Annotated in this window: 51 protein-coding genes and 2 tRNA genes (2 of these 53 cut by a window edge); 18 read left to right on the top strand and 35 right to left on the bottom strand. The window is 54.5% G+C overall.

Going from position 1 to position 57,671, the window contains the following annotated elements:
* The 6 genes from A6X21_RS05055 to A6X21_RS24000 all read right to left on the bottom strand — a co-directional run.
* A protein-coding gene (locus A6X21_RS05055) for a response regulator (RefSeq protein ID WP_068846424.1) crosses the window boundary here: on the bottom strand, positions 1 to 200 show its beginning. The gene continues 493 nt to the left of window position 1, outside the view; the window shows 200 of its 693 coding nt (coding positions 1–200); its start codon is at positions 198 to 200; its stop codon lies off the left edge, out of view.
* A 4-nt stretch (positions 201 to 204) separates the two neighbouring features.
* The gene (locus tag A6X21_RS05050; protein ID WP_068846422.1) at positions 205 to 2,892 is read right to left on the bottom strand and encodes a DUF4118 domain-containing protein; all 2,688 of its coding nucleotides are present in this window, start codon (positions 2,890 to 2,892) and stop codon (positions 205 to 207) included.
* A gap of 8 nt (positions 2,893 to 2,900) precedes the next feature.
* Positions 2,901 to 3,476 carry a potassium-transporting ATPase subunit KdpC gene (gene kdpC / locus A6X21_RS05045; protein ID WP_068846420.1) on the bottom strand — a complete coding sequence of 192 codons (576 nt, stop codon included), beginning with the start codon at positions 3,474 to 3,476 and terminating at the stop codon, positions 2,901 to 2,903.
* A gap of 135 nt (positions 3,477 to 3,611) precedes the next feature.
* Positions 3,612 to 5,675, bottom strand: a complete 2,064-nt coding sequence (kdpB, locus tag A6X21_RS05040) for a potassium-transporting ATPase subunit KdpB (RefSeq protein WP_068846418.1) — start codon at positions 5,673 to 5,675, stop codon at positions 3,612 to 3,614.
* A gap of 5 nt (positions 5,676 to 5,680) precedes the next feature.
* Positions 5,681 to 7,429: a potassium-transporting ATPase subunit KdpA gene (kdpA, locus tag A6X21_RS05035; RefSeq protein ID WP_068846416.1), complete on the bottom strand. Its 1,749-nt coding sequence runs from the start codon at positions 7,427 to 7,429 to the stop codon at positions 5,681 to 5,683.
* A complete protein-coding gene (locus A6X21_RS24000; RefSeq protein WP_068846414.1) occupies positions 7,426 to 7,518 on the bottom strand; it encodes a potassium-transporting ATPase subunit F in 93 nt (30 codons plus the stop codon). The genes kdpA and A6X21_RS24000 overlap by 4 nt, the downstream gene beginning before the upstream one ends.
* 351 nt (positions 7,519 to 7,869) lie before the next feature.
* Here A6X21_RS24000 and A6X21_RS05025 point away from each other — a divergent pair, with 351 nt between their 5' ends.
* Both A6X21_RS05025 and A6X21_RS05020 read left to right on the top strand, forming a co-directional pair.
* Positions 7,870 to 8,079 carry a hypothetical protein gene (locus A6X21_RS05025; RefSeq protein ID WP_068846412.1) on the top strand — a complete coding sequence of 70 codons (210 nt, stop codon included), beginning with the start codon at positions 7,870 to 7,872 and terminating at the stop codon, positions 8,077 to 8,079.
* Entirely contained in the window at positions 8,080 to 8,421 is a 342-nt protein-coding gene (locus A6X21_RS05020) for a tyrosine-type recombinase/integrase (RefSeq protein ID WP_068846410.1), read from the top strand. It abuts the gene before it with no gap.
* Between the two features lie 80 nt (positions 8,422 to 8,501).
* On the opposite strand, the gene A6X21_RS05015 is transcribed toward A6X21_RS05020, so the two are convergent.
* From A6X21_RS05015 to A6X21_RS05000, 3 genes are all read right to left on the bottom strand, one after another.
* A tRNA-Arg gene (locus tag A6X21_RS05015) sits at positions 8,502 to 8,575 on the bottom strand.
* Positions 8,576 to 8,939: 364 nt separating this feature from the next.
* Entirely contained in the window at positions 8,940 to 9,230 is a 291-nt protein-coding gene (locus A6X21_RS05005; protein WP_013108584.1) for a hypothetical protein, read from the bottom strand.
* Between the two features lie 315 nt (positions 9,231 to 9,545).
* On the bottom strand, positions 9,546 to 10,439 hold the full coding sequence (locus tag A6X21_RS05000; protein ID WP_068846406.1) for a hypothetical protein: 894 nt from the start codon (positions 10,437 to 10,439) through the stop codon (positions 9,546 to 9,548).
* A 603-nt stretch (positions 10,440 to 11,042) separates the two neighbouring features.
* On the opposite strand from A6X21_RS05000, the gene A6X21_RS24565 reads away from it, so the two are divergent.
* The 4 genes from A6X21_RS24565 (at position 11,043) to A6X21_RS04975 (ending at position 12,870) form a co-directional block, all read left to right on the top strand.
* Complete coding sequence (locus tag A6X21_RS24565) at positions 11,043 to 11,966, top strand: hypothetical protein (RefSeq protein WP_068846402.1); 924 nt, start codon at positions 11,043 to 11,045, stop codon at positions 11,964 to 11,966.
* A gap of 239 nt (positions 11,967 to 12,205) precedes the next feature.
* Positions 12,206 to 12,556: a c-type cytochrome domain-containing protein gene (locus A6X21_RS04985; protein ID WP_240490174.1), complete on the top strand. Its 351-nt coding sequence runs from the start codon at positions 12,206 to 12,208 to the stop codon at positions 12,554 to 12,556.
* A gap of 11 nt (positions 12,557 to 12,567) precedes the next feature.
* On the top strand, positions 12,568 to 12,807 hold the full coding sequence (locus tag A6X21_RS04980) for a hypothetical protein (protein ID WP_068846398.1): 240 nt from the start codon (positions 12,568 to 12,570) through the stop codon (positions 12,805 to 12,807).
* Positions 12,798 to 12,870 (top strand) — tRNA-Asn (locus tag A6X21_RS04975). Before A6X21_RS04980 ends, A6X21_RS04975 begins: the two co-directional genes overlap by 10 nt.
* Before the next feature lie 115 nt (positions 12,871 to 12,985).
* On the opposite strand, the gene A6X21_RS04970 is transcribed toward A6X21_RS04975, so the two are convergent.
* From A6X21_RS04970 to A6X21_RS24555, 3 genes are read right to left on the bottom strand one after another with little or no spacing between them, the layout of a single operon-like run.
* Positions 12,986 to 13,471 (bottom strand): hypothetical protein, encoded by a 486-nt coding sequence (locus tag A6X21_RS04970; RefSeq protein ID WP_068846396.1) that lies wholly within the window; start codon positions 13,469 to 13,471, stop codon positions 12,986 to 12,988.
* Positions 13,471 to 13,632 carry a hypothetical protein gene (locus A6X21_RS24560; RefSeq protein ID WP_165603683.1) on the bottom strand — a complete coding sequence of 54 codons (162 nt, stop codon included), beginning with the start codon at positions 13,630 to 13,632 and terminating at the stop codon, positions 13,471 to 13,473. Before A6X21_RS24560 ends, A6X21_RS04970 begins: the two co-directional genes overlap by 1 nt.
* Positions 13,616 to 13,762: a hypothetical protein gene (locus A6X21_RS24555; RefSeq protein WP_165603682.1), complete on the bottom strand. Its 147-nt coding sequence runs from the start codon at positions 13,760 to 13,762 to the stop codon at positions 13,616 to 13,618. The genes A6X21_RS24560 and A6X21_RS24555 overlap by 17 nt, the downstream gene beginning before the upstream one ends.
* A gap of 148 nt (positions 13,763 to 13,910) precedes the next feature.
* Between A6X21_RS24555 and A6X21_RS04965 the strand changes: the two genes are divergently transcribed.
* A complete protein-coding gene (locus tag A6X21_RS04965) occupies positions 13,911 to 14,204 on the top strand; it encodes a hypothetical protein (protein ID WP_205847386.1) in 294 nt (97 codons plus the stop codon).
* Here A6X21_RS04965 and A6X21_RS04960 read toward each other — a convergent pair.
* On the bottom strand, positions 14,185 to 14,379 hold the full coding sequence (locus A6X21_RS04960) for a hypothetical protein (protein ID WP_068846393.1): 195 nt from the start codon (positions 14,377 to 14,379) through the stop codon (positions 14,185 to 14,187). The genes A6X21_RS04965 and A6X21_RS04960 overlap by 20 nt on opposite strands.
* On the opposite strand from A6X21_RS04960, the gene A6X21_RS04955 reads away from it, so the two are divergent.
* Positions 14,378 to 14,785 carry a hypothetical protein gene (locus tag A6X21_RS04955; protein WP_068846391.1) on the top strand — a complete coding sequence of 136 codons (408 nt, stop codon included), beginning with the start codon at positions 14,378 to 14,380 and terminating at the stop codon, positions 14,783 to 14,785. The two genes, A6X21_RS04960 and A6X21_RS04955, sit on opposite strands and share 2 nt — an antisense overlap.
* Before the next feature lie 1,200 nt (positions 14,786 to 15,985).
* The gene (locus A6X21_RS04945) at positions 15,986 to 16,381 is read left to right on the top strand and encodes a hypothetical protein (protein ID WP_068846387.1); all 396 of its coding nucleotides are present in this window, start codon (positions 15,986 to 15,988) and stop codon (positions 16,379 to 16,381) included.
* Positions 16,382 to 16,658: 277 nt separating this feature from the next.
* Here A6X21_RS04945 and A6X21_RS04940 read toward each other — a convergent pair whose 3' ends face one another.
* On the bottom strand, positions 16,659 to 17,363 hold the full coding sequence (locus A6X21_RS04940; RefSeq protein ID WP_068846385.1) for a DNA alkylation repair protein: 705 nt from the start codon (positions 17,361 to 17,363) through the stop codon (positions 16,659 to 16,661).
* Positions 17,364 to 17,739: 376 nt separating this feature from the next.
* Positions 17,740 to 19,068, bottom strand: coding sequence for a dihydroorotase (locus A6X21_RS04930; RefSeq protein ID WP_068846381.1), 1,329 nt, complete (start codon positions 19,066 to 19,068; stop codon positions 17,740 to 17,742).
* A gap of 147 nt (positions 19,069 to 19,215) precedes the next feature.
* On the opposite strand from A6X21_RS04930, the gene speB reads away from it, so the two are divergent.
* Positions 19,216 to 20,151 carry an agmatinase gene (gene speB, locus A6X21_RS04925; RefSeq protein WP_068846379.1) on the top strand — a complete coding sequence of 312 codons (936 nt, stop codon included), beginning with the start codon at positions 19,216 to 19,218 and terminating at the stop codon, positions 20,149 to 20,151.
* Between the two features lie 42 nt (positions 20,152 to 20,193).
* On the opposite strand, the gene A6X21_RS04920 is transcribed toward speB, so the two are convergent.
* Positions 20,194 to 21,270 (bottom strand): LamG-like jellyroll fold domain-containing protein, encoded by a 1,077-nt coding sequence (locus A6X21_RS04920; RefSeq protein WP_068846377.1) that lies wholly within the window; start codon positions 21,268 to 21,270, stop codon positions 20,194 to 20,196.
* Between the two features lie 164 nt (positions 21,271 to 21,434).
* Positions 21,435 to 23,951: an FAD-dependent oxidoreductase gene (locus tag A6X21_RS04915; protein ID WP_165603681.1), complete on the bottom strand. Its 2,517-nt coding sequence runs from the start codon at positions 23,949 to 23,951 to the stop codon at positions 21,435 to 21,437.
* Positions 23,952 to 24,250: 299 nt separating this feature from the next.
* Here A6X21_RS04915 and A6X21_RS04910 point away from each other — a divergent pair, with 299 nt between their 5' ends.
* From A6X21_RS04910 to A6X21_RS04900, 3 genes are all read left to right on the top strand, one after another.
* A complete protein-coding gene (locus tag A6X21_RS04910) occupies positions 24,251 to 27,079 on the top strand; it encodes a DUF1592 domain-containing protein (protein ID WP_240490166.1) in 2,829 nt (942 codons plus the stop codon).
* Positions 27,076 to 28,446 carry a DUF1552 domain-containing protein gene (locus A6X21_RS04905; RefSeq protein ID WP_068846375.1) on the top strand — a complete coding sequence of 457 codons (1,371 nt, stop codon included), beginning with the start codon at positions 27,076 to 27,078 and terminating at the stop codon, positions 28,444 to 28,446. Before A6X21_RS04910 ends, A6X21_RS04905 begins: the two co-directional genes overlap by 4 nt.
* Before the next feature lie 355 nt (positions 28,447 to 28,801).
* On the top strand, positions 28,802 to 29,887 hold the full coding sequence (locus tag A6X21_RS04900) for a hypothetical protein (protein ID WP_131818193.1): 1,086 nt from the start codon (positions 28,802 to 28,804) through the stop codon (positions 29,885 to 29,887).
* A 108-nt stretch (positions 29,888 to 29,995) separates the two neighbouring features.
* Here the strand turns inward: A6X21_RS04900 and A6X21_RS04895 are convergent, their stop codons facing one another.
* Both A6X21_RS04895 and A6X21_RS04890 read right to left on the bottom strand, forming a co-directional pair.
* Positions 29,996 to 31,075 carry an ATP-grasp domain-containing protein gene (locus A6X21_RS04895; protein ID WP_068846373.1) on the bottom strand — a complete coding sequence of 360 codons (1,080 nt, stop codon included), beginning with the start codon at positions 31,073 to 31,075 and terminating at the stop codon, positions 29,996 to 29,998.
* A 209-nt stretch (positions 31,076 to 31,284) separates the two neighbouring features.
* Positions 31,285 to 31,662 carry a hypothetical protein gene (locus A6X21_RS04890; RefSeq protein WP_131818192.1) on the bottom strand — a complete coding sequence of 126 codons (378 nt, stop codon included), beginning with the start codon at positions 31,660 to 31,662 and terminating at the stop codon, positions 31,285 to 31,287.
* Positions 31,663 to 32,133: 471 nt separating this feature from the next.
* Here A6X21_RS04890 and A6X21_RS04880 point away from each other — a divergent pair, with 471 nt between their 5' ends.
* Positions 32,134 to 32,436: a hypothetical protein gene (locus A6X21_RS04880; protein ID WP_068846370.1), complete on the top strand. Its 303-nt coding sequence runs from the start codon at positions 32,134 to 32,136 to the stop codon at positions 32,434 to 32,436.
* 123 nt (positions 32,437 to 32,559) lie between these two features.
* Here A6X21_RS04880 and A6X21_RS04875 read toward each other — a convergent pair whose 3' ends face one another.
* Together A6X21_RS04875 and A6X21_RS04870 are read right to left on the bottom strand one after the other, a co-directional pair.
* Positions 32,560 to 33,903 carry a PFL family protein gene (locus tag A6X21_RS04875; RefSeq protein WP_165603680.1) on the bottom strand — a complete coding sequence of 448 codons (1,344 nt, stop codon included), beginning with the start codon at positions 33,901 to 33,903 and terminating at the stop codon, positions 32,560 to 32,562.
* Between the two features lie 144 nt (positions 33,904 to 34,047).
* On the bottom strand, positions 34,048 to 34,638 hold the full coding sequence (locus A6X21_RS04870) for a glycine cleavage system transcriptional repressor (protein ID WP_068846369.1): 591 nt from the start codon (positions 34,636 to 34,638) through the stop codon (positions 34,048 to 34,050).
* Positions 34,639 to 35,054: 416 nt separating this feature from the next.
* Between A6X21_RS04870 and A6X21_RS04865 the strand changes: the two genes are divergently transcribed.
* The gene (locus A6X21_RS04865; RefSeq protein ID WP_068846368.1) at positions 35,055 to 36,329 is read left to right on the top strand and encodes an AI-2E family transporter; all 1,275 of its coding nucleotides are present in this window, start codon (positions 35,055 to 35,057) and stop codon (positions 36,327 to 36,329) included.
* A 44-nt stretch (positions 36,330 to 36,373) separates the two neighbouring features.
* Here A6X21_RS04865 and A6X21_RS04860 read toward each other — a convergent pair whose 3' ends face one another.
* The 10 genes from A6X21_RS04860 to nuoH all read right to left on the bottom strand — a co-directional run bounded on the left by A6X21_RS04860 (position 36,374) and on the right by nuoH (position 50,820).
* Positions 36,374 to 39,520, bottom strand: a complete 3,147-nt coding sequence (locus A6X21_RS04860; RefSeq protein WP_068846367.1) for a HEAT repeat domain-containing protein — start codon at positions 39,518 to 39,520, stop codon at positions 36,374 to 36,376.
* Between the two features lie 145 nt (positions 39,521 to 39,665).
* A complete protein-coding gene (locus A6X21_RS04855) occupies positions 39,666 to 40,148 on the bottom strand; it encodes a DUF1569 domain-containing protein (protein WP_068846366.1) in 483 nt (160 codons plus the stop codon).
* A 102-nt stretch (positions 40,149 to 40,250) separates the two neighbouring features.
* On the bottom strand, positions 40,251 to 41,375 hold the full coding sequence (locus A6X21_RS04850; protein WP_068846365.1) for a hypothetical protein: 1,125 nt from the start codon (positions 41,373 to 41,375) through the stop codon (positions 40,251 to 40,253).
* 413 nt (positions 41,376 to 41,788) lie between these two features.
* Positions 41,789 to 42,256 carry a hypothetical protein gene (locus tag A6X21_RS04845; protein WP_068846364.1) on the bottom strand — a complete coding sequence of 156 codons (468 nt, stop codon included), beginning with the start codon at positions 42,254 to 42,256 and terminating at the stop codon, positions 41,789 to 41,791.
* A complete protein-coding gene (locus A6X21_RS04840; protein WP_068846363.1) occupies positions 42,253 to 44,040 on the bottom strand; it encodes an NADH-quinone oxidoreductase subunit N in 1,788 nt (595 codons plus the stop codon). The genes A6X21_RS04845 and A6X21_RS04840 overlap by 4 nt, the downstream gene beginning before the upstream one ends.
* Positions 44,041 to 44,154: 114 nt before the next feature.
* Positions 44,155 to 45,834 (bottom strand): complex I subunit 4 family protein, encoded by a 1,680-nt coding sequence (locus A6X21_RS04835; RefSeq protein WP_068846362.1) that lies wholly within the window; start codon positions 45,832 to 45,834, stop codon positions 44,155 to 44,157.
* 141 nt (positions 45,835 to 45,975) lie between these two features.
* The gene (locus A6X21_RS04830; protein WP_083233406.1) at positions 45,976 to 48,336 is read right to left on the bottom strand and encodes an NADH-quinone oxidoreductase subunit 5 family protein; all 2,361 of its coding nucleotides are present in this window, start codon (positions 48,334 to 48,336) and stop codon (positions 45,976 to 45,978) included.
* A gap of 59 nt (positions 48,337 to 48,395) precedes the next feature.
* Entirely contained in the window at positions 48,396 to 48,698 is a 303-nt protein-coding gene (gene nuoK, locus A6X21_RS04825; protein ID WP_068846361.1) for an NADH-quinone oxidoreductase subunit NuoK, read from the bottom strand.
* Positions 48,695 to 49,567 (bottom strand): NADH-quinone oxidoreductase subunit J family protein, encoded by an 873-nt coding sequence (locus A6X21_RS04820; protein ID WP_068846360.1) that lies wholly within the window; start codon positions 49,565 to 49,567, stop codon positions 48,695 to 48,697. The genes nuoK and A6X21_RS04820 overlap by 4 nt, the downstream gene beginning before the upstream one ends.
* Positions 49,564 to 50,820: an NADH-quinone oxidoreductase subunit NuoH gene (gene nuoH, locus A6X21_RS04815; RefSeq protein ID WP_068846359.1), complete on the bottom strand. Its 1,257-nt coding sequence runs from the start codon at positions 50,818 to 50,820 to the stop codon at positions 49,564 to 49,566. Before nuoH ends, A6X21_RS04820 begins: the two co-directional genes overlap by 4 nt.
* A gap of 491 nt (positions 50,821 to 51,311) precedes the next feature.
* Here nuoH and uppS point away from each other — a divergent pair, with 491 nt between their 5' ends.
* Positions 51,312 to 52,127, top strand: coding sequence for an undecaprenyl pyrophosphate synthase (uppS, locus tag A6X21_RS04810; RefSeq protein ID WP_083233405.1), 816 nt, complete (start codon positions 51,312 to 51,314; stop codon positions 52,125 to 52,127).
* Positions 52,128 to 52,152: 25 nt separating this feature from the next.
* Positions 52,153 to 52,509, top strand: coding sequence for a hypothetical protein (locus A6X21_RS04805; protein ID WP_068846358.1), 357 nt, complete (start codon positions 52,153 to 52,155; stop codon positions 52,507 to 52,509).
* Positions 52,510 to 52,537: 28 nt separating this feature from the next.
* On the opposite strand, the gene A6X21_RS04800 is transcribed toward A6X21_RS04805, so the two are convergent.
* Together A6X21_RS04800 and A6X21_RS04795 are read right to left on the bottom strand one after the other, a co-directional pair.
* Positions 52,538 to 55,285: a cation-translocating P-type ATPase gene (locus A6X21_RS04800; RefSeq protein WP_068846357.1), complete on the bottom strand. Its 2,748-nt coding sequence runs from the start codon at positions 55,283 to 55,285 to the stop codon at positions 52,538 to 52,540.
* 62 nt (positions 55,286 to 55,347) lie between these two features.
* The gene (locus A6X21_RS04795) at positions 55,348 to 55,845 is read right to left on the bottom strand and encodes a MarR family winged helix-turn-helix transcriptional regulator (RefSeq protein WP_068846607.1); all 498 of its coding nucleotides are present in this window, start codon (positions 55,843 to 55,845) and stop codon (positions 55,348 to 55,350) included.
* A gap of 430 nt (positions 55,846 to 56,275) precedes the next feature.
* On the opposite strand from A6X21_RS04795, the gene A6X21_RS04790 reads away from it, so the two are divergent.
* Positions 56,276 to 56,917: a CBS domain-containing protein gene (locus A6X21_RS04790; protein WP_068846356.1), complete on the top strand. Its 642-nt coding sequence runs from the start codon at positions 56,276 to 56,278 to the stop codon at positions 56,915 to 56,917.
* An 83-nt stretch (positions 56,918 to 57,000) separates the two neighbouring features.
* On the opposite strand, the gene A6X21_RS04785 is transcribed toward A6X21_RS04790, so the two are convergent.
* A complete protein-coding gene (locus A6X21_RS04785; RefSeq protein ID WP_068846355.1) occupies positions 57,001 to 57,621 on the bottom strand; it encodes a toll/interleukin-1 receptor domain-containing protein in 621 nt (206 codons plus the stop codon).
* Positions 57,618 to 57,671, bottom strand: partial view of a toll/interleukin-1 receptor domain-containing protein gene (locus A6X21_RS04780; protein ID WP_068846354.1) — the final stretch only. Its footprint extends 315 nt past the window's final position; 54 of the gene's 369 nt are visible here — the last part of the coding sequence; its start codon lies beyond the right edge, outside the window; it ends in the stop codon at positions 57,618 to 57,620. Before A6X21_RS04780 ends, A6X21_RS04785 begins: the two co-directional genes overlap by 4 nt.

Here is a 57,671-nt window from a genome sequence, read left to right as displayed (position 1 = left end):
ACGTCTTGTCCATCGAGGTCGGGAAGACCCAGATCAAGAATCACCAGATCGGGCGGTTGGGTCGACGCCATCCGCAAACCTTCTTCACCGGTCACCGCTTCACTGACCCGATAGCCCTCGTTTGATAACGATGCTTTGAGGAACCGGCGAATCGGTTGCTCATCTTCGATGATCAGTATGTGATGGCCGTTGGCTTGCATTGCTCTATTCTACCACGACTTGCGGTGCATCTTTCGAAACCGGTAAACGGATCACGAATTCGGCACCGCCACCGGGTCGGTTGGCGGCGACGAGAGTGCCGCCGTGGGCCTTGATGATCGCCCGGCAGATGGCGAGTCCAAGACCGCTGCCCCGACCTCCATCTGCTGTTGGTGACGCTCGATAGAACTTGTCGAAGATTCGCTCCTCGGCACCGGCGGGCAGTCCCGGCCCAAGATCCGAAATGGCGATCCGCATGTGCTCACCATCGAGTGCCGCCCGGATTGTCACTTTCGTTCCTTCCGGTGTATAACGCGCCGCATTCTCGAAAAGATTGACAAACACCTGTTCCATCAGCAATCCATCGACGTACAGGAGCGGCAATTCGCTTGAGAGTTGGACAGCAACTTCATGCTGGGCCAGTTCTCGACGAGTGCGATGAAGTGCCGAGCCAACCAGTTCTTCCAAGACGTGCCATTGGCAAAGAGGAGTTGCTGCCCCTGCATCCAGCTTCGACATCTGAAGGATGTTTTCGAGCAAACGATTAAGACGGGCCGCTTCATCCGCCACAGTTTCAAGCAACTGACGGCGTGTCTCTTCGTCCAGCGATGTGGCTTCCAACAAGCTGCTGCTGGCCCCGGCAATGGCTGCCAGGGGAGTTTTGAGGTCGTGAGACACGCTACTGAGCAGGCTGCTCCGGACTTGTTCGGCTTCCGCCTGAATGCGAGCGTTTGCGGCCTCGATCGCGAGTTGGTCTCGTTCCAGTGCCAATGCCAATTGATTCGCACACGCATCCAGAAGACGTCGGAATTCGGGGTCGAGCAATCGCTCGGTGTCTGGCACTCGAATGGCAATCGCACCGTGGGTGCCTTGTGAGCCGGTCAATGGGAAGAACAGAGCCGCGGCATTGGGAAGTGTGTTCGTACCTGCCCCTGCCAACTGATCATGTTCAATGACCCACTGTGCCACCGGCAGGCTCACGACGTGTCTGGCGATTATGGTGTCATTCCCGAAAGCAAGTTCCGGCGGGCCGGATGGCTGACGCAAGTAGATCGCCACTTCACCGCCCAGCATCTCGGCCACTTTGCCACCCGCCGCTCCGACGAGAAACACTTTCCCGTACAAAGAACTCAGTTGCTTACCCAGTTCGTAGAGCGAGGAAGTCCGTCGTTCTCGCAGGCGGGTGTTCTCGATCTGTGACCGTAGTCGAGATGTCAGCGTGCTGATCACGAGTCCGATCACCAGCATGACCACAAACGTAACAACATACTGCGTATCGGCAACGGCAAACGTGTGGAACGGTGGGACGAAGAAGAAATCGAAAACCAGCACGGCCAGCACACTCGCAAACACGGCCGGCCCCCGGCCATAACGGAAGGCAGTCCAGGCGACTGCCGCCAGGAATAACATCACTGTGTTCGCCTCGGCGTCGGCGAGATGCAGAAAACGAAGTCCGTAGGCGAGTAACCCGGTCAGACTGACGAGTCCAATCGCACAGAAGTAGGGGAGCTTTTTGATAGTCGCAGTTGTTCGTGTGGGAACGTGTGCGGTTTTCTCTTCCACGCCGCGAATGACATACACGTCGATGTCGCCGCTCTTCTCAAGGACATCATCCACGACGGTGCCAATGAGCAGTCGCCGCCAGCGAGGCTGATTCGTCTTGCCAATTAGAATTTTGGTGACGTTGCGGGAACGGGCATAGTCGAGAATCGTTTCTGTGAAGTCTTGCCCGGCCAGTGTGACCGTTTCCGCGCCCAGCCGTTCGGCGAGGCGGAAATGCTGGCTGACCTGCTGCTTTCGAGGGCTGCTGGCTGGTTCGCCGGTGAGATCAACAGAGACCGCCAGCCAAGGTGCATCAAGAGCCGCCGCCATCCTCCTGGCAGTGCGAATGACACGGGCGGTCGTGGGACTGGGCCCCACGCAGACCAGCAGTCGCTCGGCAGTGGCCCACGGCTGGATTGCTGCTTTCTCCCGCCGAGCCGACTCAACATCAGTGTGAACGCGTCGAGCCGCCTGTCGCAGCGAAAGTTCCCTAAGTGCGGTGAGGTTCGACTTCTGGAAGAAGCTTTGAATTGCTCGTTGAGCCTGTTCGGAGACGTAGACCTTGCCTCCCTTGAGTCGGATTAGTAATTCTTCCGGTGTGATATCGACAAGTTCCAGATCGTCCGCCAGGTCGAAGACCCGGTCGGGAACAGTCTCTCGCACGGTGACGCCAGTGATCTGCCCGATCACGTCATTCAGGCTCTCAATGTGCTGAACATTCAGCGTTGTCCAGACATTGATCCCGGCATCGAGAAGCTCTTCGACATCTTGCCAGCGTTTCTCATGGCGACAGCCGACCGCGTTCGTATGGGCAAGTTCGTCGACCAGCAGCAGGTTGGGATTTCGAGCCAGAGCGGCATCGACATCGAAGTCGCGCAGCTTCACGCCTCGATATTCATGCTCCCGCAGCGGAAGAACTTCAAGACCAGCGAGCAATGCCTCCGTTTCCGGGCGACCGTGCGGTTCGACATAACCGACGACGACCTCACGCCCAGCCGTTTTCGCTCGCTGAGCATTTTCCAGCATCGTATAGGTTTTCCCGACACCGGCAGCGTAGCCGAAGAATACTTTGAGCGAGCCTCGTGTGGACTCGGTATCTTCGGCCTGTACCCTGGCCAGGAGATCATCAGGATTAGGACGAGCATCAGGCATGGACGGTCTCAATTTCCCTGAGGTTGATCCAAAGCAAGATTCAGTCGCAGTACATTCACACGAGGCTCCCCAAGGATTCCCAGTTGTCGGCCTTCCGTATGTTGTGAGACGAGCTCACGCACGGCTCCTTCCGACATTTTCCTCGCCACGGCAATTCTTGGCACCTGAAACTCGGCTGCCGCCGGAGAGATGTGAGGATCGAGTCCACTCCCGGAGGCGGTCACGAGATCGACGGGCACCACTTTGCCCGAAGAACCCGCACTATGCAGTGCCAGAATGCGAGCTTCGGCAGCTTCTTTGAAACCAGGATGTAACGGGCCAAAATTGGAACCGCTGGATGCCGCAGCGTTGTAAGGGTGAGGACCAGTCGCCGAGAGCCTTCCCCAAAAATACTCGGGGCGAGAAAACGGCTGCCCGATCAGTTCCGAACCAGTGATCTGATCTCCTTGTTGAATGAGGCTGCCGTTGGCCTGCCTCGGAAACGCTAACTGAGCGATGGCCGTCACCACCAGTGGATAGACGCCTCCCGTGAGAACGGTCAAAGCCATCAATACGAGTGCCGCTGTGCGAAGTTGCGTGAACATGTTGACTCCGGCGAGCAACGGGCATCAGCCCGGTGTTTCTGGTTTTGTTTCTGAGTTTGAATTCACGACATCACAAAGTATTACCGATTCGTAATCGGAAATAGCGGGCTGACGCCCACTGCTCGCCTGGTGGCGTTATGCAATCCGCATCAATGTCAACATGACATCGATCGCCTTGATGCCCATGAACGGCACAATCAGTCCACCGACGCCGTAAATGAGCAGATTATTGCGAAGCAGTTGAGCCGCTCCCACCGGTCGGTAGGCCACACCCTTTAACGCTAACGGCACCAGGGCGATGATGATCAAAGCGTTGAAAATGACCGCCGAAAGGATGGCGCTGGAAGGGGACGACAGTCGCATCAGGTCCAACGCCTTGAGGGCCGGATAAGTCGCTGCGAATGCCGCCGGAAGGATGGCAAAATACTTGGCAACATCGTTAGCGATGCTGAAGGTCGTCAGCGAGCCACGGGTCATCAGTAACTGCTTGCCGATATTCACGATCTCGATCAGTTTTGTGGGATTCGAGTCAAGATCGACCATGTTACCGGCTTCCTTGGCAGCCTGCGTGCCACTGTTCATGGCGACGGCCACGTCAGCCTGAGCCAGAGCCGGTGCGTCGTTCGTGCCGTCGCCTGTCATCGCCACAAGGCGTCCGCCCTTCTGGTAATCCCGGATGAGTGACAGCTTCGCTTCGGGAGTTGCCTCGGCCAGGAAGTCATCGACACCCGCCTCGGCGGCAATGGCGGCGGCAGTCAAGGGATTGTCGCCCGTGATCATCACAGTTTTAATCCCCATCTGCCGCAGTTCTGCGAACCGCTCCTTGATGCCCCCTTTCACAATATCCTTAAGTTCGATCACACCGAGCACTTTGTCGTCCCGGCTGACGACCAGCGGCGTCCCGCCAGACTTGGCAATCTCCTGAACGGCAACCCGGACATCCTCCGGAAGGAATCCGCCAAGGCTTCGCACGTGCGTCTCTACTGCTTCAGCGGCCCCTTTACGAATCGAATGGCCATCCAGCGTCACGCCGCTCATCCGAGTCCGAGCGGAGAACGGAACGAAATGCGGCTGGATATGTTCCAACTCCCGGCCTCGCAGACCGAACTGCTTCTTGGCCAGAACAGCGATGCTGCGTCCTTCGGCAGTTTCGTCCGCCAACGATGCCAAATGAGCTGCTTCCGCAAGCTCCTTCTCGGTAGTTCCCGAGGCCGGAATAAAGCGAGTCGCCTGTCGATTTCCGAGCGTGATCGTGCCTGTCTTGTCGAGCAGCAGCACATCCACATCACCCGCGGCTTCGACAGCCCTGCCGGACATGGCAATCACGTTTGCCTGACTGAGTCGATTCATTCCTGCAATGCCAATAGCGGACAGCAACGCTCCGATGGTCGTCGGTGCGAGACAGACGAAGAGTGCCACCAGCACCGTGAGACTGATTGCCCTTCCCTGGCCGGAAACTTCAACACTGAAGATCGAAAAGGGGAGCAGTGTGGCTACCACGAGCAGGAAGATCAGCGTCAGGGCGGCCAACAAGATCGCCAGGGCGATCTCGTTGGGAGTTTTCTGCCGCTTGGCACCCTCGACCATCGCAATCATGCGGTCGAGAAAACTTTGGCCGGGGAGCGTCCTCACCTGAATGATCAACCAGTCAGAAATCACTCGCGTCCCTCCGGTCACCGAACTGCGGTCGCCGCCGCTCTCTCGCACGACTGGAGCACTTTCGCCAGTGATGGCACTCTCATCGACCGAGGCGACTCCCTCAATGACTTCGCCATCCGCCGGAATCGTTTCGCCCGCTTTGACAATAACAATGTCACCGATTTTGAGGTCGGTTGCGGAAACTTCTTCAGTGATCCGATCAGCCTTATTAGCGATTTTACGGGCAATGACCGTTGTGCGACTCTTCTTGAGAGAAGCCGCCTGAGCCTTGCCATGGCCTTCAGCAATGGCCTCAGCGAAGTTGGCGAACAGCACTGTGAACCACAGCCACATGGCCACGCCCAGCACGAAGGTTGATGATTCCCCGGTCGATCCACTCAGCGAGTTCAGCCACAGGATCGTTGTCAGGATGCTGCCCAGGTAGACGGCGAACATCACCGGATTGCGAAGCTGCACTCGAGGATCGAGCTTCCAGAACGACGCCCTGATGGCATCACCGAGAATTTTGCGATCAAACAGTCTTGTTGATGTTTTAGTCATGATGATTACTCCTGGTTCGCCAGTAGCAGGTGCTCGACAATTGGCCCGAGGGCCAGGGCCGGGAAGAAGCTCAAGGCTCCTACCACGATCACCACGGCTACCAACAGGACAACAAACAGGGGCGTGTGTGTTGGTAAAGTTCCCGGCCCAGCAGGCACGGTCTTCTTCGCCGCCAACGAACCGGCAATTGCCAGAACCGGAAGCATCACCCAGAACCGCCCGACGAGCATCGCCAGGCCCAGAAGGCCGTTGTAGAACGGCGTGTTTGCTCCCAGTCCCGCAAAGGCACTGCCGTTGTTGTTCCCTGCTGACGAGAAGGCGTACAGCACCTCGCTGAAACCATGGGGACCTGGGTTGAAAATCGTCGCTCGACCAGACGCCGAAACAACGGCCACTGCCGTTCCCACAAGCACCATCGCACAGGGAAACAGGATTGCCAGAGCAGCCATTTTCATTTCGAAGGCACCAATCTTCTTGCCGAGATATTCCGGCGTGCGTCCGACCATCAGGCCGGAGAGGAAAACAGCGACGATGGCGAACATTAACAAGCCGTAAAGGCCAGAGCCGACGCCACCGAAGATGACTTCGCCCAACTGCATCAGCCACATTGGCACGAGTCCGCTCAAGGGTGTGAAGGAGTCGTGCATCGAGTTCACTGAACCATTCGAAGCAGCCGTCGTAGCCACCGCCCACAGCGAAGAGTTCACAATTCCAAAGCGGGATTCTTTTCCTTCCATGTTTCCGCCCGGCTGTGAATCGGAAGCCGATTGGTCGACCCCGAGGCGAGTGAGAATCGGGTTTCCCGACTGTTCAGTGATCGTCGTAGCTACCAGCAGCGGAACGAAGATCACCAGCATCGCTGCCAAAACTGCCCAACCCTGGCGGCGGTCGCTGACCATCTCGCCGAACGTGTAGCACAAAGCAGCAGGAATCAGCAGAATCGCTAACAATTGAAGGAAGTTTGAGAGCGGCGTAGGGTTCTCCAAGGGGTGAGCCGAATTCACGTTGAAGAACCCGCCGCCATTGGTACCAAGCTGTTTGATCGCAATTTGCGAAGCTGCTGGACCGACAGCGATGCTCTGCCTGGTAACAGCCTGACCTTCGGCATCAACGGTTGGTTCAAGAAACGCGACTTCGTGATACGAGTTGAAGGTCTGTACGACTCCCTGCGAAACGAGTGCGACAGCAAACAACAGGGATATCGGTAGCAGGATGTAGAGTGTTCCTCGCACGAGATCGACCCAGAAGTTGCCGATGGTCTCGGTCGAATGCCGGGTAAAGCCTCGAATCAGAGTAACCAGCACGGCCATGCCCGCTGCCGCCGAAACGAAGTTCTGCACAGTGAGGGCCAGCATCTGCGTGAGGTAGCTCATCGTGGTCTCGCCGCCGTAACCCTGCCAGTTGGTGTTCGTCGTAAAACTCACCGCCGTGTTGAACGATGAATCAGGCGAGACGGCAGGCAGCGATTCAGGGTTGAGCGGCAGCCAGACTTGTGTCCGCTGCAATACGTAGACAGCCAGGAAGCTCAAGAGGCTGAAGGTCAATATGGCGACTGAGTATTGCCGCCATGTCATCTCGGCGGATTTTTCGATTCCGCAGAGTCGATACAGCAGTCGTTCCAGTGGTCCGATGAAGCGGTCAAGAAACGTTCCCGATCCGGAATAGACCCTGGCCATGTAAAAGCCCAGGGGCTTCACGCAGGCCAGAAGAACTCCGAGATAGACCGCCAGTTGCACAAATCCGTTGGATGTCATGAGAACTTCTCCGGTGCGAGCAGAGCCGCCGAGAGGTAAATCACCAGCACGACCGCCACGACAAAAGCGAGAATTGTTGTCCAGTCCACAGCTAGTCCTCCGCCTTTAGGCTGCCGAAGAAATGCACAAGGCCGCACGAGCCGATGAAGAAGGCGACTCCGGCCCAAAGCCATACGATGTCCATGTCTGATTCCTCCTCGATGGGTTTCATCGAATGAATTGAATCAGATGTCACGTCAAATAGGGGTCAAGAGAAGACCGGGAGTTATCAAATTTGTGTCAAGATTGTCTCAGACACATCTAGTCTCGTACGCAACTCAGATTCAGGCATCTGAACCGTGTCTGTCCGGTTCCTCGGATATCAGGTGGAGCAACATTGATGGGCTTGTGATCACAGATCACGCCCAACCTTATTCCCCCTGATCCGAAGGACGTCCGTGATGAAACGGCGAAGTGCGTGGCTGCTGATGGTTTCACAGATCAGTTACGACATCAGGAAGCGTAGTCCCGGGCGACCCCGACTGCTTCGCCTGTCAGGAGACAGAGAAACTTCCGTGATGCAGAAGAGCAATTCCGAGGAAAACATCCCGCTGCTGCCCTGGTTTGAGACGGTCCTGCTGGAAACACCCTCTGAGTCGCGACGCGGCTAGGTGTTCCAGCCCCAATCACTCCAGTCGAAAATTGGTCGCAAAATCCGGCATCAACGTCCGGATGCGGAGTGGGTCGGGAAGGTGATTGGAAGAATTGGGAAGGACGGCGGAATCATCGTCGAGACTGCTGATGAACGAACCGGACGACCCATCAAGTACGCCACCGCCCACGATCTCAGGCGATCCTGCGGCGAACGGCTTCGAGAAGCTGGCGTGCCGCCTCTGGTCATCTGCCGAGTGATGCGACACTCATCTTGGGAAACTACCCGGAAGCATTACGCACCGGGGGATATCCAGAAGGATGCGGAAGTTCTGCGGGCGATGCTCGCTGCCAAGCCATAAAAAGGATGAAACGAAAATGCTCTCACGAGTGTACCCACTTTTTCATGGGTACACTTTTGAGAGCATTCGTCGTAAGCCATTGCACCCCGGTGGGTTCGAACCACCAACCTTCGGTTCCGTAGACCGATGCTCTATCCAGTTGAGCTAGGGGTGCATGATGGAAGAAATCTCTGCCACCAACAGGACTTTAATCTTGCCTGATCGAAGGGTCAACCGTTCCGGCTGGTTTACCATAGATCCTTTCGGCACTTGGTTCTTCGAAATCACGACGGTGAGTTAAATCTTTGGAAAGCATGATCGTCAGGCGATTCGTCCAATGTCCATTGTCATCCTGTTGCCAGTCATCGCTTTCTGTGCACCGAGAACGAACAATCGGCCAGTTTTGACCTGGATGCCAGGCAATCTCCAAACACCTGCTCAAAACAGAAAACGGATCCAGCGCAGTTCTCTGCGTGAATCCGTTTCCGCAAACTGAATTTTCCCAAACAATCAGCCGCTAACTCTCCAGCAACATCGGCTTAGAACACATCCAGCACAAAGTGGTGACCCATGTGGTAAGGACGTGGTGATGGATAAAAGTTGTGCCAATCCTTCCGGTAAACGGGAATCTGCCGTTCCTGTGGGTACCGGTAATACATGTGATTGTATTCCACCGGTGCCTGGAAGTTATGGGGATAGTACACGTACGGGTAATAGTAGAAACGGTTCCAGTCGGTGGGTTGACCTTCCCCAGCGGCCTTGGCTTCGGTTGTCAGGCATGCGGCGAGGCATGCAACAAACAAGCCGGACATCATCCACGAACGCAGCATGATCGTACTCCAGGTTGGCTGCCGAAACGAAGCATCTCGTTGCTGTCGCAACCTCGTCGGCCGTATCCATCGAAATGTGAAATAATCTGGTTCGAGAGTCTGATGATCGAATTCAGCGCAATCGGCGGCATGTCCCCACAGCCTTCGATAGCCCACCTGTCCCCTCAACATGGTTGGTTTCTGAATTCCAGCTCGAAACTTTCTGTTCACAGACCACGTCGTTAGACATTCCGGCAGTGAACAGCCAACGAACCGTTAGCACACGAGATATCGGCGGGCCATCAGTCGCTACAACAGGAAACTTCGTAACAGCTGTTATCTTTGGAGCCGAGGTTCTGTCGATCTGGCCGCAGTTCTTGCGGGTTTCTCCACTTCGTAGCCCGTCAGTTGCAATTCCTGCTGCTCACGCCGTCTTGTTGCCAGTTCCTGATGCCCTCGGGCCCAGACTTCGCACACAAGTTTGTCCAGAACCTCGTCATACCCGCAGGCATGAGTGATCTTCCGCTGATTGCACAAGACATCCAGACGAGCGGGGCCCTGATTTTCAGCATTCCTGCGGAAATGTCCCTGTTTTTCCAGATGAATCAGGATTTGTTCAATCTCGCTTCGAGGAAGGTCGAGCGTGGCCACTGCATTGGGCGGAAGTTCCACACCTTGTGGTTTCGCCCGCCATAACCAACGATTCACCCACATCGAGTATCTGGATTGCCGCTCACTTTGCCGATCGCTTCGAACTTCTGAAAGTGATTTTGAATCGCAGCGTTCTCCGCACGAAAGAGGCTTGAGCTCAACCGTCGCCCTGCCAACATCTGTCCGCCCATCCGGATGTGGCAAGTCAATCCGAAGTTCCGCCATGGCCCATTGCTGACCGACAAGATCTGCCGTGTTTTCGTCGTTGCCGCCCGCCTGTTGAATGGCAGAATTACTGATAAAGACGCCCCCTTCGGGCATGTGGGCCACATAAGTCAGTGCCACTCTCTTCGAAGACGAGAACGCCGAGGACTTGGTGGTTTTGTCGTCTGACTCAAGTTTCAAAGTCGATTGTGTGACTGAACTGTCTTCCGACGCTGTCGTACGAGTGACCTTTTCTTGTGGCACAGGTGACGATGATCGAAGCACCGCGCAGCCACAGAGATTGCTCGACCAGGCCATCATCAGACCGGCGACAACTGCCAGTAATGGGGAATGCTGCCGGGAAGCAAATGACATGATGATCTCCCCCTTCCCTCATCTGGGATCCATCTGATTTCAGAACACCACTGACTCTGCATCTCAGAGAATCGGCTTACGGTTGTTTCAATACGCCGGGAGATCAGCATTCCGAAGCCAACTGTCCGGAAGACTTTTCCGAATGTATCGATTGTCGGAGTCGAACTGGCTGGAAGCGGCCAAAATCTGCAACTCTTTCCGATCGATCAGTCCGGAGATATCGGTTGGAGGAATCCCGCGAGCTTTACCTGCACTCTGCAGACGATGTGGCGTTTCAAGCCTTAACGAATTCATCAGTTGCCGTGGCCTGCTTGCAAAAGTCGCTCGAAAACCAGTTTCCGTAAATGATGAAGCTCGCCCGACACACGGGGAGCCGCCGATGACGATTCAGTAAACGGGCGATTGAAACTGTCCATCGAATCAATTGTGGCGATCTCGCGTGCCGCAACCTGGGCTGGACAGAATTTTCAGGCGGATTCGCAAGTTTTTGTTGCGAACTGCCGCGTCATATAATTAGCCTGAAGGTAGCAAACTCCCAATCGATGAAACCTGCGAACACACAGGTTTTCATCAATGATCAATTCATTCAGCTGGAATTCAACCATGCTCAGATCCCTCTCCAAACTCATGCGGGCACAGGGTTCAAAAGCTTTTTTCTCCACTTGTCTGGCCTTTACTGTGATGGCAGGTGCCGTTCCTGCTGCTGACGAATCGGAAATCAAAGCTCCGGCCAAGCCCGTCAAGAAGGTCAATCAGCGTCCATTGACGAAATTGACCTACGATCCATCCGCCAAAGAAGTGGAACTCTTTGAGGCCATGGAACGCGGGGAAGTGGGAGTACGTGTCATCCCCATGAATGCCATGGGCGCGAACGTCCTCATTGAGAATAAAACAACTGAGCCATTGAATGTTAAAGTTCCGAATGCCGTCGTCATGGTCAGCATTCATGCCCAGTTTGGTGGCGGTGGCGGTTTCGGAGGTGGTGGCATTGGCGGTGGACAAGGTGGATTAGGCGGCCAGCAGGGTGGCGGCCAGCAGGCTGGTGGTGGTGGTCTTGGCGGCCAGCAGGGTGGCATTGGTGGAGGACAGGGTTTTGGCGGTGGCCAGCAGCCCGGCATCTTCTCGATCCCTGCTGAGAAAATTGCTTCAATCCCTATGAAAAGCGTCTGCCTGGAGCACGGCAAGCCCGAACCGTCACCCAAAAGCAAATACACCCTCGTTCCCGTAGAAAGATTTTCGACAGATCCTCTGCTTCGTGAACTTCTGACATACGTCAATGATCCGCGGGTCAATCCACAGGCTGCTCAAGCTGCTGCCTGGCATCTGACCAATAAAATGACGTTTGCTGAATTGGCTGCCGAGCACAATCGCTCACTGATTAGCCCTCAACAGCAGCCACTCTTCACGACTCAAGATCTTCTTCAGGCACAAAGCCTGTTAGCTGCCGCCAAGGAAAAGGCTGAAAAGAACCCATCACCCCCAACCAAGGGCCTGGGAGCAGTTCGTTCAGCCACAGAAGCACAATAGCGGAACGATCATTGCCCTTTGCGTCTATGTGATGCCCATACTACGAAATCAGTTCGAGTATGGGCATTTTCGTTCCAGAGCTTCATCCCTCTCGATAAACGTCCAGTTCGCTGCCACTCCTGAGTGTTGCACTTAACATGAGACAGGTGTTGTTCAACCGCGATCGGCCATCTCAGCGACGGTGGAGCTTTTTCGCATGGCCACTGAGCTTCAGCCTCTGGTTCATTTTGAACTTGCCAGTGACATCCAGTGCCGAGCCGACGGCAAAGACGGTTTTCGAACAGAAAATTGCACCGATCTTTGTGAAGCATTGTGTGAAATGCCACGGGCCGGAAAAGCAGGAATCAGGATTTCGTTTAGACCGGCGAGATGACTTTCTCAATGGTGGCGACAACGGTCCTGCAGTCGTTTCCCAGCATCCGGAGGAAAGTCGGCTGATGCATCTGGTGAATGGAACCGATGCCGATGTCGTCATGCCACCCGATGGCAACCGCCTCTCCGATCAGCAGAAGGCAGATTTGAAGCAGTGGATCAAGTTGGGGGCCGACTGGCCAGAGAAATTATCCCAACTCCCCGGACTGCCCAAGTAAGTTCTGCCGTGATGGCTTTGGAATCTGCAGCCGCACGAAATCCGTCGCAAACCGTCAGCGAGCCTTTGCGAGCCTGGCAGGGAGTTCGCCACCTGATGGAAATCCGAGCCGTGGTGACCAAGGGGCTGCAGCCCCTCAACTTCTGGCAGCACTTCAACTTCGGGCATCCGGCAAGTCACCTGACTCTCGGGAACCAGTTTGACTTGCATCATTTCCACCATCCACTAAGATACTTGCAGATTCCCCGATAGCTCAACCGGTAGAGCGCCGGACTGTTAATCCGTAGGTTCTTGGTTCGAATCCAAGTCGGGGAGCTTGAGCCGCAAGTCATCTCGCGAGAATGACTTGCGGCTCTTTCGTTTGTTGTCATGCCAAACTGCCTTCTGGGGCTCACGAAGATGATACGGCTTTCGTCGCCCGGCTCTGCATCTATCTAGAGGAACGATCTTTCGTTCTCGCAATCGCATCTGGGAGCATTCCCAGGACAGCCAACGCGATGCCTGTTGCCCATTCCGCAGCCGTAAGCCAAAGATAGACTGAGTGCTGCCGATAAAAACTCGCTGGTACAGTGCGGCCTGCGAAGTCCATCATGCCGCTGAGTTGCCAGTGCGTGACAAACAGTAATGCCGTGACGACGGCCAGTCCGATTCCAGCACTCCACCACGCAACTCGTTTCCTCATAGACGCCTCGATCAAGACGACAATTGTCATTAATGTCACAATCGCATTGTGCCAGCGTGTGACTTGCTGGGTGATAATCCCCTGCTCAACGCTGCCAATCTGATCAGTCCCGATGGGAACGACAATGAGGGCATAGAACGTGAGGCCTCCCCACCACACAGCGAAGAGCAGTATGGAAAAAACTCGCCAAAGCACGATGCCGACGCGATGAGCGCTTGTCTCTCCAGCCAACATCAGGCAACTTCCATTAAGAAACTGTTGAAAGCGACCTTGATGTCGCACGTCTTCCCCTCAGAGGACTTGCCGCTGACTTCATCGAAGGCCTTGTCCCCTGCCTTCTCCGTCCGGGCTGTGTCGAACTGAACGCCCGGGAGTTTCTCATGAGCGATCTTCATCACTGATTCTCCACCAGAGCGAGTGTGGATGTGTCTGGCGACGGGTCAATTCGCAATCGTGAAAACTGTGGCAGAGCAGAGGACTGCGGTAGAGCACAGGAGCCTTGTATAGCGTAGCGAGCAAATCCATCGATCGCTCCGTCGTAGCTCATTTTGCACTTTGACAAATCAATTTCGACACGTCCATACTACATCGCTAAATCGCGGTAGAACTCCACCGCACTTCGGCGGTCAAATACTTATTCGCTTTTGATTAAACGCGAGATCCTGTGAGTTGGGTGAAAGACGCAATCAATGCCTTGCAAGCCGGAAAGGCGGCACAGGTTCGACCAGTGGGTGGTTCGATGCGGGGCCGAATTGAGAGTGGTCAATTGGTGACGATTTCCCCGATCTCGGCAAACGCAGTCAAAATTGACGACGTGGTGTTTATTCGATGGAAAGGAAACTACATCCTTCACATCGTGAGAGATATTTCGGATGATGGCTTCTTGATTGGGAATAACATCGGCAAGATCAATGGCTGGGCGAATCGTACCGATGTGTTGAGTATCGTCACCGCAATTGAAGACTGAATCGCTCAACGAGCGACATCGCAAAACGAAAAAATGCAGCCGAGTTGCCGATAAACTGCACGCATATTGGAAAATCGGTCGCGGCAGCCGGCCGATATTGATTGTTCTGCAATAAAAAGTTTTGCGTTTCTGGTGGCACGGCACTGGTCGCCTGGGCGCGATGGAGAGTACTCATGCGTTTATTCTTCGCAGTGGTGTTCGCTTGTGTCTCACTCGCAGCCGTCCCGCCCGCCTCGGCGGATTCGATCGATGGCAGCGTGGTTCAGGTGCGCTTGCCGAACCAGGATATTACGCTCAGTTATATGGAACGAAAGAGTGGCTTCACGGTCGAACTGGAGTCGAATGACGGATCCGTTGAAGGTCAGAAGTTGTTCGTCGGCGATGGCACAGTCGCCATCGAATTGGTAGCCCATCCGAGCGAAGGGATCTTCCTCCAGGGCAACCAGTACCGACAGGGCGACCAGTTCAAGAAGGGGTCGACAATCAAAGTCAGGCCCGGCTTCAAAAAGGCGTCCGCCCTCACCACCGGCGACGTGTACGTCGTACTGCCTGGGGTCAAGTTCGAGTTGCCAAACAATTGATCCAGGCCACTGGTGAGCGTTGTTGGCATTGAGACAAAGGCATCACAAACTCGCCGCTGCAACAGAGGGCAGCCCAAAGCGGCTGCCGGAGGTGATCCGGGCTGTTATCCACCAGTGCAGCATCGAGTCGAATTAATTCCGATTCAATCGCTGTTGCTCCGGCTCATTGGTGAGAGTAGCGATCTCAGATCGTACCAGACGATCGGGCCACGCCCGTTGAGGACTGGCCGGAAAACAAGCAGAGCGTCCGGAATGCCGGGGGCGAGCATGAGAACGTCAATGAGCTGAGTGCCGCCAGCGCAGCATACTCTGCCCTAATGGGAAACTCTCGACAGTCGTGTGCCACTGCAGGCTCGCCAGCAGTGCTCCGATTGTTCCATCACTGGCGTCCATCTCGCTCAGCTGCCGCCTGGTATCAAACAGCATGCACCGCTTGAACCAGGCCGCATATGCCTGCTCCGTGCGATCGGCCAGTTACGTCGCACGGCCGACATTGGAGACCTGGTCGAGGAACGCGGTTCCGCCCGATCAGGAAAGTAAAGAGCTATGGATGTGCCTGACACCGGGAAAATCGCGATCATGAAAACTGCGGCATAGCATGGTAGCCGAACGCAGTATAGTGTGAGGATTGACCGGACGATCCATCGCGGACCAATTGACGGCCTGGGGTATCAGTGTCAGCGTATCCTTGCGGCACCGCCAAACTGTGAGGGTGAATCAAACAAACTTTGATCGTTACGTCTAATGCACACTTCCAGATCATACCACCCCCCCGATGGAACATTGCCAACTGGTGCCAACGGCGACCGTCCATGTTCGCGGGGTCGTTGGGCTTTGACTGGTTTCCTTCTTGCTGCCGCCATACCTGTAGCATTTGGTATCTACGGGATGCGTCAACATCATCTCTATATTGTTACTCTTGGTCCAAACGAAGTCGCGTGCGGAATGGGTGCGATTGGTTCATGGGCAATGATGTTTGTGATTGGACCGTTTTGCGGTGCGATCGGTTCCGGTGCGGGATGGATCGCGTCTGGTATTCATTGGTGGTCGAGAGTTGAGATCAAAGGTTGAACGTCACGAGAACGAAAGCACAGAACAAGCCGTTGCACAACACGCCGCGGGCAACGCGATTTTGAACTGGACAGTCGTTCGCCGTAATCCGAATGATGGCTGCCGTTCGTCGATAGGAAACATCCAACGATGAAGCGACGGTCGAAATACATCCTGCTGATTGCTGCGTTCGCCGCTATTACACTTGCGATCGACTATTGGAATGTGACGCGAAAAGAGAAGCTCCTTTCCAGTGCTGTACTTCAAATCGGTGGGCGTAGCCACTCGATTCCTATGTGGCCGGTAGGCACAGAATATCGTATCACACTGACGGCTATTCCGACTCACGAACAATTAGACCAGCTCAAGATTGCCAACACCATGCGCGGCTGGGTCACAATCGCCTTTGCAGACTGTGATCTGAGTGCAGAGGAACGGGATCGCCTTCGAGGCATTCTGAATTGCTGCCATCTCTACGTTGTGGAAGATGGTAAAATGAACTCAATGAGCAATCCAACACGCATCCGGACGAACCATTCGAAGTAACCACGCAGCGAAGTCGGGCGTTTTTAGATAGAAGCTCAACCCTCGCCGGCGCGGTGAACGCTACCGTTCGCACTCAGGGCCGTTCGATTCAATGCAATTCTCAATCGATCGCTATTGTTCCCAGCCCAACCATGAGAGTAGCGAACGCAGATCGTGCCAAGACGATCGGATCACGCCCTTTGTGCAATGGCGGGAGGAATAGTTGAGCTTCCTGAATGTCGAGAGTGAGGCGGCTTTAAGGGTCGCGATCAGTGACTTCCACATATGTGCTGTGACATCAGCACATGGCAGACTTGCGCTTCTTTCCCAGGTTGCCGCGATCCTTCACTTTTTGGATGTATTCAGGCGCGAACGGGACATTGCAGTCAGTGTCGCCCATGTCGACTTTCAACCGGCCGATTCGATTTCCAGTTTCAATCGCCACTTCGGTTAAGGGGCAGAGATAACTTCCCACCGAGATGACGAAAGAGTTCATCTGGTAGCGCACGGCATCCTTCGCCGCATGAATTTGGCTTTCGACCTCGGCCAGTAATCGTTGATACTCCGTGAGATCAAGTTTTTCGTCGGGATAAATACTGGCCATCGCAGAGAGAGTGGACCAACCGGCGATATTCTCAATTTCCTTCCTGGACTTGATCCAGGCCAGTGCGATGTTCCAACCCGCTGGACTGCCAGCCGCTGTCGGGCCGACGACGAAATTGGCGATCGGCTTTGACGCTGTCTTGACCCATTGCGTCAGGTCTTTCTTCGTCATCAGTTCTGGCTCTGCAATCAATCCGGCAAGATACATGGCGTCGTAAATGCCGGTGTCATAGAGCTCCAGCGATAACGGATAGTTCTTTTTGATCTGCTTCTGCAGGGGCTTCATATCGCCGATTTTAACCCCAAGGCATGGATCATGAGCACCATGTTTACGGAGAACCTTGGCCGTTCCTTCGCTTCCCAGCTTCTGGAGTTGTGCCACGATTTCTTCTGCGGTCATGCCACGTCCCTTATTCAGATCATGAACGGAGGCCGGCCAGCCTCGCGGCGACCATCGGCGATCTCTCCTCAATGGTTCATCCTATGCATGGATCTCGCCAAAAACATCAGCCTTGTGGCAACAAAAATCACTCTCTCGCTGGGAAGAAGCAACAGCGCTCACGTGATCGAACTCTTCTTCGCCGCGACTGGGAAGGCAGACTCTCGCCAACCATCCACTGTGTGCGACTGTACGCGACTGTGTGCCACTGCTGGCTCGCCGGCAGTGCTCCGATGATTCCACGACCGGCACCCACCTCGCCAAACTCGTTCTTCGACTTCTTCCCTTCCGGCTTCTAACCTTCCTTCCTTCCCTCCTTCTTGCCTTCTTGCCTCCCCTAACCCCAATATCCGCCCCGAGAATGATCGAAGATCGCTTCCGTCCCCCGGCGGCTCGTATCGACCTTTCCTTCCGCAAACATAATTTCGCCACCCACCATCGTGGTGACGGGCCAGCCGGTGAGCGTTGTCCCGGCCCAGGGGCTCCAGCCGCATTTCGTGAGCTGGTCCTCATTGCGGATGGTTTGCGACTTATGGAGATCGACCAGCACCAGATCGGCATCATAACCCGGCTCAATCCGTCCTTTTCCCACGAGATCCCACACACGGGCCGGGGCGTCGCACATCCAGCTCACCACTTCTTCGATGGTGCAGAAGCCGCGATGAGCCGCATCGAGCATGAGTGCCAGCGAATTTTCGACGGCTGGCAAACCCGAAGGTGACTTCGGGTAAGGCTGCCGCTTTTCCTCCAGGGTATGCGGGGCATGATCTGTCGCGATGACCTGAATCCGCCCGTCGCGCAGCGCCTTCCACAGGGCCGTTACGTCGTCTTGCGTCTTGATCGACGGGTTCATCTGAATCAGCGTGCCCAGACGGTCGTAGTCGTCCACATTAAAGAACAGATGATGCGGGCAGGCCTCGGCTGTGATCAGCCCGCGATGATCAGCCACAATTTCGGTTTCAATCGCGGTCGAAACATGCAGCACATGAAAGCGGTGCTTATGCCGATATGCGAGATCGAGTGCCCTGCGGGTAGCGATCTCCGCCGCCTTGTGATCGCGAATCTGCGAATGATCCTGCACCTTCGAGCCACCATTGAGGCGGGCTGAGTTCGCGCGGACAGTCGCCTCATCCTCGCAATGGGCACAGATCGGAAGTGTGGTTTCGGCAAAAATCTGTTCGAGGGCGGCCTGCTCATCCACCAGCAGGTCACCAGTGCTGGAGCCGATGAAGATTTTGATGCCGGGCGTTCGCCGGGCCAATTTGAGTTCTTCGACATTGGTGGGGGTGGCACCAATGTAGAACGCATAGTTCACGACCGATTTGGTGGCTGCCAGGGCAAGTTTTTCGTGCAGCCGCTCGACTGTGGTGGTTGTGGGCTTGGTGTTCGGCATCTCAAAGAAAGTGGTGACCCCACCCTTGGCACAGGCTGCTGAAGCGGTGGCGAGATCTTCCTTATGCGTTAATCCCGGCTCACGAAAGTGAACCTGATCATCAATCACACCCGGGATCAAATGGAGCCCGGCTGCCTGAATCACCTCATCAGCCCGTGCAGAGGCTGGCGGATCCAGATCCAGAATCCTCCCCCCCTCAATCAGCACATCCCCCTTCCACAATCCAGAAGGCAAAACACACTCCGCCCCCGAAATCCTGATTCGCCTGCTCATGATGCTCTGTCCTCGCGATCGATGTGGCTACACGTTTTGCGTCTTGATAGTAGCATGTCAACAGAAACTTCGAGAGACTACGCGACTGCGCTCCAGTTGTGCAGAAATCCATTGACTGAAAATTGTTACTCGAATGAGCCCCCCCCTATGTCCAACTCACCATTCTGCGGGATTGCTTCTTTTGGGAGGCAGGAGATTTGTCTGGCACCTGTGGCGGGCCGGAGTGTTGATGTTGCTGTCCTCGGGTGTCCTTTTGACTCTTCGGTCAGCTATCGCTCGGGAACGAGGTTTGGACCGCGAGCGATTCGTGAGCAGTCGATGATGCTCTGGGGGTATCACAACGCTCTGAACATCGCCCCGTTCGATCTCCTCAAGGTGGTCGATGCCGGCGATGTGGATGTGATCCCGGTCGATATTGCCCGGACTCACGCATTGATCGAACAAGCGGCCAGAGCCTGGATTGATCAAGGCACAATGGTCCTCGGGTTGGGCGGCGAACATTCCGTCGCTCTACCACTTCTCAGAGCGGCCGCTGCGAAACATGGGCCGCTCGCCGTCGTGCATTTTGATGCCCATGGTGATACCTGGACAGAAGAGTATCCGGGCTATCCACTCAGCCATGGCACGCCCTTTATTCGAGCCATTGAAGCGGGTGCGATTGATACTCAGCGCTACTTTCAGATTGGTATCCGCGGGCCGACCTATTCGGCCAACGATTACCTCGATGCCCGGGCTTTAGGAGCACGAATTATCTCTGCCGATGACGTGGGAGAGCGCGGTGTCCGCTCCATTGTGGACGAAATCCGCCAGCAGGTCGGCAATCAGCCGGTCTATCTTTCCTTCGATGTCGATGCACTCGATCCGGCTTTTGCACCGGGGACGGGGACTCCCGAAATTGGGGGCTTGACCAGTCGTGAAGCGACTGGAATTCTCCGCGGGCTGGCAGGTCTGAGAGTTGTTTGCGGAGATGTCGTCGAGGTGAGCCCTCCTTACGATCCTTCAGCCATTACCTCGGTACTGGGTGCGAATCTCGCTTTTGAAATGCTGGCCCTCATCGCGAGATCAAAATCATTAAGCCAGTAACATCCGATTGAACCACAAACTCGAAATTTCAAGTCCGCGGACTCAGGGAAGTTTGTCGATGGCACTGGCTTTGTGCAGCGAAAGAACTTCATCATCGCTCAAAGCGCGATTGAACACAGCCAGCCCGCCCAGTTGGCCTTTCATAGCTTCACCCAGCATACTGCCGACTGCATAACGTGCTGCCACTGTAAAATCGGCCGGGCCACCTGGTTTTGACTGAGCGTGCAGTTCTGGCTGGAAGTGAAAGATCCCTCGACCGTGATAATAAGGATTAATGCCTCGTGGCGATCCGCCCGGGCCTTCCTGCATAAAGTAAGGGTCGTCTCTTTTGTCGGTTTTGGGCTCAATCGCTCGGGGCTCAAGCAGACCATTGAAGTAAGCTTTGAGATATTTTGCATCGTAGGTAAAGGCGAGAGTCACCCATTTCCCCTCGGGAACAGCCGATTTAGACGCGGCATAGTCGGCACACCAGGGAAACGGGCTACCATCGGCCCGACGGGTCACACCGCCTTCACTCGAAACATGGGGTGTCAATTGCCGGGGGCCACCATAAGTCGGCATGTTCAGCAGCATGGCATATTGCCGGGTACCGGTATCGTCGTGAGCACCTTTGCCTTCACTCCAGATCCCGGCAATTGTCACGCCTCGTTTCATTTCGGTGAGTTTGACGACTGCAAACATACTGACCTGCGCCTCGGGACCATGAATATCCAGGTCGCCCAGTTCCGCATGCTTCGCCATCAGGTACTGCTGACCATTGAAGTCGATGGAATAGCCCGAAAATGGCCCACCCGCCACTCGTCCAATCGGCCCGCCAACTTCAACCAAAGGATGCTTTTCTGGTGTAGCGGTCGAAAGACGCGGCTGGCCCGGCTCTTCGCCAAATTTCCAGAATGCGACCAGCCCCGGAGTTCGTTCGACAATCTCTGGTCGACCGACAACTGCTGCGGGATCGACAACAACCTGCGCAGCCAATCCCGTTTCGCCCCGCAGTTGCTGTACAGGCCATTGGAAAGCGACGATTGCTACCGTGAGAAGAATAGCGAATTTCGTCATCGCTCCAGCCGTGTGACGGATGACTAAAACCGTTCGGTCTTGAGAAAGCAGTGAATCACTCATATGAAGACTACCTCAGTGAATGTGGCTTACCCCGTCATGGCATATCGCATGAATGAACATTGATCAATCCATGAGTAGGACAAACTGTGTCTTCTCGCGAGGAAAGGCAGGGCCTGGTTCCGTAACCATCATCTATTGAATCAGCCCCTGACCAATACTCCGGCTCAAAAGAGCAACTGAGCTGCCGGCTTCGCAATCAGGTGTTGCCTGAGGACAAAACCGGCGGCGGCTATACCAGAAAGGTACGCCGCTTCGACGCGACTTTCGCTGGTCCAGTCTCCGCAAACAGTCAGGCCATGCTCGGAATCATGCAAGGCGCGCTCGATCGACAGCTTCTGATAGATCTCCGCAGGAACTTTCGAAGGATCCAGCGTGGAAAACATCCAGCGGTGTGCTACAAGCTCCGGCGTCCTCTGGGGCTGAAGGCTGATCTGCTCACACCAATGGTGCCAGAGTTCGGTGGCCACCTGATCTGCGGGAAGGTCGAGGTGACTCTTCGTCCATGCCGGTGTCGCCTGCAATACCCAGCGCTCGGCATCGGTCGGCCGTTTGGGTTTGGATGTATCTCGCGCTGCCCACCCCACTGCCGGTGACAGTGCCACCTCACTCAAATAGCCATCAAATGGCAGATGGAGCGGATCAGCCAAACTGGCCATGACAGTCCAGCAGGGATCCATCGGGATTCTGGCCAGAATTTCTGCCATCGGATATTCACCGACAAGTCGCGCAGCCTGTCCGGCGGGTATCGCCAGAATGAGTTGATCGAACGGCCCGGCAACAGCTCCCTGTGTATTCTGCAGATGCCACTGATTGGCGATCCGCTCCACTTTTTGAATTTGCACCTCCTGATGAACTCTCAAACCCTGACTTAAATGCCGGGCGATCGAGGTCATGCCGGGAACCCCTACATAGCGAGGCCCGTTCGCAGCGAGTTCTTTCCACGAACCATTGGCGTCCTGTGCAGCCAGAAGCCCTTGCCACGGCGTGATGAGCCCCTGGTTCTCCCATGAACGTAAGGATTTTTCAAATTGAGACGTCCTGGCCGTGATGTACTGGCAGCCATGATCGAACTGACCACCATCCGCCAGGCGACGGGTGGCCATGCGTCCGCCCAGTCCACGGCTCTTTTCAAAAACCTCCACTTCGAAGCCATGATCGGACAGCGTGCGAGCGGCCATCAATCCCGCCATGCCGGCACCAATCACAGCCACTTTGACAGGTTCCCCTGTCAGGCGACGGGAGGTTTTCGCCAGATACTTTTCGGGGTTCAAGCGGCGGGCATGCTCGGCGGTCGAGCGTCCTCGAATGCTTCGCAAGATTGGTTCTTCGGGAGTAAATGGCCTGTCAAACTGTCCCAGACACCATAACAACCCGCCATACGAAGCCGGATCGCAGCCATCGAGGGCATATCGATGATTGAGATCGAACAGCAGTCGCAGGGCTTCTTCGGTCGTGCTTGTCCAGAGAGGAATGGCTTTGCCCCAGGTCATCCGCACATTGTTATGGAGCTCTCCCTGGCGGAGGAGTGACATTTGCGCGGCATTCCAGAGAGGATCATGAGTTTGCGCACGAGCCAGCGTTTCTTCATCGTACAAGTCAGCTCTCTTATCGGCTTCTCCAGCCTTCAAAGCCTGTCGAGCCCAGGCGGGGAGTGCGGAAAGAGCCTCGTGATCTGTCCGGTAATGGCAAAAGCACCACGCGAGTTCACGCCAGATGAGGAGTTCATCGAGATATTTCTCGGCACTGGCGCCACCGACTTCAAAACAATCCCGCACCAGTGTGAAGGGGGAAACCATGCCGTAATGCAGATAGGCCGACATCCGGCTGACGCCATCCTTGAGGGCATCGTTCCGTTGATCGGCATAGCGTCTCAATCCCTGCTTTTTGAAGTTTTCCCAGCGGGTATAACCTGCCTGAGAACCTCCCACGGTATGTGGAACAGGACCAACCGAGTGATCGATCTGGCTGGTAGCCAGCAGATCGGCAATCGACGTCTGCTGGAGATCGACTGGTTGGAAGGGTAACTGATCAATTGGAAACGGCTTCCCTCCATAACGAAGCTCTGGCCACGGGCGAGTATTGCGGGTTTTGTAGAGCCATGCGGTGGCTTCGCGATACGCAAATGCGCGATCAAAAGCCCGCTTGACCAGTTGGGGCGGGACAATGCACGCACCATTGACACACACAATCGGCGTCTTGATAGAGTCAGCCAGTCGATTGCGCCAGTGAATTGTCGGAGCGGTCGGGACATCATCTGTCACGAGAACCGCCGCGCGAGCAGCCAGTGTCTTGAGGTGAGGCCCGCGATCTTCGGCCCGCGCGACATGGAGCACAGAGGAAATCTTCTGCTCGGCCAGTTCAGCATGAACATCGCCCGCTCCCTGGAGAATAAAGGTGTGCCTGCGATCGTTGGCATAAGGGTGATTTTCCGAGAGCCCCTGATAAACCAGCAGTGGCTGATCGAGCCGGTGGGCCAGATGAATGGCCACATCGAGCGCCGGGTTTTCGTGGCCCCGAAGCGAATGGTGCATCCAGTAAAGAATAAAGTCACCGTGCGTGGAGGCTTGATCCGGATCACCCAGGGGCGTTGACAAAGTCGTTGAAGAAGGGAGTCGCCGCGTCCGCTCTTGCAGATGCTCAGGAAGACCAGAGAGTATCGATGTAAGTTCTTGATGTAGCATTTGTTGCGGCTCAATTGCTGAAGATGAGATGCTTTTTGAGAAACAGTCCACCAGGTCTCGCATGCGAGGTCGCTCGGTAAGCTCTGGTGTCTGCTGAAGATCGATCAATAACTCGAAAATTCGATGCATTGCCTGAATTCTTGACGCATTGCACATTCTGGCGACACGAGAGCGCCAACAGATTCAGAGTTTTTGTCGTAATTCATTGTTAGTGCAAGAATTAGGGAATGCGTAAAACCCTCTTTCTTGTGGTGGACTTTTGCTTGGATCGCGCGCTATACTTACAACAGTGAATTTGGATGCGTTCGTCCAAACTGAATTCACTTCCACCCCGCCTGTCTCCTCCTGCCCCGGAAGTTTCGCCTGCCATGCGCATTCGTGTGACATGCCCTGCCTGCGATCATGCCTTTAAGGTGGATGCTAAGTTTGCAGGCAAAAAGGCCTACTGTCCCAACGCTGATTGTCGGCAGGTGCTCCGGATTCCTGTGGCCTCCGCTCCCGAGGAAGAGTTGGAGGAGTTCGGCTTCTCCAGTGATGATCTCGAAGATTACGAGGAAGCCCCTGCTGCTGCACCTCCACCTCTCAAGGGAAAAGGGAAAGCTGGCCGAACGACTGGCGACAGTTTCAAACCCTCTCGAAGCGCTCCTCTTCCTGCCTCGCGCAGAAAGGGGGCAGGGAATCGCACTTCACGAGGGAAATCGTCGTCGTCACAACCCGTCGTCGGCATGATCGTCGGTGGCGTGGCATTCCTGGGTCTACTCGGGGGAATTGTTGCATTTCTGTGGCCACGCTCACCCAGTGGCGACGCCTCTCCGTCTACTGCCGGTGTGGCACAGGCGGCGGAACATCGCCTTCCCTCATATGCCGAAAATGCAGCCCCCTTCATGCAGAAGTACTGCATCGACTGCCATCAGGGTCCTGATGCCGAAGCCGGGATCGCTTTCGACAAATATTCCGACACCGCATCGATCCTGAAAGATCGCAAGCAGTGGGAACGTATCATGCAGATCGTCGAGGGGCAGATCATGCCTCCCGATGACAGCCCTCAACCCACCGAAGAAGAACGGGCCAAGCTGGTCAGCTTCCTCGATTCGACTGTCTATTACGTCGATTGTGCGACCAATCCCGATCCTGGCCGTGTGACGGTTCGCCGGCTCAATCGTACAGAATACAACAACACTGTTCGCGACCTGCTGGGAGTCGATCTCCGGCCCGCCGACAGCTTCCCGTCCGATGACGTGGGTTACGGCTTTGACAACATCGGTGATGTCCTGTCACTTCCGCCACTCCTCATGGAAAAGTATCTCGATGCAGCAGACAAGCTGACTCAAGCGGCGATCGTTTCCATCGATCCTCAGGATCTGCCGGTCAAAAAGTGGAAAGGTCGTGAACTTCAGCGAAGCAAAGTGGCCCACAATCATGGAGGCGAAGACGATCCCAGTATCATTCTCGTCTCCACAGGAGATGCCACCATTCCTGTCGATGTGCCACTTTCTGGTGAATATGTCCTCAAAGTCGTCGCTGCAGAAACTCCTGCAGGAACTGACCGCGCGAAGTTGGCTGTTCGCCTCGATGGTCAGGAACTCAAAGTTTTTGAAGTTTCGGCGACTGATCGCAAACCGGAGACTTATTCGCTCCCAGTCACTCTTCTGCAGGGGAAGCGAAATATCTCGCTCGCCTTCCTGAACGATTTCTATGATGAGAAGGCCAAGGATCCGAAGCGTCGGGATCGCAATCTCGTCATCATGTCAGCCTCTCTGACCGGGCCATCGAAGGTTTTGCCCAACAGCTATCCCGCTTCGCATACCCGACTGGTTAAGGCTGTTCCCTCGGCCAGTGGTGAAAATGGAGCACCCGGCAAATCCATCAGTGAAGCAGCCCGGGAGAACCTGACTCCGTTTGTCACGCGGGCATTCCGTCGTCCGCCAAAAGACGAAGAATTGTCGAAATTTGTCGGTCTGGTCGAGCGAGCCACCGCAGCCGGTGAAACCTTTGAATTCGGGATGCAGGTTGCCGTTCAGGCAGTGCTGGTCTCGCCACACTTCCTCTTCCGTATTGAATCCGACAAAGAGCCCGAGAATCCCAAGAGTGCTCACATCATCAACTCTTACGAACTGGCCTCACGGCTGTCGTATTTCTTGTGGAGCACCATGCCCGATGATGAGCTTTTTGAACACGCCCGGGTGGGAGATCTCGGCAACGAACTGATTCTCGACGCCCAGGTTCGCCGCATGCTCCAGGATCCCAGATCCGCAGCTCTCGTCGAGAACTTCGCCGAGCAATGGCTCCAACTGCGAATTCTTGACGAAGTCACCCCTGACCCCAAAGCCTTCCCGCAGTTCAACGATGATCTGCGCCGTGACATGAAGGAAGAAACCCGACAGTTCATCCGTGCCATTGTGCAGGAAGACCGCAGCGTTCTCGATTTGCTCGTGGGAGACTACACGTTCGTGAATGAACGGCTGGCCAAGCATTATGGCCTCCCGGATGTGAAGGGGAATGAATTCCGCCAGGTGAGTCTTGCCGGGACAAATCGAGCTGGCGTGCTGACTCAGGCCAGTGTGCTCACCATCACCTCCAACCCCACACGCACCTCCCCTGTGAAGCGCGGCAAATGGATTATGGAAACGATTCTCGATTCTCCACCACCGGCACCACCGCCGAATGTCCCTGAGTTAGAAGACAAAAAGGAGCAATCTGCTGGCCTTTCACTCCGCCAGCAGATGGAACAACACCGATCAAATCCGGCCTGTGCCTCGTGCCACAAGACGATGGATACTCTGGGCTTCGGCCTCGAAAACTTCGACGCCATCGGCAGGTATCGTAAAGATGATGGTGGCAAACCAGTCGACACCTCGGGAACATTGCCCAGTGGCGATTCGTTCAGCGGGCCGGTCGAAATGGTCAATATTCTGAAGACCAAGAAACAAAAAGCGTTCACCGAGTGTTTAACTGAGAAGCTTCTAACGTATGCACTGGGCCGGGGGCTGGAATATTATGATCGCTGCTCGGTGAATCGAATTAATAGTGAGCTAAGTGCCCAGAATTTCCGTTTCTCAGTATTGGTCAAAGAGATCGTCAAGAGCGAACCATTCCGGCTTCGTCGTGGTGAAGGGTCAACACTATGAACATCAATAAACTCTCCCGCTGGCAATCAGCAGTAGATCGCCGCACGATGCTCAAAGGGCTGGGTGTGACGATGTCTCTCCCGGTGTTGGAAGCGATGCTTCCCGCTCATGTCGCGACCGCTGAAGCCGCCATGGCATCCACCGCAATGAACCGTATGGCCTTTGTCTTTGTGCCAAACGGTGTGGTCATGGATTCCTGGCAGCCTGTGAAGGAAGGGGCTGGCTTCTCACTCCCGCCATCACTGGAACCACTCGCCAAGGTCAAGGAAAAGCTCAATGTGATGTCCCACCTGGCCCAGAACAACGCGCGGGCTCTCGGCGACGGGCCGGGTGATCATGCACGTTCCGCTGCGACATTCCTCACGGGTGTGCATCCTCGAAAAACCGCCGGGGCTGATATTCAGGCCGGTGTTTCCGTCGATCAGTTGGCAGCCGCACAAATCGGTGCAGCGACGAAATTGCCATCTCTCGAACTGGGGCTTGAAGGAGGCCGCAATGCCGGCCAGTGCGATTCAGGCTACAGTTGTGCTTATTCGAATACGATTTCGTGGAAATCCCCCACGACACCGATGGCGAAAGAAATCCGCCCCAAACTCGTCTTTGAGCGTCTGTTTGGCGGTGGGGTTGATGAAATCAAGAATCGCAAAAAGCGCGATCATTACCGCCAGAGCATTCTGGATATGGTTCAGGCCGATGCCGACCAGCTTCAGCAGAAGCTGGGCAAGACTGACCGCCGCAAACTCGATGAATACTTCACAAGCGTTCGCGAAATCGAGCAGCGTCTGGAACGGGCAGCCAGCGATTCCGCCAAGATTGTGATTCCTGATATGGATCTTCCCGATGGAGTTCCCAAGGACCAAGTCGTGCATACCCGGCTGATGTTTGATCTGCTGGCACTCGCCTTCCAGACCGATTCCACTCGAATTGCGACATTAATGCTCTCCAATGAGGGTTCCAACCGCTCCTACTCGGTCGTGGGGGTCAACGAAGGTCACCACCAGATTTCGCATCACCAGAAGAAGGCCGAAAATCTGGAAAAGCTGCGAAAAGTCGATCGTCACCTCATCACACAATTCGCTTACTTCCTCGAAAAACTTGATTCGATGAAAGAAGGCGACGGCACAGTTCTCGATCACTCAATGATCGTTTACGGCAGTGCGATCGGAGACGGCGACCGCCATAATCACAACGATCTCCCCGTGCTTCTGGCTGGGGGTGGGTCAGGTCGAATTGACACTGGCCGGCACCTGGTTTACCCGAAGGATACTCCCCTCAATAACCTGTTCCTCTCAATGCTCGATTTCATGGGTGTCTCAGCGGATCGACTGGGTGACAGCACAGGCCGGTTGGATAAGCTGAAAGCCTGATGGAAGGACTTTGCTGATAGCAATTGCGACTATGGGTTGACCCATAACCACATTTTCCAGACTTCAGCGGGAGTAGCTCACGGGGCTATTCCCGCTCTTTTTTATGAATTGCCGGACTTTATCCAATCAGCGACGACGTTTTCCGCACTCTATGAGGTCATGTTAAAGAGAGCGTGAGGTCATGTTGAAGAGTGCCTTTCTTCAGACAAATCGCTCCCGACAAACACATCAACAAAGTCTGATCTCATTCGATCTCCCCGTCAGTGCTTCGCTGGTGTATTCTGATACAGAAGATTCCTGATAAATCACCGGCTCTCAGATTCTCACCAGAATTGTGGTTGAAGGGAATCTGCCATTGATCAGCATTCCCGCAGTCGTGCAGAGGATGGGCAGGCCAGAGCCAGGCAACGTGCAGTTAACAGCCAACGTGCATTTAAGAGGTGCAAAAGTGGTTTTCAATCAATTCGTCCAGCGAGCTGGTCTGTATGGCACATTGGCGGCCAGCCTGCTCTTCCTGTCGGCTTGTGGCGGTAGTACCAAGCCCCCTATGTCCACCGCTCAAGCTCCCGCGTCGCAAATGTCCCCCGTTCAGGCCACACCTTCGCCTGCCGCAACTCAGGGAGAGACAAACGCTGCTGCCACCAACTCACAAACTCCAGCGGCTTCTCAGGCCTCAGCCACACCACCCAGGAAACGCTTCCAGCCCATACAGCTCGGTGCTATTGGTTCTGGAACTGATTCCGAAACAATCGATGAGTCCAAGATCGATTCGGTGATGGATGCTCTGAAGCCATTGCAGGTCCTTCTGGGCCGCTGGAAAGGGAATGCCCGCAAAGCCCTCCTCGACCAACCGGAGTGGATGTGGGATTTGACAACCGACCCCAAACAGCCAGCACTCGTCATCAAATCACCCAATGGTAAATACATTCGCGAAGGGCGTTTGACCTTTCTTGTCAAAGATCAGTCCTATCAGCTCACCACGACGGATGCTGATGGTGTGACGCGCAACTGGTTAGGGAGCTTTACCAAAGAAGTTCAGGATGTCGCCGGAGATGACGACAAGTTGCAGCGTACTTATAAGCTCGAATTCGTGGAAAAGGCAGCCGAACCAGCCGATGAGATCTGGAAGCTGGCACTGAGCCAGCAGGATAACAATCGCTATCTGATCGAACTCGATCGTCAGCGTGGCAGTGGGACTTACGTGCGTGTCGATACGATCAACACCCAGCGTGAGGGAACCAGCTTTGCCCTCAATGACAGTGATTACGGCGAGAAAGAATGCATTGTTTCTCAGGGCCTGGGAACAACCAGTGTCGCCTATCAGGGGCAAACCTACTGGGTCTGTTGTTCGGGCTGCAAATCAGCCTTTGAAGCCGATCCTGTCCGCTGGCTGGCGAAGCTGGCTGAACGCAAAAAGATGGATCCCGCAAAAACGAACTGACACGCACTCAAATTTGAAAGAGCGATCTGTATCCCCTGCTTGCAGCCTTGGGCAGGCATGTTGACGTGATCTTCGACTCGTAATTTTCTATGGCGAGTCAAGCGATGCTCACCACTCTGCTCGACTGGTCTTCCAGCCAGCTTTGTCAGCAAAAGATTCTGTCTTCGCGTGAGCCTCTCCATAGCCCGCGACGACCAGTGCTGCCTGGGATCCGAAGATCTTTCGATAGCCCAGATAACTTGTGCACAACCTGGGGTTGATCTCGACCACCAGTGGCTCTGTCGATTCCTCCGGCCACACCAGATCAACTCCGGTATACCCCCGCAGTCCCTCGATCGATTCGCATGCCTTAAGAGCGAGTGCCTCCAGTCTGGCTCGTTCTTCAGACGTAAACTCGTCGGATGGCAAGGCCCCCCCCTGATATTTCAGACTGGCCGGAAGATGGCCTTCGCCCTTGCTTTCAATAATCCGTTGAGAAGCCACGGGCCACACAATCGGCGCCATCGATGAATCGCCAGGTGAGTCACGATCCTCCCCAACAACCAGGGCAGGCATGATCACTGCCACTGAAGCCGACCGGCCACGCAGATAAGGTTGCACAATCTGGCAGGTTTCCGATTCCGGGGCTTCTCGCCAGTCGTTGACCACGAAGACGTCGAGACTCCCCGCGCCGTCAATCGGCTTCACGACATATCGGGAGTAGGTGCCAAGTTCTTCTGCGTGCTGAACAAGCCGTGTCGGGATTGTCGGGATCCTGTGCTTCTCCAGATGCTCTGCCAATTGCAGCTTATCCGATGTGAGCTGGATTGCTGCCGACGTCGAGTTGTGGACGCGGGCTCCTAAAAACTCACACAACTGAATAATCGCTGCCAGTGTCCCATCAATCTCGGGAGCAACAATGACAACCTTCCAACCTCCACTGATCGCCGAATGAATAAGCGATCTCGAATGATCGTCGTCTTCTGTCCAGATCCATCTCACACCCGGATGACCAGTCCAACTCTCTTTCCAGCCGGCATGCACGAGCCCTGCGACCTGAATCTGGCTGGCGGCAAGATCTTCTGTCAGCGCCTGCAGCATCGCCATGCCTTCCCGCCGAATCTCTGCCGTTGAAGCGGAATCAGTGGCCGAGAGATTGTCACCTTCAAAGGCACAGAGGTATTCACAGACCAGACAGGGGGGATTCATGCAGCACTTTCCGACAACACTTCCATCAATCTTGTGAAGAGAAGTATGTCTTTCGTCGGACTTCAAGAAAAGCCTGAGATCTCCATGCCATGACGATCATGGCCTCTTGAACAAAAGCAAAAGCCACGAGAGGCTGGTCTCGCGGCTTCTGGCAGCAATGTATTTGTTGAGAGAGAAACATCGAGTGGATGGGGAAGAGGTTGTCTCATTTACCAGCCACAGCCGGGGTACCATGGGCGGGGAGCCACATAGACCGGAGGGACAGGCCGATAAATCGGCGGATAAGGTTGATAAATTGGACCTCCGTAAATCGGCCCACCATAGACTGGCCGGCCGTAAACGGGAGGATAGTAGCCGCCCCGGTTATACCCAAAGCCGACTCCCCCTGCGTTGATGGAAAGCGATAAGGAGTTTCGCGAAGGTCCTCCATAATACCCTCCGCCATAAGCCCCTCCGCCGTGATACCCACCCCCATGATGGTGATGGCCGACCGGATAGACGACCGGTGGGCCTGCTTCTGCCAATTGACTTGATGATGTGGCAATTGCTGTGATTCCTGCGGCAATCAAACTCAGAAATGTCTTCATTTCCCGTCTCCCACTCTCTTGTTGAGGCCATTGTCTCTGCTTCCATTCCATGCGGATCAGAGATGCCAATCTGAGAAGGCAAGAAGTGAGCCATTTTTTGCAATCGAGGCGTTTTTTGATAACCTTCGTCCAGACAAGCAGTTACTGCCGATCAATCAGTTCAGCCCTGTGTCTCATATTGATTTTAATTCAATCATTTCGACAACAGTTTTTGTGAGAGACGATTCCCCAGGCACTGAGAGAAAACTCGTGACAGGATCGCTGGCAATTCTTGCTCTTTGAGTCACCGCAAAAGACGACTCTTTTACCTATGCGATACAATTTGTTAAGTCTACTTAAGCTTCCTGACTATCCAGCCGATACTGTCTTTTGTGAATGGCAGCCGCTCCTGGTCATTAGAATTCTCTGGCTGCCACTAGAAGTTTGGACTTATCGACCTCGCCTTCATTGGCGATTTGCCGGGTGCTGTTCATGACGCAGGACTTCTCGCGTAGGGATGCCTCGACACAGGCGACGGATGCCCTGTTACCACTTTTGCAGCATCTGCGACAAAGTCTGCAGGATGCCCGGCACTGGGAAGAAAAGCTGGAATCGCTGTTCGTCGAATGGCGTGAACAGCAGCTCACAGAATATGCCGCCATTGGTCAAAAGCTCGAGCAGATCAGCCAGAGACTTGGCTCCAACATACCGCCGATGCAGGAAGCGCTCCCCAAATCGGTCAGGGCCCAACTGCCAGTCTTTCGCCTGCACCCCGAAGGCGCAAGCTTGCCTTAGAAATCTGGAAGCCGCACTTCTGATAAGGATTCCAGGATTTAGCAGTGCTTGATGTGCCATGCTTGCGGCTCCGAGCAAGCATGCTTTAATGACTCTCCACACACCATTAGTTTTCGAGTGCGTTTAAGGGAGGCGACCACCTCGCCTGGCCATGGTGTTACTGCGACCTGTGGCCAGCATGGGAAGCACGATGGCCGATTGATTCATGCCACCCATTGAAATGGAATCGCCCCCCGTTTTTCCTTGCACAGGGACCAGTCTCACGGTGACCGGGCGACCGCTCGCATGGCCGATACTCATCTGGTCAGCCAGTACTGCAGCCAACGTTTCCGCATCGGTATCGCCAGGGACTGGCACCAGATCAAGCCCCTGGGCTCCAGCTCCTGTCAGCAACGAGAGTTGATTAAAACTCATCTCGCCAGAACGTAATGCTTCCGTCAGACCAACATCATCCATCAGTGGCAGGCGCACTCCCCACGAGCCACAGATTCTTGTCGCAGCGAAACGGCCACCATCGCGCACAGCGCGGTCAATCAAGGCAATCAAAGCGGCAGTTCCCGGGGCACCAAAGCGTTCAATCCCCATCAGTCCCATCAATTCAGCAATGCTGTCCCCGGGGCGCAGTGAAGGTGCGACTGTCAGATCGATGCCGCCCCAGGTGGCCCCCAGTCGACGGGCAATTTCCCGGCCCGTCAACTCCGCGGCACGCGTGGCCCGGAAGGTGGCAGTACGCACTTCCGCTGCCAGATCTTCTAACCGGCAATCAGGATCCTCTGCCATCCGCGCACGCAGACATTGATTGATAATCCGGGGTGCGCTGATTCCCGAATAAAGCTGCATGTCGGGCATGCCATCCGGGCAACCGGCTTTTCCAAAGCAGGCACTCGGTGGGTTGGCGACCACACTCATCCGCGCGGCAGTTCCCGGACGATCTTTGGTTAAACGCGAAAGCTCCAGCAATTGCTGAGCAACCGGAAGCAGCCCCGAAAAGTTAATCCCCACTTCACTCGTCCCGGCCACAATCGCCGAATGAACTCGTTCCGTCTGTGAGAGTGCCTGAGGGAGACTTTCAATGAGCTGGCGGGCGCCACCCGAAAGACCGTGCTGCATCCAGGCCGAGAATCCGCCAATGGCATCGACCCGCACGTTGGCAGCAGCTCCATCGAGAGTTCGAGCAATATGAAACAGATCTTCGGCTGTAAAACCATCAGCCAGATGATCAATCGCTGTCACACTTAGCCAGCGCTGAATGACAGGGACACCCATTTCGCCCGAAACCTGATGGCATGTTTCTACAAAGCGACTGGCCGCGCCTGTGATTCGCTGATACACGTTTTCACAGAAGCGATGCAACGAACGATCCACACAATTCGCGAGACTGATCCCCAGCGTCACGGTACGAACATCGAACAGATGTGCGGGGCCATCCAGATGCATCCAGCTCGTGGTTGGCAGTGTGGGCTGCATGACGTTTTCCGTTCGAAAATCGATGGTCGTGATATCTGTTAGGATGAGCTCTTTATCGCGGCAGATCGTACCGACCTGCTGCATCAGTATGTTTAAACTTCACTGATTAACGATTCACTGATGATCAAATCACAGATTATCGATTCACTGGGAAGCCAGACGGATCGGGATGGGACTTTGGGTCGCTAGCCCCACCAGATGATGCTGAAGCGTAATCGTGCTTCCAGTTGTTTCGCTCAATTCGAAAAGCTCTTTCTGCAATTGACCGCGATCAATCGACTTGGGAACTGTCAGTGCGAACCGAGCCACAAAGTGATCATTTCCTGGCAATGTCGTGGCATGCAGATCGGCAATATCAATGCCATGATGGGCCAGCCGATAACAAACCTGCCGCAGACTTCCCCGTCGATCCGGGCCCACCACGGTCAAAGAATATCGCTCCGTGGCGGCAGCTTTGCCATTGGTCGCGGGTTCATTGAGTTCTGCACTGGAAAGTGGTTTCAGCGTCAGTTCGATGCCAAAGGGATCACAAAAGGCCCGAATATGGTCGTTGATCACACCCGCCGGTCGATCATCGGGGAAGTCAGCCGTCAGCAACATGGTGAAGTAGTTGCCGGTCACCGTCTGACTCACTTCTCGAAGATTTCCACCCAATTCATCGAGCGCTGTTGTCAATGCCGCCATGACTCCCACGCGATTGGTGGCCATCAAGGTCATCACATAGGGTTTGGGCATCGAAAAACTCCACCAGCATCATATTCTGTTTCAGCAGACCACCAGCAACCATCTCTCATGACATCAAATCAGCCAGACTCTCAGGAAACATCCTCATCGAACAGCATGATTCTTCGCATGATTTCACCATGCGGCTGGCAGCTTTCTCTCATAAATTGCGATTATTTTCTGAGTATTCACCTGCAAAAACAAAGTCCAAAAATTGAACTCATTTCGATAATTCGCGTGATCCTCACCGCCAGGCCAATCCGTTCGCTGAAACCACACCCTGTTCGACTTCAACATCTGGTCATTGTATCGACTGACGACAGTGAATGCTCGTCAGGATTTGGGTTGCAGATCCGTATCCAAGGCGACCAAGATCAATCATCAAATGCAGATTCTCTCTCACAACCAGGGCCCTGGAAAAACTCAACATGCCATCGACCGCTGACAGTCTGCGTGATCAATCGACCGTCAAAATCGTCTCGTTGCTGGTCCTTTCGGTCGTGATGGTCATTTTCATTCTGATGTTTTACCAGGTGATGGCCCCCTACCTGATGTCACTCCTCCTGGCGGGTGTCCTCGCTATTCTGGCTCAACCGTTACACAGCCGCAGCCTGTCGTATTTCCCCAAATGGAATTCGCTCGCTGCCGGCCTCACGACCACTGGAGTCGTCGTGGTCATTGTCCTGCCCATTCTCTTTGCCATCCTGCTGACAGGATTGGAACTGTCGGTTTTTGTGCAGGATAACCTTTCCGATTCTTCATGGGAGCAGATCAAGTCGACCGTGTCGTTGCGTATCGATCAGTTCGTGCAACGAATTCTCCCCTGGATGCCGGCTGGTGCCGACCCGGAAGGTGTCAAGCAGCAGCTCCTCCTGGGAATTCAGAATCAGGTCAAACAATTGGGCGTCGGTGCTTCCGAAATTGCCAGTTCCACCTGGGGAATCATCGGGACTCTCATCAACTTCTTCATTCAACTGACGGTTTGCCTCATGGGACTCTACTTCTTCCTCGCCGATGGCCCACGCATTTTGCGAGGCGCTCAGAATCTGATCCCCATCCAGCCGGAATACCAGCAACAGGTCTTCGATCAATTCACCAAAGTCACTCGTTCTGTCGTGATGGGAACTTTGGTGGCAGCGATTGGCCAGGGGATTGCCATGTCTCTGGCAGCAGGAGTCCTCGGGATTGGACACATCTTTGTCATCGGCATGGTCACCACGGTCGCGGCCATGATCCCCATGATTGGTGCGGCTGGTGTCTATGTGCCTCTCGCCATCTACCTGGCGACACAAGGCCATTACGTTACGGCGACAGGATTATTCCTCTTTGGTTTTCTGGTGATCAGCAGCATCGATAACGTCGTGCGTGCCTACACTCTGAGCAGCAATGTGCAGATGCATCCGCTGCTCGGATTCGTTTCGATTCTCGGTGGGCTGGAAGCCTTTGGATTATGGGGTATCTTTCTGGGCCCCATGATCGCTTCGGTTTTGTATGCACTGGCCAAAATCTTCAATCAGGAACTGAAAAGTTTCATGGCCACTTCGACCCCGGCGAAAGGAGTCATCACAGGCGAAAAAACGCCAGTTGCAACTGTTGTTTCTGATGTCACTTCGACCATCATTGCGACACCCGCCGCAGTCGTGGCCACGATGGTTGAAGCGGCACCACCCGTGGCAGAAGCTCCCAAACCTCCGGCCTGTTGAGAGATTTTCATCCTTCACATCAGGCAGTCGTTTTGGCGAGCACATTACTCGGAGCGACGGTTTTTTTGATCGGCCAACCACTTCGCCCACGCATCGATCTTCATCTGCCGTGTGGGATAACCCAACCTCGTATCAAACACCGGTTGATCATGGGGCGGAACGAGTTCTTCGAGTGTCCGCAGGATTTCGACAATCACTGAATCCGTTTTCTCTGTCCAGAGTTGCTCGATCAGTGGATCCACGAAACGAGGCTGACCGGTTTGTCGAATCAGTTCCACAGCCTGCAAGCGGGCTCGCGGATTGTCATGACGACTGCGCCTTAACAATTCAGCCATCGCCTGATCATCTCTGAGGCGCACCAAAGCGACGAGTGCTGTTTCCATCAGCTCATGATCTGTGGATTGCAGAAGTGGTCGCAGTGCACCGACCCGTGAACCATCATTCACAGGCAGGCCTTCGATCAACTGGGGATTCCCACAGACACCAGCGGCCTCAATTGCTGCCAGACGCACCGGACGATGAGGGTCTTCAATCACAGGGGCCAGCCATAAGCCCCTTTCGATCGCGGGATGCTTCAGCACATACTGGCAACCACACAGTCGAATATCGGGCCAATGATGATGAATAGCCATCTGGGCCAGCGCAGCCGCTTCTGGAGTCGATTCGCGGTCAATCGCCCGCATGACTTCCTGCCAGACCTGCTGATCCTGTTCTGTTCGCAGTTTTTCCTGCAGTAGTTTGACGGCGATACGCCCGGGATTTTGTGAGGCCGCCAGTTGCCTCAGAGCACTGGCCGACTGACGACGCGCGAGGACATCGTTGGCATTCATGTCGAGCACCAGTTTCACCGCCTCGTCGGCTTGGGCAAAAATTTCACGGGCAATCTCTGTCAGTTGCTCGGGGGGAAGCCTCATGGCGGCATCAGTCAGTACAGGAAGACTGGCTGGCAAAGACCTGGCCAGAAATTCGGTTCGATCCAACCTCTCACTGCTTCCCTGGGGAAGTTTAACAATTGTCGAAAGTTCACTTTGCAGCTCACCCACGGACCATTCACTTCTTGCAGCAGGAACAGAATTGGCCATCAGAGCAACGGTGTTTGCTGCACTGTCGGAACCGGCTCGTCCTGTGGAATCATTCACGTGGGCATGGGCGGTATTCAGCCATGTCGCTGGTAAGCCCTGTACACGCGAAAGCTCCTTCACAGCCAAGATTCGTTCATCTCTGGGCCCATGGATCGGAAAGACTGGCGAATACCCCAAATGTGCCGAGATCGAACGCAAGGCCTCTTCACGGGCAGGGCCGGAACCATCTGTCAATATTTCCAGAAGTAATGGCGAAGCGAGTTCCATCGGCCAGTCGGCAAGAAGTTTTGCCAGTGCCAGTTGCACATCGAGACTGCGATCACGAATCGAAGGCCTGAGCAGCATCGCATTGGTCAATGAAGGGTAACGACCAAACTGACTCACAACAGCAGCTCGAAATCGAGGTGTCGAAGTCTGCCCTGCCGGAGGGTTGAGAAACTCCGCGAGCCGTTCAGGTTGCCGAAGTGAGATGGCCATCGCAGCCAGAGTCTGCTGATTCTCATTGGCAGAACGCACGAATTTTTCCAACGCTTGTTGTGCTTCGGCGGCAGTCAGTAACCCGAGGTTCAAAATCGCATCGTCTGCCACACGTAAGTCGGCATCCTGTCCCTGCGCCAGAGCAATCGCACAGGCCTGATCATGATTGAGCAACGCCAGCCAGCGACCATACAGCCGACGAATCATTGGATCGCGATCAAATCGGGCCAGCGACATCCCTTCCGGCCAATCGGACAGTTGAGGATCACTTACATGGGCCGCTTGAACGGTACGCATTTCATGCTGCGGCAGAAGACCTTGCTCAAGTTTCTGCATCGTTGCAAAAATCAGACAGGCTTCATAGGCCCCCTGTCTTAAGGGAAGATCACCTTGCTGTTCGTTAATCGCGTCGGCCAGCCCGGGCAATCGATCTGGCAGAATTCTCTGTGCCAGCATTTGCCATAACACGACTTTGACCTCTCCAGCCAGCGAATCCTGCTTCAGCAGTTCACCAGCGGGCAACAGCCTGAGTTCAGGTTCCCCTGGTTTTTCCAAAAGCATCCGGCACCAGGCCTCGGCTGCAGCAGCTCGCAGCCGCGGAGACATCGTCACGGACTCTCCCTTCAGGCGAATGCGGCCATCGACCACAATTTCTCCCAAAGGAGCGATCAGTTCTGCAGCGCGCTGGGGCTCATGGTTCGATAGAAGAATGGCGGCATTAACACCTGCCAACTCTCGAGCTGCGAGCATGGTCTTCAAGGCCTCGAGACTGGCTCGAAGTTCTGAGGTGCTTAATCTGGCCGGATCGGATCGTTGATTTGTGGCCTGATCTTCCACCGGCGTCTCGCTGGCTTCTGTGGCCGGAGTAGTCGTGCTGGATGGTAATTCGGAAACCGCAGGCTGAAGTTGAGCCTTGGCATCAGCAGACTGCCTCATCGCCAGCCAGGTGACATCGGCCGTCAGTGTTCTTGCAGGCTTCCCGGTGGCAGCCGAGGCGGCACTGTCTTTATCCCGCACAATGTATCGAAAGTAGCTGGGCCATTGATGACTGGAGTGGATCTGACCCGATTGGAATTGGGCATTCCTCGGCAGGTTGGCATGCACTGGCAAATCCGTCGCAGAACTCCGGCTGATGAGTTGCCAGCTCTGCTGGATAACAGGCGTGGCATCATAAGCTTTTTGCCACGCATCGAGAGCAAACTTCTGGCGATAGTGCAGGATCAAAGGTGAGGCGGAACCATCATCGACCACTGCGGATTGACCAGCTTTTGATCCCGGCAAGGTAATGGTCGGCTGAGTGGACTCTTTCGAGCCAGCCGGCTCTGTTGTCTTTGTCGCTGTGGCCTTCGGATCATTTGCGGCTGAGCTCTTCTCTGGTGATTTTGCAGCAGCTTCTGCATCACTCACATCGGGTGTGGTGATTCCGACAACTGTCCGAAGTCCATCGAGAAAGGTAGGGGCTTCCAGTATCTTGCAGCCTTCCAGAAGCCCGCACACTACCAAAGTCACCAGAATCAACAATCGCCCCAGACATCGAGAGCTTCCCATTCTGCCACGAACTGTCACTGCGCAAGAGGGGACGAAAACCCCTTGGGCTGCAGTCTTTTCGGGCTGATCTGGCCCGCCATCCATGGCCGGTCTCCTCCTGGAACATCGCCACGACTGCCAATTGGCACTCTGGGCTCATCATCGGAGTTTACGCTCTTTGGACGGATTGAGTGAAGACCGACTCACCCATCGATCGACCGCAGCCACAACGAATTCAGGATGCAGGCTGTCATAGGGAAGACTGGGGATGGAGAAACGAAAGGTGCAATTCGGCATGGCGGCATTGCAGTTGTGTCCAATCCTCGCGAGACATTGGGCCAAAAGCCGGACTTCGAGGCAAGAGAGGGCCTGCTTCAAAGCGTTCAATTGCACGACGAAAATGTGCCAGACCCGCTTCTGTTTCGACTTCCATCTGAGGTGTCGCCAGGAGTGCGATCTGACCTCGCCACCGAAATCCTGGACGCATCGGTTGTTCGAGCATGGTGCGCTTCATCAGTGGGCCAAACCATCTCAAAATCCAAGGCAACTGAAAGGGAAAGCCATCGACAGGCCGTTCGACCCAGAAAGCCAGATGGTCAAGAATTTGTCCTGCTGACCATTGGCCAGTCGTAAAATAGCCTTCAGGTGCGTGAAGAATGGTTTCGGCATCTTCAAGAGCCTGTTGCAGGTTCTCAAAGTGGAGTGACCTTCGGCGAATGTTCGATACAGGCATGATGCTCACTCTCAGTCAGCAGCCCGAGTGCAAATGGCAAAAATCTGGTGAATCGCTCATCACTCTCAGGTTATTCAATTTGATGAGTGACAATGCATTCGTTCAACCAAGAGATGAAAAAGCCCCGGAAATGGGAATACACGTCGCGGCATGGCCAATTCGTAAATCACCAGCCTCTGGTGAAAGTTCCCAAAGCGATTTTTCAGCCAGTAACCTCTGACATTTTGCTCCAGCATCCTGCAGCAATCGCAGGGATGGGCAGGCACTGATCTTTGTCAGCTCTCCCCAGCCAATGTCATGGAAATGCTTGGACCCGAGATTCAACACGGCTGTCTGAATTGTGGGGCGACTGATTACAGCCCCCTGCAACAGAGCCAATGGGACTGCACTCGTCTTTTGCAGCATGTTCCACCAGCTTGGAAAGGAGTAGGAGAAAAGGGATTGAGGGATGGTCGGTGCACTCTCGACACAATCAACAAGTGGCCAGAACTTTTGTGGTAGTTCGTGGCAGATTGGAGGCAGGTTGATGTTGGCCACGTCGGCAAGTTGCCGGGCCGCCAGTTGCATCAGTGAGAGTCCTCCCGGCACTTCACTTTCGGACAACCAGGAAAAGTCACCCCAGATCGCTTCGATTTTCAACCCGGGCATACGACCCACACCCAGCAGCAGATCTTTCAAGTCATGCCCGATCCTGACTCCTTCGCCTCGATCCACCAGCCGGATCGACAAAGCGACTGTCAGAGGTGTATTGAAGTTTGTGGTACTCCAGACACTCTGCAGCAGTAGGGCCTGACTGTAGTGATCGATCACCACGGCTGGCCGACCAGAAAGGCATGTTTTGGTCGATTGATTTACTTTCGGTGGATCTGCCTCAAAAGAAAGTCGGCTCGCCAGTTGCTCCAGTGCCTGCTCTGTCACGGGCGGTATGACCCACCAATCGTGCTGACTCCAGGCCAAACTCAAATGATGTGGCGGAGAATCACCTTGAGCGAGAAATGTCTTCTGTAAGGCTTCTGGAGCACCCGTCACAAACCAGGGTGCAGGGCAATTCCACAGCCGGATGGCAGCATTCAGCGCTGGACCTAACACATCGACAGCAGGGGGGTGAGCAGCTCGAACAAAAGATAGATCAACGCTGGAAACTTGCGGCCCTGCCGATGAAGGAAGCTCTGGCAAAGAGTCAGCAGAAACTGCAGCACTCGGGGCGACATCCCACATCAGCGGCATGAAGCGATCTCATCGGCATCTCGAGGGAAAGCAGAGCATCGAATTTTGCAGATGAGCAAAATAACTGAATGCTTCACGAGAAATCGGGATAGCAGGCAAAGAGAAAAAATGGCCAGCCGTGGCCCCGTGAGCGTCCGTGCAAGGCGAGGAGTCTAACCACAAACATCGATGACGACAAATGAGGATTTCAGATTTTCTTTCAACCGCATTTTCCTATGGAAAAGTCAATCCGCACTCCTGAGAAAGCCTTCAAAAATTATCAACTTTCTCAGTGCTGTCAGAAGGGATTTCAAAAGAAATTTGATGGATGATCAATCAACAAACTGAAGAACTGGTGCAGGAATTGATGTGATCCCGGATGAACAGAAACAACGCCCGGATGAAATCACTTTCCCGGATATTGAAGTTGCATCTCATGCACGTTGATTCTGCGCAATGGCCTGCTGCAGCTTCTCGATCTCCTGTGAGATCAACACTTCTCCAGAGGCAATCCGCTCCAGCAATGGTCGAGCATCCACATCGTCCATCAACTCATGGGCAGCCTGTCGGGCCAGGCTGGCCCGTTGCTGTTGATCCAGGCACAGCGGCCCCAAAAGATAGTTCAACGACACGTAATGATGTGTGGCAAACTCCATAGGGAAAGCGCTGTCGAGAGCCACAAAACGTCGGTCAGACAATAGATCAAGGATCGCCTCAGCGTGTGACAATTGTGTCTCCGCCAATTGTCCGAGTGTTCTCCAGATCGAATGGGCCTCAGGCGGTATGTAAGGCGATGTGTAAGCCAGGTATTGCAAAAAACTTCGCTTGAGCTGCACCGCCAGCTCACTCAGACTGCGATTATGATGAATCAGTTGGCGATGTGCCGGCGAGTTCGCAGTCACTGGTGATCTCCATTGTTCAATCCACCGGACACAGAATTGCCCTGCATCGATTCCCCGGCAACTGGCGTCTCATTCAATTGGGAAACCTGGCTGGAAGTTTTACCGCTCTCATCTTGAGTTTGATCCCATAGCGAGACAGCCGCATCGCGTGAAAGGCGGCTCAATCCTGAGACGTCGATTCCTAACGAGAGTACAGGAATACTCACCGTGACAACAAACATCGTCGCCATGGAAAACGGAGCGATACGCACAGGTGGAGCCCCTTCCACGGGCTGATCAAAGAACATGGCCCGGAACAGCTTCAGATAGACCAGCAGACTGAGCAGGATATTAACCACACCCACAATCAGCACCGCATAAAACAACGGGAGCTTCGCCCCTGCATCGTACAGACTTGAGAACAACATGAGCTTGGCGACAAATCCGCCAGTCGGTGGCAAACCAATCAGACTGGCCAGCGAGAGTGACATGGCCACAGCCAGTACAGGCGTCTGACTGGCCAGCCCGCGGAAGTCGTCAATCGATTCTCCCAGCGTCTGGTTCCGCACGAGAATCAAACAGGAGAAAACTCCCAGATTCATAAACAGTGTCACCACGATGTAATAGAGCATTGACTCGACAGCTCGAACGGCCACACTGCTGGCAACTACCCCCTGAGTTTGCAGAACATCGCTGGTTGAAGGTGCCACCGTCACCGTGCTGGCGATCTGATCGACACCCGCCAGAGCCGGAATTGCCAGCACAGCAATCGGGATCAGCAGGTAGCCGGCATGAGCAATCGTCGAATAGGCCATCAGTCGTTTGATATTGGTTTGCCCAAACGCAGCCAGGTTCCCGAATGTGATCGTGATCGCCGCGATAATTCCCAGGCCCTGCGCCAGCAGATTCCAGAAAGCTTCCAGTTCGCCACCTGCCACCATGCCCAGCACCAGCCGTACGAGGAGTGCCAATGTGGCCCCTTTGGAAGCAATCGACAAAAAGGCACCCACTTCCGCAGCAGCACCATGGAAGACATCCGGGCACCAGAAGTGAAAAGGGACGAGACTCAGCTTGAATGCCATTCCTGCAAAGATCATGACCAGTGCTAGCAGCAAGGTCCGCAAGGCAGGATTCGCCAGAGTCGCGCCATCGATCGAAATCACAGCTTCCAGCCGAGAGCCCACCAGAGAAAGATCGCCAGTCCCGGCCAATCCACAAATCAGCGTCACCCCAAACAGCAGCAGCCCTGCCGAAGCAGAACCAAAGATCACAAACTTGAGAGCCGCCTCACTCGATTGCCGGCGACCTTTGAGAAAACCGGCCAGTACATAACCCGGGACACTCGACATTTCGAGAGCCAGAAAAACCAAAAGCAAATGATGGGCACTCGTCATCAGGAGCAGACCCACGACCGCACCACAGAGCATGGTGTAAAAATCCGGGCTGTCTTCCTGATCGGGAATGCCCCCCAGCGTGGTCAGCACAATCTGCAAAACGAGAAACAGCAGCAGATAAACCCTAAGAAACAGGGCAAATCGATCCAGCCGGATCATCCCCGTAAACAGAATCTCCGCCGGCTGGAGCTGAAAAATACTCGCCTGAAGTTGCCAGCCAGCCCAACCTAAAGAGACCACGACACCCAACGTCGCAATCGCTGCGACTGGGACATACCGGTCCAGATTCAATAAACGCCACAGGAGCGTGGCGATGATTGTCGCACATAGCAACAGTTCCGGGGCCAGCAGCACTAAAGCGCGGCCCGTCCCATTGGCCAGAAAGTCAGCGAAGAGGTCGTCGAGTTTCATATCGCTCAAGGCCGGTTCAATAAATGGATCAGACTCTCAAGGTCATCTGTCAGGCTGCGTTTGAGTTTGTTCTCAGGGATACGAAGGCGTCGTGAGGCTGCCGCTGTGGATACGTTATTTGTCCAGCGGCGATTCAATACTGGCTCGGTTCAAAGAAAGTTGTCGTTCCTGGCTGCCACTGATCTGTTGCACCAGTTGGCGGGAAGCGGGTTCAATCACGTTGAGGGCTATTGCAGGATAGACACCGAGGCCAATGGCAAAAGCCAGGAGGAGATAGCCAACGGTATATTCTCGAAAATTGATCTCTGTCAGATACTCGCGATTGGGGCCGGTGTAAGTAGGCCCAAGATAAACCCGCTGCAACGCCCAGAGAATGTAACCTGCCGTCAGAATCATCCCCAGAGCACCGCCGACCGAGAAGAATCGATCCACATGCCAGACCGAAAAGATCGAGAAGGCTTCACCGATAAACCCGCACAGACCCGGCAAGCCCAGTCCAGCGAAGAAAATCCCCGCAGCGATCGCTGAGAAGTGAGGCTGCAGGCTGGCAATTCCGCCAAATTGACGGAGATCGCGATGTTTGACACGGTCATAAAGGACACCCACAACAAAGAACATCCCGGCAGAGACAATCCCGTGAGCCACCATCTGGAAGGTGGCCGCCGAAAGTCCCATGGTCGAAAAATCAGGGTTCAGGACAGCCCCGGTCAATTCCTGAAAACGAAAAGCTCCCAGACCCATCAGCACGTAGCCCATATGGCTGACCGAGCTGTACGCCACTAATCGTTTGAAATCGCTCTGAGCCAGCGCTGCCAGGGCACCATAGAGCACACAGAACACGCCGAGCGCCACCATGAACCAGGCCCATTCGGCAAACCCCAGTGGGCAGATCGGAATCGCAATTCGCAAAAAGCCATATCCACCCAGCTTCAGGAGAATCCCCGCGAGGATCATACTCACAGGAGTCGGAGCTTCGACGTGAGCATCCGGTAGCCAGGTATGCAGCGGAACAGCCGGCAGCTTAATCAAAAAGGCAATCAGGAGGAGCACGAAGACTCTCCATTGCAGGCTGGTATCGCCCATGGCTGCCGTCAACGCCATTCCCTGATCCAGATCCATTCCCGGCTGTGGTGCCTGCCCCTGAGCCATGCGAGCCAGTTCGAGCAGATCAAAACTTCCTCCCGAAGCGGAATAGACCATCAGCATCGCCATCAGCAGACAAACGCCACCAGCCAGCGTGTACAGGAAGAATTTTATCGCGGCATACTCCCGGCGCGGGCCACCCCACAGGCCGATGAGAAAATACATCGGGAGCAGCATCACTTCCCACATGACAAAAAACAGAAAGAAATCCAGGGCCAGAAAGACGCCCATGACCCCTGTTTCCAGCAGTAACAGCAGAAACAGAAAGCCTCGAATGTGAGTTTTAATACTCCATGATGCCACGATCGAAAGGGCAAAGATCAGCGAGGTCAAGAGAATGAGTGGCAGGCTGAAGCCATCCACTCCCAGCGAGTAATTCACATTCCAGGTAGGAATCCAGGGGAGGCTCATGCCCAGCAGAATGTCGTTTCTTAAACTCGTTGCCGATGCATTCACTGCGGGTGACGCGTCGATCCAACCCAGAGCAACTCCAGCCAGTTGCACCGTAATCGCCAGCTCGCAGCAGGCCCCGGCCAGTGCATACCAGCGAATCGCACTCACAGCTCTGGATGGAAAACCAAACAGACCCAGACCCCACAGGACAGGCAGGAACAGAGCACAGCTCATCAGGAATTGTGGGTCGGCAAACATGGGGTCGGCAATATTTCGTAAAGGAAAGAGATTACTTCAGTGAAGATTAACGCCCTGCAAGTTCCAGGGCCTGTTTCTACAGCGACTCATTTTTGTGAACAACGACTTCTAAGGTTTTAGCAGATTCACAGGAAATACCCATCAGGGCCCGGCCCGGCCTCCTGGCATCCACGCAAACAGAATCAAAAACAGCACAATCACAGCCATTGTGGCCAGCAGGACATACTGGCGAATATGCCCCGTCTGTGCCTTTCTCAGTGACAACCCCCAGGCCCAGACACTGCTGGCCATATTGTCAAAAAAGCGGTTAATCATCGCCTCATCGAACCATTGGCTGGCGTGAGAAAATCGCTCACTGAAGCGGGCACAGCCATCAATGAATGGATCAATGAGAATTCGGTCGATCCAGGCGGTGTGTCTGGCCAGATTCAGAATCGGCAGTACGAGAAATCCACGGTAGAGCGTATCGAAGTGCCAGCGATGACTCGCCAGCCTGACCAGAGGCGTCAACTGACGCGACAGATCTTTTGATGAGATCGCCCGCAATCCATACAGTGCCCACGCAATCAAAGCTCCCAGCCAGGCGGCGGCCAAAGCCATGGCACCGGCCGTCCCATGAACAGCATGGCGATCACTCGCATTCGTCCATTGAATGGAAACCACTTCATCAGTCGAGCCGCTGAACCAGGCCGGGGCCGGGCTCAGACTTGCTTCAACCAATGTGGAAACAAGCCCCTCTTCACCTCCCAGTGCGCAGAACGCTGCGAAGAACGCCAGCACCACGAGCGGCCATGTCATCAGCCAGGGGCCTTCGTGAACCTGCTGCAGAGCAGGATCCACAGGCGTATCGCGAGCAAAGAGCTTAAGCCATAAACGCAGACTGTAAGCCGCAGTCAGGCAGGCACCCAGCAGCACACTGATTAAGAGCAGAATGTGATGGGGATTCTTCAGCACAAACGCCATCGCCCCCGAGACAATGGCGTCTTTGGAATGAAACCCCGAAAAGCCCAGGCTCTCTCCAAAAATGGTCACATAAGGGACAGCCAGCCCCGAAAGAGCAATCACTCCAATGAGCATCGTCAATGATGTCAGCGGCAGGTGGGCCCTTAACCCACCCAGTTTTTCCAGATCCTGCTCATGATGTGTGGTATGAATCACGCTGCCGGCCCCAAGGAACAACAGCGATTTGAAGAAGGCATGGGTGATCAGATGAAAAATCGCTGCTTCCCAGGCACCGACACCGATCCCTAAAAGCATGAGCCCCAGTTGACTGATCGTGGAATGTGCGAGAACGAGTTTCAGGTCACGGGCAACAATCGCCATGCTGGCTCCCAGCAGCAAGGTTACCACACCCACATAAGCCAGCAGCAACAATGCCTCAGGAAGCAATAGCGGAGCAATTCTGGCGGCGAGATAAACTCCAGCCGCAACCATCGTCGCCGAGTGAACCAGAGCCGATACAGGCGTCGGACCTTCCATGGCATCTGCCAGCCAGGTATGCAAAGGAAACTGGGCACTTTTGCCCACACAACCCGCGAGCAGACCCAAACCGGCAGCCACCAGCAACGCATAGCTGATCCCCTGTCCTGAGGGCAACAGATCTGTGGGCTGGTGATTTTCCTCTGATGGAACAACCTTCTCGACGGCTGCCTGGAAAGCTTCTGGCAAAGCCATTGGCGCGCTGCCGGAAGTGTTTCCATTCAAGTCATGCACCGGGTACAGCAGAAGTGTGCCACAAGTCACCAGCAGGATCGTCATCCCGAGGACGAAGCCCACGTCTCCCACGCGATTCATGAGAAAGGCTTTCATCGATGCCAGTCGGGCGGTACGCCGCTCGTGATAGAAGCCAATCAGCAGGTAGCTCGAGAAGCCGACCAGTTCCCAGAAAATAAAAATCTGCAGCAGACCATTCGCCAGGACAATCCCCAGCATGGCAAAGGTAAACAAGCCTAAGGCCGCATAGAAATGGGCAAAGCGGCCCGGTCGCTCTGGAGTTTCACCTGGGGAATGATCGAGATGATGATCCTGATAGCTTTCTGTCTGTTCGTCGGCCATGTAAACCAGCGAGTAAGCATGCACTGCCAGTGAAATCATGGTCACGAGGACAAACATCAGCACAGTCAACGCGTCAATCGCATAACCCAGCGGAAAATCGATCTCGCCGAATTTCGCCAGTGAGTACCAGTGCCCGACCAGTCGCCTTTGTGGGGAATACCCAGTTTCATGAGCAGCATCATCACCCACTTTCGCTGCTTGTATTCCAGGAGTCTCTTCAGCCGACACACTACTGGCAGCAGTCTCAGCAGGGCTCGTCATCAGCCAGAGACCTGCGCTGAACAGGCTCAGGCAGAAGGCGACCAGTAACGAGCCAGTCCCGATCCAGCCCGGAACTGCCGAGAGCCGACTTAACTTCAGGCGCAGCACCGTGATCACCACACATCCCGCAAATGGGAGGAGCCAGGCAAGCATCAGGCAGGTAATGATCAGTGAATCGGCAGTCACAGTTATCGTCGGACCGTTGCGTCAAAAGGTAAGGTGGAAGTTTCCCAACAGGAATTCGTTTATCGCTTTAACTCGTCACCCCGATCGACATCAACCGTGAGGAAGTTATTGTAGTAATTCAAGGCAATCGCCAGGGCCACGGCCGCCTCGGCGGCAGCAATCACGATGACAAACAGAGCAAAGACCTGCCCATCAATCCCTAAACTGGTATAGCGGGCAAAAGCAATGAGATTGAGACAGGCCGAGTTGAGAATCAATTCGACACCCATCAGCACACCCAGAGCATGTCGCTTGGTCATCATGCATGTCAGCCCGGAGGCAAAAAGTACGGCTGAGACCGCGAGATAAGCTCCCAGACTCATGATACCTCTCCTGAGTTTGGGGATTGGGGATCGCTGGTAAACATCGAGAATCCGGTTCCTGAAACAAGATTCTGGCTGCGCGACAAGTCATCCCGGACGGGTGAAGACTGACTCAGCGCGGGATTCGCTGAACCTGAACTGTCAAGCTGTGCCGAGTCTTGATCCCACAACAAAGAGGTCGAGGTGGCATCTGGACTTCGCCTGGAAGAAGGGAGCTGCCGCTTGGCTCGGGCGAGATAAGCAGCTCCAATCAAGACAACCAGCAGATGAACGGAGATGATTTCAAAAGGAAGCAAATAGCCAGTTCCCAGAACAAGCTGATTTTCGCGATTCCACTGAGGTCGAAAACCGATCATGGCACTTCCCAGAGCATGGCCAGTATCTCCTTTCCGGCCTGCCCCCAGTACTGGCGAATTTTCATCACCCGTCGGAGAACTTTCAGTGAGCTGAGGTTCGGCCTCATTTTTCGGCTGTGCAGCAGTCGGCGAAACCTGGCCTGTTTTTGCGATTGTATTCAGCCGTTCCCAATCCACCGAACCGACAGTAAAGAGCAACAGCATGATCAGCGACAGGGCCAATGCCGCTGCCACAATTGTTTCACCACCAGTTGGAGAAAGAGATCTGGTGCGTCCACCGGCAGTCAGCATGACCCCGAATACGAGAATCACCACGGTTCCTCCCAGATAGACCAGCAACTGGGCCGCAGCGAGAAAATCAGCATGGAGGAGGAAGAACAAACCCGCAGCCGAAGCGACAGAGACCATCAGCCAGAACGCCATACGCACAATGTTCTGCGTCAGGGCCACCATGACCGCCCCCAGGCAGGTGGTGCTGGCAAAGACGGCAAACAGAAACTGCAGCACTGTCATCGCACCACCTCCTCAGCCGCAGGGGTTCTGGTGACATTGGTGGCAGCAGGCGATGACGAATAGTGACTGGCCTCATACAAACGATCGCCCACAGGCCTGCCCAGCAGCATGGGGCGGCCCAGAATCGTTGTCAGAGTCAAGGGCCACAGCGATGCTCCCAGAAAGAGAGCACAACTGATTGGAATCAGATACTTCAGGCAAGTCGTCATCACCTGATCGATACGCAACCGGGGGAGCGTCCACCTCACCCAGATTTGCACCGTCACCAGCAGACTGGCCTTGAACAGGAAGATGTGAGCCCCCAATAGATTCAGAGCATAGTTCCCGGCAGAAAAGCCCTGCACGGGAAAATTCTGGCCCCAGTTTCGAACAGGTGCCAGCAAGTCTTCAAGACCTGTCCCGCTCCACCATCCGCCAAGAAAGAGCAGCACGGCCACACAACTGACACTCAACATACTCGCGTACTCAGCGAGGAAAAAATACGACCAGCGCATACCGCTGTATTCCGTATGAAAACCCGCGACGAGTTCACTTTCAGCTTCCGCAAGATCGAAAGGAGCTCGTTTCACACTGGCAATCGCCACTGTGAAGTAAACAAAGAAAGCCACAAACGTGAATGGATCATGAAAGATCAGCCAGTTCGTCAGAAAGAACCCGCTCTGAACTTCGGCAATCGTGACAAAGTTTAAAGAGCCCACAGCCATAACAGGAATCAGGGCACACAACGCGAGGGGGATTTCGTAACTCACCATCTGGGCAGCTTCTCGCATCGAGCCAAAAAGTGCCCACTTCGAGCCACTCGACCAGCCGGCCAGAATAATCCCCAGAACTTCCAGCGAGATAATCGCCAGTGCGAGAAACACACTCGATTCGATGATCACAGCAGCCCACCCGCGTGAAAACGGGAGGACCATAAAGACGGTAAACGAGGCGACCAGTGCCAGATACGGGGCCAACCGAAAGAGCCATTGATCGGCAGCCGCCGGTGCGAGATCTTCTTTTTGAATCAGCTTGATTCCATCGGCAACCGATTGCAGCCAGCCGAACTTTCCGCCCACACGTGTCGGCCCCAGACGATCTTGAATTCGTCCGGAAACTTTTCGTTCGAGCCAGATAAAAAATGCTGGCGAAACTGCAAAGACGTGGAACAGCAGTAGCGTGTGAATCAGGACTGCGAGCAGAAATCCTGTAAACTCACCGGCATAACCCGACAGGAACTGCTCCAGTGTCAATCCTGTTGCCAAAATGGCCATCAGCCAACCCAATTCCGATCCAACTCAATGGTGTTCTCAGATGGCGATTCACGCCACCTGCAACTGACCTGCTGGTGAATCGTCCCAGCCCGGCAATTCCGTAAAAACAAGCGTTTTCCTAATCAGGACTATGACAGACTGTGATCACTCTCACAAGCCAGCTATGCCTTGGCAATATCGATTGCCGCAGGGATTGTTTGCGGGCCAACCCGGGTTCAGACCTGCTGATGTTTGCAGCTCTATGAATTATGGTTTTGAATTGAGAATTCGGGATCGACCAGGAAAAAAATCCCTCCAGAGACTGTCATGAGCGTGCAGAATCAGTAATTTGAAGCAAAACTGGTTCACGAGAGTGAATGACCACGCCCGCGATTAATGTTTGTAAATTGTTTCCCACTCAATGGTTCGGGCAATGATTCGGGAAAACTGCCTGGCTGAATTTCACTGTCTGGCTAAAACTTACAGAGCAATGGATGCTGTTGGATATGTCTATGGTCAGCACTCACACGAGCTTGGCAGACGTTCCCGCCCAACCGGCTCCGAACAGCCAGCGTCCTGATCCCCAGTTGGCCATCGAGAGTGCTGCTCCCGTCAGGCCGCGCCATATTGCTGTCATCATGGATGGAAATGGTCGCTGGGCACAAAGGCAGGGGCTGGAGCGAATTGAAGGACATCGCCGAGGCGTTCAGTCTGTCCGCTGTGTGGTGGAGGAGTGTGTCCGGCTGGGAATCGAACAACTCACGCTGTATTGCCTCAGCAGTGAAAACTGGAAAAGACCAAAATCAGAACTCGACTTCCTGATGGCGCTGCTCAAAGAATTTCTGATTGCCGAACGCCCGGAAATTGTTCGTCAGAATCTGCAGTTCTCGGTCATTGGCCGCCGAACAGAGCTTCCTGAAGATGTCCTGATCGAAATCGATACCACAGCCCGAGTTGCAGAGTCTCACACCGGAATGCGTTTGTGCCTGGCCATCAATTATGGGAGCCGGGCTGAGATTGTCGATGCTGTGCGTTGGATCGCTCACGATGTCGCCTCGGGACGATTATCGCCCGATGCCATCGACGAAGATTTGATTTCTGCCCGACTGAACACCCGGGAGATGCCAGAGCCTGATCTTGTCATTCGTACGGCCGGTGAAATGCGCCTGTCCAATTTTCTGCTCTGGCAGATCAGCTATGCTGAACTTTTTGTGACCACCACCCTGTGGCCAGAATTCCGCGAGCCCGAACTCCATGCGGCACTCGATGCCTTTTCACGCAGGCAGCGCCGGTTTGGTGGCCTCAATCAACCGGAATGTCATCGTTGATCATTCAACGAGAGGAAATCCATTCATGGCCAAATGTGATCAAGGTTATCTGTGCGAAGTCTGCGGCGAAGAGGTCGAAGATCTTTCCGAAAGCGATTTGTACCTCAGGTTCATCATCGGAGAAGTCCCCGTTCGTGACCTGCTGACTTCTCCCGAGCGGCACTTGAAATGCCATCCCTTTCTGGCTCAGTTCATCCTCGATGATCGTTTTGAGCCCGTAAAGCTCGATAGTCCATTCAGCAAAGAGCATTTCGATCCCGCAGAGCGCAGCCGCATGGAAACACTGGTCACCAGAGGCTTTCAGCGCCTGCAGGAACTGCGCACACTTCCTCCCATGCCATTCGCACTCTATCCACTGCCTGAGTTTCAGACAGCTGGATAGTTCGATCGTCGAGATTGACCCATCAGTCTTAATTCAATTTTGAGTTATGAAACCTGAGCCATTTCTCAAACTCGACAATCAGAAACGCGATCACTCCGACGGCCAGTATTCTTAGCCAAGTTTCGAGCGGGAGCGAGGCTGTACCAAATAACGTCTGCATCAGTGGCAGATAGGTCAGCAGCACCTGAGCCGCCAGCATCGTGGCAATCCCGGCTGGGACATACGGATTGGAAAAAATGCCAATCGAAAAGATCGAGCGATGAAGGCAGCGGCAATTCAGCAGGTAAGCACACTCCACCATGACAATCACATTGACGACGGCAGTACGTGCCTGAGCCAGAGTGTTGCCTGGACGACTCTGTTCGATCTGAAACACCCAGAATGAACCCAGCAGAATGATCAACGACACAAGCCCCGTCCGCATAAAGAGCGGAAACGTGAGAATGGGCTCTCGAGGATCGCGCGGTGGCCGCTTCATCAGATTTTGCTCATGAGGTTCAAAGACCAGCATCAGCCCCAGCAAGACCGATGACGCCATATTGATCCACAACAGTTGCACCGGCAGGATAGGTAGTTCTGTCGCCAGAAGGATGGCAACAAACAACACCATCGCTTCGCCCACATTGGTGGGAAGTGTCCAGACGATAAACTTGACGAGATTGTCAAACACGCCGCGTCCTTCTTCGACAGCGGCTTTAATCGTGGCAAAGTTATCATCGGTCAGAATCATGGCGGCTGCCCCTTTGGCAACCTCTGTCCCGGTGATTCCCATGGCAATTCCAATATCTGCCTGCTTCAAAGCCGGGGCATCATTCACTCCATCCCCCGTCATCGCCACGATATGACCACGAGATTGCAAAGCCTGGACGAGCCGCAATTTCTGCTCTGGAGCCACACGAGCGAAGACGGTGGTTTGCTCCGCAACAAGTGGCAAATCCTCGTTCGATATCTGTTCCAGTTCACTCCCAGTGACCGAAACTAACGTTTCATCACCCATCCCGATTCTTTGGGCAATCGAGCGTGCTGTCGCCACATGATCGCCCGTGATCATCTTGACTTGAACCTGGGCTTGCTGACATTCATGAATGGCATTGATAACTTCCGGTCGCGGGGGATCAATCATCCCCGTTAATCCAAGAAACATCAGATTCCCAGCCACATGATCATGCTCCAGTTCTTGCTGATGATCTTCTCCTGCGACTTTAGCAACCATCAAGACGCGTAAGCCACGCCGGGCCATGGCTTCCGCTTGACCTTGAATTTCAGCAGCATCGAGCTCGACAGTTTGGCCAGCCTGATTAACAGCCTGATCGCAACGAGGTAACAGACGTTCGAGTGCCCCGATGATGTAAATCACCCGGTTCTCATCAGGCGTTTCATGCAGTACAGCGCGAAACATGTGCTCAGATTCGAAGGGAATCATGTCATGTCGAGGCCACGGATCTTCTCGATGCCTGTGATGCAATCCGGCTTTATGGGCAGCGACCAAGAGGGCCGCTTCAGTCGGGTCACCCTCAATTTCCCATAGGCCAGCCTCTTCTCGAAGATTGGATTCGTTACACAACAGCCCTGCGCGAAGAACTTCAATCAAAGCCGGGTGATCCCAGGGGGCGACAGATTTCCCACTTTGGCTGAAATCACCCAAGGGTTCATAACCAGTCCCTGAGACGTGAAAACAGCTACCCGCTGCATAAATCTCGACCAAAGTCATCTGGTTCTGGGTCAAAGTGCCCGTTTTGTCAGAGCAGATGATCGATGTACTCCCGAGGGTTTCCACTGCGGGCAACTTCCGAATAACAGCTTTCCGCTGGGCCATGCGCGAGACACCAATCGCAAGCACAATCGTGACAGCAGCGGGTAAACCTTCGGGAATCGCACCGACGGCCAGAGCCACAGCCGCCATGAAGACGTCAGCCGCCGGCTCTCCGCGAAAAATGCCCAGCGCAAAAACAGCGAACGCGAGCAGCAGAATCACCACCATCAACAACCGACTGAACTGCGCAATATTCTTTGTCAGTGGTGTTGATAGATCGACCGTGCTCGACATCATCCCGGCAATCTGTCCGGTTTCTGTCGCATCGGCAGTGGCAATCACCACACCTTCGCCAAACCCGGCAGTCACCAACGTCCCTGCAAATGCCAGATTTCTCCGATCAGCGAGAGTGGTCTGAAGTGGTAATGGATTGATCTGTTTCGTCGCTGGTACCGATTCACCGGTGAGAGCCGCTTCTTCGACCTGCAGGTTCTTTTGAAGACAAAGCCGGAGGTCGGCGGGAACCCGGTCGCCACTTTGAATCAGCACGATATCGCCAGGGACCAGCGTTTCTGCCGGGACACTTTTACGCAGACAATCGCGACGAACCGATGTCTGCACAGCGACCATGCGTCCCAGGGCATCAATCGCTTTTTCGGCTTTGGTTTCCTGCAGAAAGCCAATGATGGCATTGATAAAGACTACGCCAAAAATGACGGCAGCATCCACCCACTCCTGAAGGCTGAGACTGACAATCGTCGCCACCAGCAGCAGGTAGATCAGTGGTTGATGAAACTGCTGAATGAACTTGAGCCACAGCGGTGTGGAATGCTGTTGACTGATTCGATTGGGGCCGAACTGGGCTTGCCGCCGGGCCACTTCCTCGCTGGCTAATCCGTGATCAAGCGAAACCTGAAGTTGTGCGAGCACTTCTTCGGCCGACTGTGCATATTCGGCTCGCTGCGTATCAGCCGGAGTGATGTCTTTGCGGCCAGTGTTTGCATTCGGCAACGATGGCACCATGGATGACACTCCGTCAAGCTTCCATTTGCTGCAGAGTCAGCAAAGCCCAGGACATCGTAAGATTAACTGGGACGTGAACGATCCGCGATCCAGCGACTGCCGGGTTCTTCATGCGGAGTTCGAGCCAGTTCCATCAATCGAATCAACTCGTGCAATTCATCCGCAGCGAGATGCCCCAACTGCCGCTCATGACATTGCCGCACAGGTTCTTCAAGGTCTTTCAAGAGTTGTAGCCCGGCATCGGTCAGCGCCACTTCGACGACTCGCCGATTCTCGGGTTTTCGTGTTCTCAGAACCAGACCTCGATCATCCAGCCGATCAATGAGCCTCGTGATATCAGGCGCCCTGCTGATGAGTCGATCAGCAATCTGCAGAGTCGCCATTCCTTCGGGATGAACACTTCGCAGCAGCCTTAGCGTGTTGTATTGCTGGGCTGAAAGTTCGAATTGACTGAAGATCTCTTCCTCAATCGCTTTCATCCGGTCGTAGGTTCGCCATAGCTGCAGATAAGCCTCTTGCGTCAATGAGTCGAATCGAAGTGGCCTCGATCGCTCATTCATCTCCTGCGAAGCCTCCCGGTCTTCTTTCGCATCTTTTTTCGTTTGCGAGGCCGGATCAGCAGGCATGAGATTAAGACTTTCCAATAACAAAAATTTCCGCCGCTCAACGTTCCGGGAAGCGAAAGGAATTGTTCGAACTGTGAGATCAGCAAATGGACATCACAAATGTTCTGAGCCTGTAGGGTTATACGACAATGCGGCCACACAGGGAGTCTACCAGCGAGGAAAGTTCGGATTCTAGCGAATTTGACGACTGTAAGGGTGGGGGGTGTTTCGATTTGGAAACATGCGTTGTCTTTTTTCGTCACGAGGACTTTTCCTGAACTACGTTTGAAAGCGGAGAGCTGTTTCTCCGGCAGCGCGTCGGCCAACCCCAAGGGCCAGCGGTGCTGCGACTCTATCGACTGGTCCTTTCAAAGGATTGCTGGCCATGCGTTTGACTGTTGCCGACCTGATGACGACTGCCGTGACGATTTCCCCTCAGGCGACTTTGACAGCCGCACTCAAGCTGCTGATCAGTTCGAAAGCTCAAGAGTTATTCGTGGTCGGGCCACGCAAAAAGCTGCTGGGAATTCTCCCGGATTATGAACTGCTGAAGGCTCAACTGGCAGAAACCGATCCTGACGCCAAGGTTGAACGCTGGATGGTGACCAGCATGCAGACCTTGTCGCCCGCCACGGATCTGGCGATCGCCACCAATCTGTTCCGCGCTGGCAACTGCTCGCGGGCCGCCGTGGTTGAAAAGGGGCAACTTGTGGGCGTGGTCTCCCGCTTTGAAATTTTGAGGTTATGCCTCATTCTCCGGGTTGATGCACCGCATACGACGCCCAGTACTATGGAAGTCGAAACACATCTCGAACCTGCACAAAACTCGAAAACCAAAGCTCGTCTCACGACGACTTCCCGGACCTCAACACGGGCAACACCTGAGCCTGCCACAACCAAGTGCCAGGTACCCGAGCCAAAATTCATCTCAACGACGACGGGCCGTCAGAAGTCAAAGTCGTCAGGACGTTCAAAGGCCGCCAGCCAAGAGAAAGTGACCAGTCGCGCCAAGGCAAAACGTCACTGAGAATCAGGATTGATGAAGCGCAACATAGAGGCTTTTCAATCGATAGATCAGGATGGTCGAGTCTGCTGAGAGAACCTGTCGAATCATCCATTGGTTTTGCGACGTATAGAACTCACTCGAGGAAGCTTGGATTGTTTCCGCATACGCAACAGTTCGGATAACAGGCGAGTGCCCGAAATCTGCTTGTGTGTTTTCTGGCTGAAATTGTCGACGAGTTTCTGAAGCTCACGTGGTGATTGACTGAGACGATCTGCTGGAATGCTAAGATCACGATAGGTATCCAAAAGGGCCTGGCGTTCCTCATCGGTGATCGGTTCAAGATTTCGGCGAATCTGTGACAAAACCTCATCGATGCGATTACGGGGATAGACCTGGTAACCCCCAAGCGCTTCCGGAACTCGAGTCGAGGCCGGACCGTTGAGAAGGATAAAGATCGGTTTATTCCAGGCTGTTGCAGCACCCAGTTCGATCATTCCCATGGCATCAGGGGCGGAGTCTGGCGAAACAATGACAATGAAGGCATGACATTCAGCGATGGCATCCCAAATGGCACTGCTTATTTCTTGTTCGATTGGGACACTTGCGTCATGAAATGGCTGAAGCCCTTCTGCTTTGAGTCGATCTGCGACATCTGTCGCAAACTCACGGTCATGCGAACTGTGGCAGACGAATACATCAAAAGTAGGCGTTACGGTCGCTGTCATTTCTTCACCCGACGCTTAAGTTCGGCGAGATACTTGTCAAAGTCATTGAT

Source organism: Planctopirus hydrillae, assembly GCF_001707835.1.
In the GTDB taxonomy this organism is placed as follows: domain Bacteria; phylum Planctomycetota; class Planctomycetia; order Planctomycetales; family Planctomycetaceae; genus Planctopirus; species Planctopirus hydrillae.
The sequence above is the reverse complement of the archived record's forward strand: the minus strand, read 5'-3'. Positions and strand labels throughout refer to the sequence as shown.

Coding starts and splice junctions, on each gene's coding strand:
- A6X21_RS05050 (WP_068846422.1), bottom strand. CDS start 2,892: ATGCCTGATGCTCGTCCTAATCCTGATGATCTCCTGGCCAGGGTACAG.
- kdpC (WP_068846420.1), bottom strand. CDS start 3,476: ATGTTCACGCAACTTCGCACAGCGGCACTCGTATTGATGGCTTTGACC.
- kdpB (WP_068846418.1), bottom strand. CDS start 5,675: ATGACTAAAACATCAACAAGACTGTTTGATCGCAAAATTCTCGGTGAT.
- kdpA (WP_068846416.1), bottom strand. CDS start 7,429: ATGACATCCAACGGATTTGTGCAACTGGCGGTCTATCTCGGAGTTCTT.
- A6X21_RS05025 (WP_068846412.1), top strand. CDS start 7,870: ATGAAACGGCGAAGTGCGTGGCTGCTGATGGTTTCACAGATCAGTTAC.
- A6X21_RS05005 (WP_013108584.1), bottom strand. CDS start 9,230: ATGCTGCGTTCGTGGATGATGTCCGGCTTGTTTGTTGCATGCCTCGCC.
- A6X21_RS05000 (WP_068846406.1), bottom strand. CDS start 10,439: ATGTCATTTGCTTCCCGGCAGCATTCCCCATTACTGGCAGTTGTCGCC.
- A6X21_RS24565 (WP_068846402.1), top strand. CDS start 11,043: ATGCTCAGATCCCTCTCCAAACTCATGCGGGCACAGGGTTCAAAAGCT.
- A6X21_RS04980 (WP_068846398.1), top strand. CDS start 12,568: ATGGCTTTGGAATCTGCAGCCGCACGAAATCCGTCGCAAACCGTCAGC.
- A6X21_RS04970 (WP_068846396.1), bottom strand. CDS start 13,471: ATGTTGGCTGGAGAGACAAGCGCTCATCGCGTCGGCATCGTGCTTTGG.
- A6X21_RS24560 (WP_165603683.1), bottom strand. CDS start 13,632: ATGAAGATCGCTCATGAGAAACTCCCGGGCGTTCAGTTCGACACAGCC.
- A6X21_RS24555 (WP_165603682.1), bottom strand. CDS start 13,762: ATGGATTTGCTCGCTACGCTATACAAGGCTCCTGTGCTCTACCGCAGT.
- A6X21_RS04955 (WP_068846391.1), top strand. CDS start 14,378: ATGCGTTTATTCTTCGCAGTGGTGTTCGCTTGTGTCTCACTCGCAGCC.
- A6X21_RS04960 (WP_068846393.1), bottom strand. CDS start 14,379: ATGAGTACTCTCCATCGCGCCCAGGCGACCAGTGCCGTGCCACCAGAA.
- A6X21_RS04945 (WP_068846387.1), top strand. CDS start 15,986: ATGAAGCGACGGTCGAAATACATCCTGCTGATTGCTGCGTTCGCCGCT.
- A6X21_RS04940 (WP_068846385.1), bottom strand. CDS start 17,363: ATGACCGCAGAAGAAATCGTGGCACAACTCCAGAAGCTGGGAAGCGAA.
- A6X21_RS04930 (WP_068846381.1), bottom strand. CDS start 19,068: ATGAGCAGGCGAATCAGGATTTCGGGGGCGGAGTGTGTTTTGCCTTCT.
- speB (WP_068846379.1), top strand. CDS start 19,216: ATGTCCAACTCACCATTCTGCGGGATTGCTTCTTTTGGGAGGCAGGAG.
- A6X21_RS04920 (WP_068846377.1), bottom strand. CDS start 21,270: ATGAGTGATTCACTGCTTTCTCAAGACCGAACGGTTTTAGTCATCCGT.
- A6X21_RS04915 (WP_165603681.1), bottom strand. CDS start 23,951: ATGCTACATCAAGAACTTACATCGATACTCTCTGGTCTTCCTGAGCAT.
- A6X21_RS04910 (WP_240490166.1), top strand. CDS start 24,251: ATGCGTTCGTCCAAACTGAATTCACTTCCACCCCGCCTGTCTCCTCCT.
- A6X21_RS04905 (WP_068846375.1), top strand. CDS start 27,076: ATGAACATCAATAAACTCTCCCGCTGGCAATCAGCAGTAGATCGCCGC.
- A6X21_RS04895 (WP_068846373.1), bottom strand. CDS start 31,075: ATGAATCCCCCCTGTCTGGTCTGTGAATACCTCTGTGCCTTTGAAGGT.
- A6X21_RS04890 (WP_131818192.1), bottom strand. CDS start 31,662: ATGAAGACATTTCTGAGTTTGATTGCCGCAGGAATCACAGCAATTGCC.
- A6X21_RS04880 (WP_068846370.1), top strand. CDS start 32,134: ATGACGCAGGACTTCTCGCGTAGGGATGCCTCGACACAGGCGACGGAT.
- A6X21_RS04875 (WP_165603680.1), bottom strand. CDS start 33,903: ATGCAGCCCACACTGCCAACCACGAGCTGGATGCATCTGGATGGCCCC.
- A6X21_RS04870 (WP_068846369.1), bottom strand. CDS start 34,638: ATGCCCAAACCCTATGTGATGACCTTGATGGCCACCAATCGCGTGGGA.
- A6X21_RS04865 (WP_068846368.1), top strand. CDS start 35,055: ATGCCATCGACCGCTGACAGTCTGCGTGATCAATCGACCGTCAAAATC.
- A6X21_RS04860 (WP_068846367.1), bottom strand. CDS start 39,520: ATGGATGGCGGGCCAGATCAGCCCGAAAAGACTGCAGCCCAAGGGGTT.
- A6X21_RS04855 (WP_068846366.1), bottom strand. CDS start 40,148: ATGCCTGTATCGAACATTCGCCGAAGGTCACTCCACTTTGAGAACCTG.
- A6X21_RS04850 (WP_068846365.1), bottom strand. CDS start 41,375: ATGCCGCTGATGTGGGATGTCGCCCCGAGTGCTGCAGTTTCTGCTGAC.
- A6X21_RS04840 (WP_068846363.1), bottom strand. CDS start 44,040: ATGAAACTCGACGACCTCTTCGCTGACTTTCTGGCCAATGGGACGGGC.
- A6X21_RS04835 (WP_068846362.1), bottom strand. CDS start 45,834: ATGTTTGCCGACCCACAATTCCTGATGAGCTGTGCTCTGTTCCTGCCT.
- nuoK (WP_068846361.1), bottom strand. CDS start 48,698: ATGAGTCTGGGAGCTTATCTCGCGGTCTCAGCCGTACTTTTTGCCTCC.
- A6X21_RS04820 (WP_068846360.1), bottom strand. CDS start 49,567: ATGACAGTGCTGCAGTTTCTGTTTGCCGTCTTTGCCAGCACCACCTGC.
- nuoH (WP_068846359.1), bottom strand. CDS start 50,820: ATGGCCATTTTGGCAACAGGATTGACACTGGAGCAGTTCCTGTCGGGT.
- uppS (WP_083233405.1), top strand. CDS start 51,312: ATGGTCAGCACTCACACGAGCTTGGCAGACGTTCCCGCCCAACCGGCT.
- A6X21_RS04805 (WP_068846358.1), top strand. CDS start 52,153: ATGGCCAAATGTGATCAAGGTTATCTGTGCGAAGTCTGCGGCGAAGAG.
- A6X21_RS04800 (WP_068846357.1), bottom strand. CDS start 55,285: ATGGTGCCATCGTTGCCGAATGCAAACACTGGCCGCAAAGACATCACT.
- A6X21_RS04795 (WP_068846607.1), bottom strand. CDS start 55,845: ATGAATGAGCGATCGAGGCCACTTCGATTCGACTCATTGACGCAAGAG.
- A6X21_RS04790 (WP_068846356.1), top strand. CDS start 56,276: ATGCGTTTGACTGTTGCCGACCTGATGACGACTGCCGTGACGATTTCC.
- A6X21_RS04785 (WP_068846355.1), bottom strand. CDS start 57,621: ATGACAGCGACCGTAACGCCTACTTTTGATGTATTCGTCTGCCACAGT.